Here is a 53,450-nt window from a genome sequence, read left to right as displayed (position 1 = left end):
CGATCTGGCCACCGACCAGTGGCTGGTGGAAAAAGCGCGCGATACGGCCCAGGCACTGCTGCAACATGCCCCCGACATCGTGGATCGCCATCTGGCCCGCTGGCTCGGTGGACGGGAAGATTTCCTGAAAGTATGACCTGCCCACCTGGGCAGCAGCCGCCACCAGCAAAGCTTTCCAGCATCTCTCACGTGGCGGGCCAGTGCAAGGGCTGCAAACCCAAATCGGCAAAATGCCAACCAGATTTCCGCAAAAATCGAGAATTTCTTCGCTTTATGTCGATTGACTGGCAGCAGTACTGAGTCCAATCTACGGCCCACGAAGAACGGGATCACGAAGGGGTGCGCGGCGCACGCCGGTTTGCGGCCGCCTTCCCGTTCTGCAAGGTGACCATCGCTAACTACAGAAGGCTGAACATTTTGGTTTCCAACCACGATCAACAATTGGCCCGCAGATTGCTCTGCCCCATCTGCCAGAGGGCACTGACAGCATGCATCTGCCACTGGACCTCCCCCATCGATCACGCAGTCGATGTGCTGATCCTGCAGCACCCGCTCGAAGTCAACAATGCAAAGAACAGCGTTCGGCTACTGCACCTGAGCCTGCCCTACAGCAAGCTGGCGGTCGGCTCGGCCTTCGATCCCGAAGAATTGCAGGCGATGCTGCACGCGCCGTCCCGCCTGCGCAACGTGCCTCCCGGTGAGACAGTGCACCCGGTGCTGCTGTACACGGATGACGTCTGTACCCCCGAGACGCGCTATTTCGATGCGCGCACCATGTTGGTGGACAAGAAGGAGCTGCTCAAGCGCATCCGCCTGGTGATCATCGATGGCACCTGGCGCAAGAGCCGCAAGATGCTCTTCGAAAATCCGATCCTGCAAACCCTGCCGCGCATGATGCTCATCGACACGCCGACATCGCGCTACACCATCCGCAAGTCGCACAAGCCCGAGCAACTGGCCACCCTGGAGGCGACCGGCTATGCGCTCATGCAACTGGAACGCAACAGCGAGAAATACCATCCCCTGCTGACGGCCTTCGACAACTTCGTGCTGCAACAAGGCTATATGCGCATGCATGGCCAGGCCACGCGGCGCAGCGACAAGTAGCAGGCAGTGCCGCAGCCTGCGCCGGGAACCAAACCCGGCCGCCGCTGACCAAACCCATCCGGCCGCTGCGTGCGGCCGTTCTTGTTCAGGTGGCGCGGCAATGCGCTTATAATTGTGCGATTGAGACGCCGTGATCCTGAACATCTCTGACACACGCTGGCGCCCGCCGGCGTCATCCCATTCCTGCGAACAAATCAACACATGAGTTCCGAATTCCTGCAACTGGCTGAAAAAGTCACTCAGCTCGCCCAGCTGGCACAAGGCCTGCGCGAAGAAAATGCCGAGCTGCGCCGGAAAGTCAAACTGCTCTCCGAAGACAACACCACCCTCGCCTCCCGCGTGGACCAGGCCTACGACCGCGTGGCCGCCGTCCTGGCGCAACTGCCGGTGGCCGAAGTGGAAGAAGCGGCTGCGGCCGATGAGGAGGCCGCATGAGCACCATCCAGATCAACGCCATGATCATGGGCCAGTCCTACACCCTGGCCTGCCAGGAAGGCGAACAGGCCGCACTGCATCACGCGGTCGCCTACCTCGACCAGAGGATGCGCGCCATCCGCGACGCCGGCCGCATCAAGGGCACCGACCGCATTGCCGTGATGGCAGGACTTGGCATCGCCGCCGAGTTGCTGAGCATGCAACGCGCTGAAGGCCCCTTCGCCGGCCTGACCATTGCCCAGTGGCAGCAGCAGATTGCCGCCATCACTGAAGTGGTGGACCAGGCGCTGGCGCCCCAGGAGAAGTTGTTCTGAGTCCGCTGCTGGCATCCCGCTGACAGCGCGAACCTGTGCGCTGACGTCGATGAAATGGCTGCCTTGCGCAGCCATTTTGTTTTGCAGACGCGCAACGGTGCAGGCCAGGAAATCCGGTTACAAAATCGCGGACATATTTTTGAGGAAGGTCTTGGAGGACGATCACGAATGGGTTAGACTTCGTACTCCTGCCGTGTTCGCGATTGCCATATATTCCTTGAACCATTTACGAGCATAGGCTGTGGGATCGTTCGATGGGCGTGAGCGTCGCTAGTCCGATGAACCCGAAATTGAACTACCGCAGCCAACTTGAACCGTCAGGTTCAGGATGCCGGCACAGCGGCACAGGCGGGACTTAGATTCAAGAAAAACGGCTGCTTTCGCAGCCGTTTTTTTATGCCTGATTGTTATACATGCTTGCTGGCGTGATGGAGGACCAGCCGGCCGTGGCCCGCGTCGCCTCACTCAGCTCTCGCGCTTCTTCGCGCCCTTGCGCTCCAGCCCCACTTCATCGATCACATCCTGGAATTCGTTCACATCCTCGAAGCTCTTGTAGACCGAGGCAAAGCGGATATAGGCGATCTTGTCCAGGCGTTTCAGTTCGCGCATCACCAGTTCCCCGACCTGCCCCGAGATCACCTCGCGCTCGCCGCTTTGCAGCAGCTTGTCCTGGATGCTCTGGATGGCCATGTCGACCGCCTCGGCCGATACCGGACGCTTGCGCAAGGCCAGCATCAGGCTGCCGCGCAGCTTGGCCGGATCGAAATCAGTGCGGCTGCCATTCTTCTTGACGATCACCGGCATGGTCAGCTCGATGCGTTCATAGGTCGTGAAGCGCTTGTCGCAATTGCCGCAGCGGCGGCGGCGGCGAATGGAATGGCCGTCTTCGGACAGGCGCGTATCCAGCACCGGGGTGTCTTCGTGATTGCAGAATGGGCACTTCATGGTGGCAGTGATCTGGTTGAACTGAACAATGAGGGCCAGGCCCCCGGGACTTCGGCACCACCTGGCATGAATGCCGTGGCAGGCGTGCCAGTGTTGCATCCGGACAGCGCCGGCACCATCGTATGGTAGTGCAAACACCAGGGTCCAATAAGCGACGGCGCCCGCGGGAACGGGCGCCGTCAGCAACATCTTCTACCGCAGAAAGTTTCCTGATTTTTGCAGGAAACTTCACGCCGGCCCGAAACGGGCCGGCTTCTCCAACATCAATCAGCCGTAGACCGGGAAGGCTTCAGTGAGCTTCTTCACTTCGGCCTTGACGCGCTCGATGGTGGCGGCATCGTGCGGGTTGTCCAGCACGTCGGCGATCAGGTTGCCGACCTTTTCGGCTTCGGCTTCCTTGAAACCACGGGTGGTCATGGCCGGGCTGCCCAGGCGAATGCCGGAGGTCACGAATGGCTTTTCCGGATCGTTGGGGATGCCGTTCTTGTTGCAGGTCATGTGGGCCGAACCCAGGATGGCTTCGGCTTCCTTGCCGGTGAGGCCCTTGGGACGCAGGTCCACCAGCATCACGTGCGACTCGGTGCCGCCGGAGACGATGCGCAGGCCGCGCTTGATCAGGGTCTTGGCCAGCACGTCGGCGTTCTTCACCACTTGCTGCTGATACGCCTTGAATTCCGGCGAAGCCGCTTCCTTGAAGGCCACGGCCTTGGCAGCGATGACGTGCATCAGCGGGCCGCCCTGGATACCGGGGAAGATGGCCGAGTTGATGGCCTTCTCATGCTCGGCCTTCATCAGGATCACGCCACCGCGCGGGCCGCGCAGGGACTTGTGGGTGGTCGAGGTGACGAAGTCGGCGAAGGGCACCGGATTCGGGTACACGCCTGCCGCGATCAGGCCGGCGTAGTGGGCCATGTCCACCATGAAGTAGGCACCGACTTCCTTGGCGATCTTGGCGAAGCGCTCGAAATCGATGCGCAGCGAGTAAGCCGAAGCGCCAGCGATGATCAGCTTGGGCTTCTTCTCACGGGCCAGGCGTTCCATGGCGTCGTAGTCGATTTCTTCCTTTTCGTTCAGGCCGTAGGAGACCACGTTGAACCACTTGCCCGACATGTTCAGTGCCATGCCGTGGGTCAGGTGGCCGCCTTCTGCCAGCGACATGCCCATGATGGTGTCGCCCGGCTTCAACATCGCGAAGAACACGCCCTGGTTGGCCTGGGAACCGGAGTTGGGTTGCACGTTGGCGGCTTCGGCGCCGAACAGGGCCTTCAGGCGGTCGATGGCCAGCTGCTCGGCCACGTCCACGAATTCACAGCCACCGTAGTAGCGCTTGCCAGGATAGCCTTCGGCGTACTTGTTGGTCAGCTGCGAACCTTGCGCTTCCATGACGGCCGGCGAGGTGTAGTTTTCAGAGGCGATCAGCTCGATGTGATCCTGCTGACGGGTGTTTTCCTTCTGGATCGCGGACCACAGGTCGGGATCGACTTTCGCGAGAGTCTGGTTCTTGTCAAACATGGCTTTTCTCCAAATTGATGAGCTGGGGCCGAAGATCGTGTCACCGGCAGCATGCGGACATGCCGGGGGCTCGACTTCCGAAATCGAATGAGGGCCTGGAAAATGGAATGGGATTGCGGGCAGCCTCAGTCGTACTGTCCATTCGGCTGCCCAGGCGCACGGCTGTTGAAATCTCACGCTTCCCGATGGATCCCCATCTTGGCCGGTTTTAATCGGCTTTTCGCCAGTCACGTGAGACGAAATGGTGAACGCATTGTAGTGAAACGGGGCGATTTGGGCAAGAACCATGGTGGCCGCGCAACAGCATCGCACCATTCGAATATGAACGAAAAAGCGAGAAAATCGCGAGCAATAGCGCCGCCATCCTCGTAAAAAGCGGCTTTCGGCTACAATTTCGTTTTATTTCCGGACTGCCGGCATGAAGCTTTATCCAGCCTCTGCGCCGGCGCCGGTCCAACTGCCACACAACAGGAGAATCAAGAGATGGTCGTGTTGATTACAGGAGCAACCGCAGGCTTCGGCGCCGCCATGGCGCGCAAATTTGCCGGCAACGGTCACAAGGTGATCGCAGCCGGTCGCCGCAAGGAGCGCCTGGATGACCTGGTCAAGGAGCTGGGTGCCGACAAGGTCCTGCCCCTGGTGCTGGACGTGACCAGCAAGGAATCGATCAAGGCCGGCCTGGAGAGCCTGACGGGCGAGTGGAAGCAGGTCGACGTGCTGATCAACAACGCCGGCCTGGCGCTGGGCCTGGGTCCGGCCCACGAAGTGGCGCTGTCGGACTGGGAAACCATGATCGACACCAACGTCAAGGGCCTGGTCACCATCACCCACGCCTTGCTGCCGGAGATGGTCAAGCGCGGCAGCGGCACCATCATCAACCTGGGCTCGGTGGCCGGTGCCTACCCCTACCCGGGCGGCAACGTCTACGGCGCCACCAAGGCCTTCGTCGACCAGTTCACCCTGAACCTGCGCGCCGACCTGGTCGGTACCGGCGTGCGCGCCACCAACCTGGCCCCCGGCCTGTGCGGCGGCACCGAGTTCTCCAACGTGCGCTTCAAGGGTGACGATGGCGCGGCGGCGAAGGTGTATGAAGGAACTACCCCGCTGACGGCCGAAGACATCGCCGAAGCCGCCTTCTGGGTCGCCACCATGCCCGCCCATGTGAACATCAACTACATGGAACTGATGCCGACCTGCCAGGGCTTCAGCCCCTTCAACATCAAGCGCAAACAGTAAGGGATGGAGTAGAATGGCGTTTTTGCCGAAGGTGCCCTGGCACCGCAAGAACGCCATCCTCGCCTGATCCTGGCGGATGAACAAGTTCTTCTGGCAGCGGCCGGCCCCCTCCCAGTCCGCTTGCCTGACGGCATCCTAGTGAATCGCCGATGTGTTTTCCTTGATTCGTTTTTCTTGATTCCTTCTTTGCTGCCACAGCAGATTTCCCAATAACAAGAAGCATATGAGTGCCGCCAGTAGTCCATTCGACTGGAAAATCCGGGTCTATTATGAAGATACAGACACCGGAGGCGTGGTCTTCTACGCCAACTACCTGAAGTTCTTCGAGCGCGCCCGCACGGAATGGCTGCGCTCCTTCGGTTTCCAGCAACAGCACCTGGCCGAGACCACCGGCGCCATCTTCGTGGTCAAGAACACCAGCGTCGACTACTTCTCGCCCGCCCGCCTGGACGATGAACTCCGCCTGACCGTCGTGGTCGAAAAATGCCGCAATGCCTCCATGCAATTCATCCAGGAGGCCTGGCGCCTGCCGTCGGGGGACGGCGCCCAGGGCGCAAGTGCCGACGACGTGCAACCGAGGTTGCTGGCACGCGGCAGCATTACCGTAGTCTGCGTGGACCAGGCCACTTTCCGGCCGCGTCCGATTCCTGACGAATTGATGACCTGCATCAAAGCGACCACATGATGTCAACGGAAAAGCTCATCCGGGCCTTTATGGTGCTGAGCGTGTCGCCGCAGGGCGACATGCTCCCGCCGGCTGGGACAATCTGCACCATGGAAAACTTCTCTGCGTATTTGCCGTCTTTTGTTTCGTATCGTTTCATCAACACATGAACGATTGAACACTACAACAGATCCTTAACCTAGCTTCATCATCCAAACGCCGCCTCCAAGCCGCCACACTTTCCCATGAACGTCACACAAGACCTGTCCTTCATTTCACTGATCGCAAACGCGTCCGTCCTGGTGCAACTGGTGATGCTGCTGCTGCTGTCGGCATCGATCATCAGCTGGACCTACATCTTCCGCAAGATGTTCACCATTCGCTCGGCGCGTGTGCAGACCGAGGAATTCGAACGCGTCTTCTGGTCCGGCGGCAATCTCTCGGCCCTGTACCAGGATGCCCTGTCCAACCGCCGCAAGGCCGATGGCGGTGGCGCGCTGGAGCGCATCTTCCAGGCCGGCATGGGGGAATTCACCAAGGCCAAGGCATCGGTGGCCGCGCGCGGCGGTGCAGTCGAACCCTCCCTGCTGCTGGACGGCGCACGCCGCGCCATGCGCGCAGCCTACCAGCGCGAGATGGATGCGCTGGAATCGCACCTGGCCTTCCTGGCCTCGGTCGGTTCGGTCTCCCCTTACGTGGGCCTGTTCGGCACCGTCTGGGGCATCATGAACGCCTTCCGTGGCTTGGCCAACGTGCAGCAGGCCACCCTGGCGGCGGTCGCACCCGGCATTGCCGAAGCCCTGATCGCCACGGCCATCGGCCTGTTCGCGGCCATTCCGGCGGTGGTGGCCTACAACCGCTATTCGCACGACATCGACCGTCTGGCGATCCGCTTCGAGAGCTTCATCGAAGAGTTCTCCAACATCTTGCAACGTCAGGCACGCTAATGGCTGGCTCATCGATGCGCGGGGGCCGTCCCCGCAAGTTCAAGTCCGAGATCAACGTCGTGCCCTACATCGACGTGATGCTGGTGCTGCTCATCATCTTCATGGTGGCCACGCCCATCACCAATCCCAGCGTGATCAACCTGCCCACGGCCGGCAAGTCCACACAGCCGCCGTCGGATTACATCGAGATCGCCCTGAAGCCCAACGCCCAGGCCACCATCCGCATCAACGGCCCCAAGAGCGGCGGCAAGAAGGCCGAGACCGTCACCGGCAAGACCGACCTGTCCGAACGCCTGCGCAAGCTGCATGAGGACAATCCGGAGCTGGCCGTGATGATTTCGGCCGACAAGGAAATCAAGTACGACGACGTGGTGCAAGTCATCTCGGAAGCCAAGAAACAGGGAATCGCGCGGGTCGGCCTGGCCACCAAGTAAGCGCACAGCCGAGTGATATGAGCGATAACGCACACTACACCATCCCCAAGCCCCCCGGCCGCTGGCGCGCCATCACGCTGGCGCTGGTGATGCACGTGGCCTTGTTCCTGTTCTTCTGGGTCGGCATCCGCTGGCAGAGCGAAACACCGCTGACGGTGGAAGCCGAGATCTGGGATCCGCAGTACAAGGAAGCCGCACCCCTGCCCACGCCGCCCCAGCCGCAGCCCGAGCCGGAACCGGTGGTCGAGCCGCCCAAGCCGCAGCCCGTGATCGAGCCCAAGACCGTCGCGCCCAAGGTGATCGACGAGCCCAAGCTCGACAAGCCCGATATCGCCCTGCAAAAAGAGAAGGAAAAGAAGCGCAAGGAAGAGCAGGAGAAACAGGAAAAGGCTGACAAGCTCAAGGCAGAGAAGGAAAAGGCCGAGCGCGAGAAGAAGGAACAGGCCGAGAAGGACAAGGCTGAACGCGAGAAGAAGGAAAAGCTGGAAGCCGACAAGCAGAAGAAGCTGAAGGAAGAAAAGCAGAAGGAAGAAGAGGCCAAGAAGAAGGCCGACGCCGAGAAGCAGGCTGCCGACAAGAAGAAGCAGCAGCAAGCCGCGGCCGACGCCAAGGCGGCTGAAGCGCGTCGCCAGGAAGACTTGAAGCGCATGATGGGCCAGGCCACCAGTGCCACCGGTGGGACCGGCACGGCCGAGAAATCGCAAGGTCCGAAGGGCAGCCCCAACTACGCCAACAAGTTGCGCGCGAAGATCAAGAGCAACACGGTCTTCGACAATAGCGGCGTCAGCGGAAACCCTGCCGGGGAGTACACTGTCGAATTGTTCCCGGACGGGACCGTGCGCAGCGTGCGTGTGAACAAGCCTTCAGGCGTCCCTGGCTTCGACGAAGCCGTGCGCACTGCCATCATGAAGTCCCAGCCCTTCCCGGCCGACACGGATGGCAAGGTACCGTCCAGCTTCACATTCACCCATTATCCGAAAGATCAGTAAACGATGATTAAAGCCCGTTACCTGACCCTGTCCCTGACGCGCATGGCCACTGCCATGGTGGCCGTGGCCGGCCTGTCCTTCGCCCCGGCCTCGCAGGCGCAGATCCGCTTCGAGATCACCGGCGTGGGTGCTTCCCAGATCCCGGTGGCCATCACCGCCTTCCCCGGCGAAGAAGCCGCCCCGCAGCAGATCACCTCGGTGGTCAAGGCCGACCTGGCCCGCAGCGGCGTCTTCAAGCTCATCGACAATGGCGATACGCTCTCCGATTCCTCGGCCATCAACTATGCCGACTGGCAGAAGCGCGGTGCCAACGCACTGGCCGTGGGCAGCGTCACGCGCCTGGCCGATGGCCGTTTCGATGTGCGTTATCGCCTCTTCGACACGGTGCAGTCGAGCCAGCTCTCGGCCCTGTCCATCGGTGCCCAGCCGCAACTGCTGCGCCTGACCGCACACAAGATCGCCGACGACATCTACCAGAAGCTGACCGGCATTCCCGGCATCTTCTCGACCCGCATCTCCTACGTGACCAAGTCCGGCAGCGAATACCGCCTGGAAGTGGCCGATGCCGATGGTGAAGGCACGCAGGTGGCATTGCGCTCCAATGAGCCGATCATTTCGCCCTCCTGGTCGCCGGACGGCACCAAGGTCGCCTACGTCTCCTTCGAGATGAAGAAGCCGGTGGTCTACATCCAGAACCTGGTGACCCGCCAGCGCTCCATCGTGGCCAACTTCAAGGGCAGCAACTCGGCCCCGGCCTGGTCGCCGGACGGCTCGCGCCTGGCCGTGGCCTTGACGCGCGACGGCCTGACCCAGGTGTACGTGATCAATGCCGACGGTTCGGGCCTGCGCCGCCTGACCAACAGTGCCGGCATCGATACCGAACCGCAGTTTTCGCCGGATGGCGGTAGCGTCTACTTCACCAGCGACCGCAGCGGCGGCCCGCAGGTGTACAAGGTGGGCCTGGATGGTGGTTCGCCCCAGCGCGTCACCTTCAATGGCAGCTACAACATCAGCCCGCGCATTTCGCCGGATGGCAAGACGCTGGCCTTCATTTCGCGTCGCGATGGCCTGTTCCAGCTGTATGCACTGGACCTGACCAATGGCCAGGAGATTCGCCTCTCCGACGGCAGCCGTGACCAGTCGCCCAGCTTTGCGCCCAATGGCAAATACATCATGTACGCGACGGAATCTGGTCGTCGCGGATCCCTGGCCGTCGTTTCCGTCGATGGCCGAATCAAACAGCGTCTGACGACGCAGGCCGGTGATATCAGGGAACCGACCTGGGGTCCGTTCATGAAATAAAGAAATCCAATATTGCTTTCATCACGACAAGGAGAAATCCCAAATGCGCACTATCAGTACCTTCGCCCTCATCGTCTCCAGCGCTGTTCTGCTGGCCGCCTGCTCGTCGACCAAGCTGGACGACAAGGCCAACGCTCCCGTGCAGAACGGCGCCAGCAACGGCGCTGACACCCGCGCCGTGGGCACCGTCAACGCCGGTTCGGTTGATCCGCTGAACGACCCGCAAGGCGTGCTGGCCAAGCGTAGCGTGTACTTCGACTACGACAGTTACACTGTCAAGCCGGAATACCGTACCGTCATCGAAAACCACGCCAAGTACCTGGTGGCCCACAAGGACCGCAAGGTAATCATCCAGGGCAACACCGATGATCGCGGTGGCGCCGAGTACAACCTGGCCCTGGGCCAGAAGCGTGCAGAAGCCGTGCGCAAGGCACTGGTGCTGCTGGGCGTGTCGGATGCACAAGTGGAAGCGGTTTCCTTCGGCAAGGAAAAGCCCAAGGCACTGGGCCAGGATGAATCGTCCTACGCCGAGAACCGTCGCGCTGACATCGCTTACCAGTAATTGACATGCATACCGCTTTCAAACTGAAATCGGTAACCGTGGCGGCCTTGCTGGCCGCCACGGCTTTCCTACCGCTTACCGCCCGTGCCGGCCTGTTTGATGATGACGAGGCGCGCAAGGCCATCCTGGACATCCGTTCCAAGATCGAAGCCCTGCAGCGTGACGTTGCCAACAAGGCTGACAAGAACAGTGTCCTGACGCTCTCGGACCGCAACGACAACCTGCAATCCCAGATTGCGGCGCTGCGCGGCCAGATCGAGGTGCTGACCAACGAGATTACCAACGCCCAGCAACGCCAGAAGGATTTCTACGTCGACCTAGATGCACGCCTGCGCAAGCTCGAGCCGCAGCAGGTGCAAGTCGATGGCCAGACGGTGGCTGTGGGCGTGTCCGAACAGCAGGCCTATGATGCGGCCCTGTCGCAATTCAAGGGTGGCGACTACAAGGGAGCGGGCAATGCGTTTGCCGACTTCCTCAAGCGCTATCCGCAATCCGGCTACGCCGCCTCGGCGCAATACTGGCAAGGCAATGCCCTGTACGCCCAGCGCGACTACAAGGGAGCCATCGCTGCGCAGCAGGTGGTGGTGAAGAATTATCCGGACAACCCCAAGGCCGCTGACGCCCTGCTCAACATCGCCAGTTCGCAAGCCGAACTGAAGGACAAGGCAGCGGCCAAGAAGACCCTGGAACAGTTGATCGCCAAGTATCCCAACACCCCTGCCGCGCAGACCGGCAAGGACAGGATGGCATCGCTCAAGTAAGCGGGTTCATCGCGGTGATGGTGTTTGATGAACGATCGATGATCGTTTGTGACGGCGCAGTGTTGACACCGCCGATAGAGTTTGCCTATAATAGCGGTCTTTCGGGTCGTTAGCTCAGCTGGTAGAGCAGCGGACTTTTAATCCGTTGGTCGCAGGTTCGAATCCCGCACGGCCTACCAGAAATTCAGCAGTACAAGAGAAGGGCTCCAGTTCGCTGGAGCCCTTTTTGTTTTTTGCGTACAAAATCCTCTTTGCCTAGATACTTACCGGCAATTCGAGCCTCTGCAACTGATAGATAAATGCTCTGTCGCGTTCTTACTTGATAGGACTAAGACCTGTGCAATACAAAACTCAATCCTTGAGGACCTAATCCGCTATTGACCGTCCAACTGTATAGGTTCAGTTCACTTGGAAGTGGAATTTTATATGCCTAAATTTTGAGGCTGCAGATGGCCTACACATTCTCTCAATCATCTCCGCATAGGCCACGCATTCTCATGCAAATGTCGCCTTCCCCTGAGTCATCACCAAGCTTTCGCTTAACCCGCCCTCAACATGAGCAGGTTGCCCACAAAGAAGATTCAGCCAATAGGCGACGTGGGCGGCAAATTAAGGCGCCATTTGGCGTCTCCGGTTTTTTTCAACAAACCAATAAATTGCCCAAGGCTGTAAGTGCCGATTATTTCGGTGATGTACTCTCTTAACGAGTTAAGGTGTAGTTATACTCCGTAAAATAGTTTTGAACCCTTTTTTTAGAAGCAATATTAAAACCGCGCTCTAACAACATATTGAGAGCAGAAACCGACGACTCTTCATTCTCGGATATCTCGATAAAAATTCTCTTAAGACTCGGTGAGTCCAGCACTTTCGACATGCCGCGAATGACCGAAAGCTCAGCACCATCAACATCGATTTTTATGTCAGTAGGCACCACGCCCTCCATTTCGCATATTTCATCGAGAGACATACAAAGAACCTTCTGTTGATATTCGTATTGGAAGCGATGAGAACCGTCTCGAGTAATCGCAGCCCCCAATATTTTTTCGTGAGCTGCCGCCTCAAATTTCCTTATGAACATGGTGCTTGTTGCAGTCTTATCAGCGACGGCAATGTTGAATGCATTGAAAAACTCTTTAAGTTTTTCATGGTTCAGATAAGCAGATGTATTCAAAATATTGAAATTCGAAACTTCCGGTTCAAAGCAATAGGTCCTGATACCTTTCGCTGCGGCATAAAGTGAAAAAACACCGGTACTAGCTCCGATGTCAAAGAACACCGACTCGGATGTCATGCCATCAATGAAATTGAGAAGCTCCGGCTCGATATATTCTTGACCGAAGGATTGCCATAATGCGCGCAAATTTGGTGTGTAGAATTTAAGTGCAATCCCTCTGACGGTATTGACATTGATGTATGAGCTTTCATCAATATGAAACACCTTTTCATAAATCTCAGTGCCTACCAACGTTTCAAGATCCACTTTTTCTACCAACGGCTCGACCAACTCCCCAGCATTAACGCGGCGCTCGTATTCGGCAATAGCTAAAAGTTCCCTCTCGGAAGGGTTCTTGTCTGACGCTTCTTTTGTCTGAAAACGTCTTCTTCTAAGTTCGCTCCTCAATTTCAAGACCAATTCTTCGATATCGGGAGTCGCAATTTCTTTGTAGTTCATTAGAGGATCCTGTTAGAAGTGCAAAATAATCAAGGAGAGGGACACGTATTGATGATCTTCATGATACTTCACATCTAAGCAAAACAAGACGAGTGGCGAGACGAAAATGCCGCATTCCGCGCCGGCATCCGCAGTGGCCTTCAGCAGGCTACAGATCATTGAGTTTCAGCCAGTAACAAGCAGGAGCATCCTTCATCGAAGCCTCTAAAACCATCTACTTAATTAATGACTTTTCTTTCTTCTCAATGATTTAAGAGCGGGCGGGAGGAACAAATAGTGCGTTGGTCCCAAGTTCGCCCCCCACGGCCTACCAGAAATTCAGCAGTACAAGAGAAGGGCTCCAGTTCGCTGGAGCCCTTTTTGTTTTTGCCCCCTCCTTCACATCCCGACATTTCCCCAACGCGCCTGGCCACCTCCCGTTTCAATCTTCTCTGAAGAAAACTCCCCGTCAGCCCCACGTCAGCCCTTTGTCAGAACGCCATGTGAAGATTCACACATTGAATCGAGACCCTGCCGGATAAGAACTTCATACCGGCCCCAAAGGGTCCACATCATCCACACAACAAAGAACAACATGATGTTGACATCATCATTCAGGGGCGTTGCCAGCATCGTGCTGGCAGCGGCAATGCTGGCCGGCTGCGCCACCGCCTACGGGCCGCGCGGCCTGACCGGGGGCTATACCGATGCCAAGCTGGCCGATGACCTGTACCGCGTCACCTTCTCCGGCAACGGCAAAACCAGCCGCGACATGGTCTGGCATTACTGGATCTATCGCTGCGCCGAACTGACCCAGCAACAGGGCTACTCCCACTTCATCATCCTCAAGCCCAACGATCCTGTTCCCAAACCGGTCGCTGCGCCCATGACCAATACCTCCTGGCAGAGCGAACAGCAAAGCAGCAACGATCCCCTGGCGCTGCTCACGCCCACCGCCACCCACTCTGCCCCCGTCTACATCTACACCCCAGGCACGACCATCATCACCTACTCCGGCAATGCCGTGGTCAAGATGCTGCGCAAGCCCGCCGAGTATCCAGGCCAGGCGGTGCTGAGCGCCGAAGTCATCCTCAAACTCATCGGCCCCTACGTGAAAAGCGCAGGCCAGTCGCCCGCACCACCCGAACAGGACGTCATCAAATCCGCCCTGGTCTTCACGCCCCTGCCGCCAGCGCAACAAGGGCGCCGTGGCCAGGTCACCATCGACGACCTCAAGAACCTCTTGCCTGCCCCCTGAGACCGCCCCTCCATGAGAAGCCGCCTGACCAAGCTCCTTGGCCTGCTCTGCCCCCTGCTCGCCGCAGCGCCGCTGGCCCACGCCCTGGATGCCGAAACCATGTTCCAGCAACTCTCGCCCAGCATCTGGGTAGTGCAGTCCATGGACGCGCAGGGACAAATCTTCAGTACCGGTTCGGCCGTCGTGATCGGGCCCGAACGACTGGTCACCAATTGCCACGTGCTGGCGCGCGCCAGCAGCTTCAAGCTGCGGCGCGGCAATCTCACGCTGGCGGGCAAGCTGGAGTTTCCGGATCCGGAGCGCGATCTCTGCCAGGTCCGTGCCGAAGGCCTCAAGGCGCCCGCCGTCACCATCGCCCCGGCGCGCAGCCTGCGGGTCGGGCAGAAAGTCTTCACGCTGGGAGCACCCCGCGCGCTGGAAGAAACCATCAGCGATGGCCTGCTCTCGGCACTGCGGCTGGACAACGATGGCAAGCTGCGCTTCCTGCAGACCTCGGCGCCGATCTCCTCGGGCTCCAGCGGCGGCGGGCTGTTCAATGACAAAGGCGAACTGATCGGCATCACCACCGCCATGATTGCCGGGGCCACCGTGCAGAATCTCTCCTTCGCGGTGCCGGCAGAATGGATCTGGGATCTGGAGACACGCGGCCGCGCCGCCCTCGCCAGGCGCAACGGCACGGCCAGCTCCCCCGCTGCCGCTGCACCCGCATCACCGACATCACCGACATCACCGGCATTGACGCAGCCTCCGGCCTCGGTACCTGCGCCAGCCGCACCACCCGTGGCGATGGCTCCGCCCGCAGCCCAGCCGGTTCGTCCGCCAGCGCAGTTGCCGCCCGCCGCGGCCAGTCCCAACAGCGTGCGCAGTGGCGAGCGCTGGTACGGCTTGATGACCTGCGAAGCGCGCGCCGACAACGGCGATTTCTCGCAAGCCTACCAGGCCCATTTCGAGGCGGAAGTGGGCAAGGTCGCCATCTCCCTGCATCGCCGCAATGCCATGGTGGCCGAAAACCTGACCGGACAGCTCGCCAGCAACCGGCTCGACGTGATCGGCTTCGGCTACCGGGTCAATGATCCGGACCGGATGTGGCAATTCCGGTTTACCGGCAGCATCACCGCCGGCGCTCCGATCTACGCGCTCAAGGGCGACATGCTGCGCGGGCAGGAATCGATTCGCAAGTGTGAACTGACCATCGCGAGAATGTAATCTCGCCAGCACCGCCCAATCGCCCTTCCCACACCGCGAAAACGTTCTCATTTTCCTGCGTGCAACGGGTGTACGGCCGTCACCGCGGGAATCCTTTTCTATTGCTTCACTTAACTCACGAAAGCCCACTTTTGTTGCAATTCTGTCATTTTCGTGTGATAGATTGGCATTCATCATTGGCAATACCGAGACACCAGCGACTGCCGGGGCAATGCACCTGCGGCGGCGCTGAGCCGGAACGGTGCGCGGGGGCGCACCGGGGACCTGCGGGACCACGCCAGACAACAAGAACGGCCGGCACGCACGCGGCCATATCGATGGGGAGTACAGGCATGCCGCACAAACGCGCAGCCTTCGGGGAAAGTCATCTGATGCCACAATCCGGTCTGCTCACGCGCGCACGCCACTGGCTGGGCAGTCTGCCGGCAGCCTGCGTGGTGACGCTGGTGTCGGTGAGCTATGCGGTCAGCTATGCCGTCATGATTTTCGGGAGCAGTGGCGAGGGCCTGCTGCAGGCGGGCTTGCCGCTCATGTTCATCACCAGCGTGCTGTGCCTGCTGGTGATCTGCTTCACCAGCTCGCTGCCCTTCATGCTGGGCGGGGCGGACTCCAATTCGGTGGGCCTGCTCTCGCTGATGGTCGGCGGCATCAGCGCCACCATGCAGCGCGCGCAACTGTCGCCGGCCGAGATCCTGGCCACGGTCACCACCGCCATCACCCTGAGCAGCCTGCTGGTGGGGCTGGTGCTGATGCTGCTGGGCGTACTGCGCCGGGGCAACCTGGTGCTCTTCGTCCCCTTCCCGGTCATCGGCGGTTTCCTGGCCGGGACCGGCTATCTGCTGTGGACCGGCGCCTTCACGGTGCTGACCGGGCATCCCCTGGGGCCGGATGTCTTGAGCGCCGGTATCGACCTGCACTGGCAGGAACTGCTGCCGGTGGCCATCGTGGTGATTGGCATGCTGGGCCTGCCCGGGCGCAAGTTCGAGCATCCGCTGGCGCTGCCGGTCTCGCTGGCCCTGGCCAGTGCCGCCTTCTACGGCGCCCTGGCTGCCAGCGGCATCTCGCTGGCCCAGGCGCGCGCCCATGGCTGGATGTTCGCGCCACTGAGCGTGGGCCATGTCCAGCTGCCGGTACAAGTTTCCTGGTCGCTGGTGCACTGGGACATCCTGTGGCGCCACTATGGCGAACTGCTGGCCCTCATCGCCGTCACCACGCTGGCCATCCTGCTCAATGCCACCGGGGTGAGCCTGGCCACACGGCGCGAGGTCGATTTCAACCGCGAGCTGCGCAGCGCCGGCCTGGCCAACATGCTCAGCGGGCTCTTCGGCGGCGTGGTGGGCTGTCATTCGCTCTCGCGCACGCTGCTGAACTACCGTTTCGGCTCGCGCGACCGCATCGCCACACTGGTGGCTGCGGTGCTCTGCCTGGTGTTTGCCCTGTTCTTCATACCGCTGCTGGGCTATTTCCCCAAGCCGGTCCTGGCAGGCCTGCTCATCGGCCTGGGGGGCGGATTGCTCAATGAATGGCTGGTACGCAGCCGCCGCCTGGCACGCGGGGACTATTTCCTGATCGTGCTGATCGTGGCGGTGGTGGCCTGCTATGGCTTCGTCACCGGCGTGGCGCTGGGCGTGGTGGTGGCCTGCGTGCTGTTCGTGCTGGACTATGGCCGGGTATCCTGCGTGAAGATGGAATTCACCGGCGCCACGCTGCACTCCAAGCTCGAGCGCAGCGCTGCCGCGCAAGCCGAACTCAAGCAGCTGGGCCAGCGCGTCTTCGGCATGCGCCTGCAGGGTTTCCTGTTCTTTGGCAGCGCCAACCAGATCGTGCATAGGGTGCGCGAGCAACTGCAGTCGCCGCGCCAGTTCATCATCATCGATTTCCGCCACGTGCAGGGCCTGGACGCATCGACCTCGCAGAGCTTCGTCAAGCTGGCGCAGGTGTGCGAGCACTACAAGGTGACCCTGATCCTCACCGGCATCAGCGAAGCGATCCGCCGCCCCATCGCACGCGCCGCCTTCCCCGGCAGTGCCCCGCGCGAGTTCGCCGATCTCGACCTGGCACTGGAATGGGTGGAAGACCAGTTGCTGCAACACGCCGCAGGCGACCCATCGCGTGATGCCCTGCATACCAGCCTGGCCGAGCATTTCGAACCACGCGAACTGGCCGCCCTGCTGGCGCGCATGGAGAAGGTGGAACTGGCCGCCGGCACGATGCTGTTTCGCAAGGGCGATGCGGGCGATTCGATGTATTTCATCGACGAGGGGCTGGTCAGCATCTCGCTCCCCCTGGAAGGGGGCGGCCGCATGCGTTTGCGTTCCTTCGGCAGCGCCACCATCGTGGGCGAGATGGCGCTCTACCGTGGCCAGCGGCGCACCGCCGACGTGGTCACCGATCGTCCCACGCGCGCCTGGCAACTGACGCTGGCCAGCCTGCGCCAGCTGGAACGGGAGGACCCGGCCACGGCCTTGCGGCTGCATGCGTATGTGGTCAAGGTCATTGCCAGCCGGCTGGAATCGACCAACGAGGCGTATCGGCTGGCTTATTGAGGCGCACGCGGTGCCGGCAGGCCGAGCTTGTCGAGGAACTCGCCGACGATGGGCTCCCAGATCTCGGGGCCACGGGCAAAGAGCGTATGCCCGTTCTGGGCGAAGGGCGGCAGGAGCCGATAGTCCGCATTGCCGCCGGCCTTGACGAAGGCCTCGTGCCACGCCTTGCTGTAGGTCGGGGCGAAGTAGAGGTCGTTCTCGGTATAGATCCACAGCATGGGCATCTTCGTGGCCTGGCCAAAGCGGGCATACATCTCTTCCAGCCGCTGGGGTGCGCAGGGATTGCCGGGACGTTTTTCCGGATCGCCGCCGGAGCCGCCGGCAAAATTGATTGCGCCCACGACCCCCTCGGGATTGTGCGCGGAGGTGGCCACCGTGAGGTAGCCGCCCACTGACTGTCCCACCAGCAGCACGCGCTTGGCATCGACATACGGCTGCTGCCTGGCGTAATCCAGCACGGCCAGGATTTCGGTGCTGCCGGCCTCCGCCATGGGGGCGTAATCCTTGCTGGAGCAACTGCCGCTGTCCTCAGGATCGAACTGCGTCATGTAGGCGCCGTAGCCGATGCGGGTCGGCTCGAAGACGGCAAAGCCGCGCGAGACGAAGTAGCGCACCTGCCTGGTGAAGCGAAAACGCGGTGGATCCTGGCGATTGGTGGGACTGCGTCCGTGACTGAGGATGACCATCGGGAACGGACCCGGTCCGGCCGGCTTGAACTGGGTGATGACGACCTTGCCGCTCTCTTGCCGGCCATACAGGTCCTTGACGCTGACCTCGATGCTGCTGACTGCTTCGTTGATGTCCAGCGCCAGCTGCTGGGCGCGTCCAGCAAGGGGAATGAGGAGAAGGCCGCACAGGCCCAGTGTCGGCAGCAGCCTGCCGAAGGCGGAGAAAGAGAATTGGCGCATGGAATTTTTATGATGAGGGCCGGGCAACCCGGAGCGCATAAGCTACCGCCAGTGCCGAGCGCCAGGCAAGCACTTTTGCAAGTCGACGGCTGGCGCCTCCAGTCACGGCGATCCTATATACTGCTGCCTTCCCCGTAGCCACCACGGGCCGCGCGTGGCGCGGTCCTGCATTGACCATGTCCGAGCAAGCCCCCGAACCGATCTTCCCCGATGACGCCGTTGCCGGTGCCGACACCATCCCTGCGCCGCGCGCGTGGATCGTGCTGCAGAACGTGCAGGAGGTGGAGACCTGGATCGACACCTACAACCGCGAGCTGCAGGCCGTGGTGTTCCGTCACAAGATGAACACCGTCAACGCCGGCCAGGGCATCTGCTTCACGCTGGAGCTGGGCGGCGAGATCCATCTGCACACCACGCCCGAAGGCCAGATCCTGCTGGACGTGAGCGAAGAAGCCGCGTGGGCCGCCCCGGTCATCAGCGCGGCCGCCAACGTGGCTGCTCCGGCCGGCAGCGTCTGGGTGCTGCCGCCGGATACGCTGACGCAACTCATCCTGGGATTGTCGGGGCTGATCGCCACGTCGCAGTTCGTGTTGCGGCATGAGTATCGGCTGGGCAAGGGCGTACGTCCCACCTATTGAATCGCAGTTGATCGCTGACCGAGAACAAGACCAATGAAAGAACGCACCCTGATCGCCGCCGGCGCGCTGAACATGTTCGTGGCCGTGGGCTGTGGCGCCTTCGGCGCACATGGTTTGAAGAAAATGATTTCCGAAGAGATGCTGGCCATCTGGCACACCGCCGTGACCTACCAGGTCATGCATGCGCTGGGCATGATCGCCATTGCGCTGCTGATGCCGCGCATGGCCGGGGCCGCCCTGCACTGGGCCGGCCGGCTGATGCTGGCGGGTATCGTCATCTTCAGCGGCAGCCTCTACTTGCTGGCCCTGACCGGCACGCGCATCCTGGGCGCCATCACGCCGTTCGGCGGTGTGGCCTTCCTCGCAGCATGGCTGCTGGTGGCATGGGCGGCGCTGAAGAGCCGATAAGCAGCATTAAGCAAAATTGAATGCTCAAGAAAAGAGCATTAAACGCAGATGAATGGTGTCAGGAAGGCGCATTCAGGCCGCCGCGCCGCTCAGTGCTTCCTTGACCAGTTCATCGATTTCGCCGGTGATGTTGGACAGCACACCGGCCACCACCGAGAATTCCCTGCCCGCCTGTCCTGATCGCGCCGCCACGATACGGGCATTGAAGGCCACCATCTTGGCTTCGCGCGCAATGGTTTCGATATCGGTCATGATGCCGCGCAACTGTTCGCGCATGAGGCGCGCATGCTTCTTCGACTGCGCTTCATAGACCGCCGTGATCTCGTTCAACACGGCCAGGAGCGGCGTGGTTTCCTGCACCAGTTGTTCCAGCAGGGCCGGGCCGGTCTTGAGCTTGTCCTCGATGGCATTGAGCGTACGCTGGGCCAATTCGGCAAAACCGGTGATGCGCGCATCGCCCCGGCCGCGTCCGAAATACACCTCTTCCAGCTCCGGGCAGAATACGCCGGGCAAGTCCCCGGAACGCTTGAGCAAGGCCGCATGGGCGCTGCGGAACAGTCCCAATGCCTCGCGCGCAGTGGCACAAGCCCCTTGCTGGCCCTGTGCTGCGAGCACTGCGTACAACACCAGGCGCTGCGAGGTGAAACGGCGGCGGCCAGAGAGATTGATCAGGGCACCAAACACTTCGCCCGAGAGCGCAACGACGTCGGATGCCTCCGCCCCTTCAACAGGGGCCTCTTCGATGACAGCCTGGCTGCTCATGGACTTCTCCTTCAATTGCATTGGCCGAGTGGCCGGCAGATGCGTATTACGCAAGCTTACGCGGCCTCCCGTGACGGATGCGCCTGCTTGCGGTACAAGAACTCCAGCACCGCCGTGCGATAGGCACCATACTGTGCATCCTGCGCCAGCGTGACACGGTCACGTGGACGCGGCAGTTTCACTTCCACGATCTCGCCGATGGTGGCAGCGGGACCATTGGTCATCATCACGATGCGGTCCGACAGCAGCACTGCCTCGTCCACATCGTGGGTCACCATCACCACCGTCGATTCGGTCTTGGCGACGATCTTCAACAACTCATCCTGCAAGTGCGCACGCGTCAATGCATCGAGCGCACCGAAGGGCTCATCCATCAGCAGGACCTTGGGCTCCATCGCCAGTGCGCGGGCGATGCCCACGCGCTGCTTCATGCCGCCGGAAATTTCATTGGGGCGCTTGGCCTCGGCTGCGGTCAGTCCCACCAGCGCCAGCGCGGCGCGCGTGCGGTCACGCAGCTGGGTGCGATTCTCGGTAGCGCCGAAGACGCGCTCGACACCCAGATAGATGTTTTCGTAGCAGGTCAGCCAGGGCAGCAGCGAGTGGTTCTGGAACACCACCGCACGCTCCGGGGCCGGACCACCGATCTCGCGATTGGCACACAGCAGTACGCCATCGCTGGGCTTGAGCAGGCCCGCAATCAGGTTCAGCAAGGTCGACTTGCCGCAGCCGGAGTGGCCGATCAAGGTGACGAACTCGCCCTTGGCCACCGTCAGGTTGATCTCGCGCAGTGCATGGAAGACGCCCTTCTTGGTGTGGAACACCATCTCCACGCCGTGGATGTCGATGAACTTGCCGTTGATGTTGTCCATGATCCCGCCCTCCTCAGTTGTTGACCTGCTCGTAGGTGAACGCCTTGGCCAGCGCCACCAGCAATTGTTCCAGCACCAGCCCCACCACCCCGATGACGACGATGGCGATGATGATGTGCGGCACGTTCAGGTTGTTCCATTCATCCCAGACCCAGAAGCCGATACCGACGCCACCGGTCAGCATCTCGGCGGCCACGATCACCAGCCACGCCGTACCGATGGAAAGACGCACGCCCGTCAGCATGTAAGGCAACACCGAAGGGAACAGGATCTTGGTCAGCACTTTCCATTCGGAGAGATTGAGTACGCGTGCCACATTCATGTAATCCTGCGGGACACGCTGCACACCGACGGCCGTATTGATGATCATCGGCCAGATCGAGCAGATGAAGATCGACCAGATCGCCGCCGGATTGGCCGACTTGAACACCAACAGGCCGATGGGCAGCCAGGCCAGCGGCGAGACCGGACGCAGCAGGCTGATGATGGGGCCGAACATGCGCGAGAGGAATTCCACGCGCCCGATCGCAAAGCCCAGCGGAATGCCCACCAGCGCGGCCAGCCCGAAGCCCATGCCGACCCGCTGCAGCGAAGCCAGCACGTTCCAGCCTATGCCCTGGTCATTGGGACTGTTGCGGTAGAAGGGATCGGAAAACATCACGCCCGCTTCCTTCAGGGTCACCCACGGTGTAGGGAAGCTGGCGGTCTTCAAGGCGATGATCTGCCACACCAGTACCAGCAACGCCACGCCCAGCAGGGGCGGCACCACGCGCATGAAGAGCCCGCCCGCGATGATCTTCTTGCGCAGGCTGCGCGTCTTCACGCTGGCGGCAGCGCTGGCCGCAGGGGCCACCTGCGCTTCGTTGGCGGCCGCTGCACGCAGCGGCTCGCTGGCCGCGGGCACGCCGGCGGGCTTGGCGTTGTCACCCATGATGCTTTCTGCGACTGCACTCATCATCTTCCCCTTGCTCTATGCACTTCACCTTGATGGACACGGCTGCTGGCCGCACCCGCTTACACCTTGATCTTGAACGACTGCGCGTAGGCCGCCGGATTCTTGCCGTCCCACACCGTGCCATCCATCAGCTTGGAACTGCGCATGACATCCTTGGGCAGCGGCGTCTTGGTCATGGCGGCCGCGTCCTTGTAGAGATCGATCTGGTTGACCGACTTGGCCACGGCCAGGTAGTCCGGATCGCTCTTCAACAGGCCCCAGCGGCGGTGCTGGGTCATGAACCACATGCCGTCGGAGAGGAAGGGGAAGTTGACCTGGCCTTCGTCGTAAAACTTCATGTAGTTGGGGTCGTCCCAGGTCTTGCCCAGGCCGTTCTGGTAGCGCCCGAGGATGCGCTGGTCGATCACGTCCTTGCTGGTGTTCACATAGGACTTGTCGGCGATCACCTCGGCCATCTTGTTCTTGTTGGCCAGCGAGGCATCGATCCACTTGCTGGCCTCCAGGATGGCGGCCATCATCGCGCGACAGGTATTGGGGTACTTCTGGACGAACTCCAGCGAGGTGCCCAGCACCTTCTCGGGATGGTCCTTCCAGATGTCCTGGGTAGTGATGGCGGTGATGCCCACGCCATCGACGATGGCGCGATGACCCCAGGGTTCGCCCACGCAGAAGCCATCCATGTTGCCCACCCGCATGTTGGCCACCATCTGCGGCGGCGGTACCGTGATGACCTTGGCATCCTTCATCGGGTTGATGCCATTGGCGGCCAGCCAGTAGTACAGCCACATGGCGTGCGTGCCGGTCGGAAAGGTCTGGGCGAAGGTGTATTCGCGCTTCTCGGCCTGCATCAGCTTGGCCAGCGATGCGCCATCGACGGCGCCCTTGTCGGCCAGTTTTTTGGACAGGGTGATGGCCTGGCCGTTATGGTTCAGGCCCATCAGCACGGCCATGTCCTTCTTCTGGCCGCCGATGCCCAGCTGCACGCCGTAGATCAGGCCATACAGCACGTGGGCCGCATCGAGTTCGCCGTTGGTGAGCTTGTCGCGCACGCCGGCCCAGGAGGCTTCCTTGCTGGGGACGATCTTGATGCCGTACTTCTTGTCGAAACCCAGCACCGAGGCCATCACCACCGAGGCGCAGTCGGTCAGGGGAATGAAGCCGATCTTGACTTCTTCCTTCTCCGGCTTGTCGGAGCCGGCCGCCCAGGCGCCGCCCGAGGCCAAGCCCAGCACGCCGCTGCCGGCGGCCAGTGCCGCGCCCTGCAGCAGGGTGCGGCGACGGCCGTCGACACCGTCGGCTGTCTTGACTGCGCTGTCCTCTACGACTGGCGTGCCGCTTTCCAGCGCGCCTGCCTTGCCTGCCTGACCTTTGGATTCCATAGCACTGTTCCCCTTGCGTTGCGATTTGAAGAAAGCCCGAACGAAAAAAAGGCGTGTTCCGCCATGGGTGACCCATACCGGAAGACGCCTTTGTCCTGGACGGCGCGACCGCCATTGGCCACACCTTCACATTGCTTGCGCATTGCTGCGCTGATGCCGGGGATTCAGCAAAGAGCGTGCCAGAGCCGCCGCATGGCTTGCAAAGCCGCACGGGGTCTGGACTTGTGGGGAAAAGGACGGCGTATCCTGCTGGCCCTTTACGGTGGCGCGACGCGATCAAAACGGGCGCGGCCCGCACTTCGATTGTGCCTTGCACCAAGTTGGCAGCGATTTGTCAGGCACGCGTGGCCGCCTACTCGCGCTTGCCGGATTTTCCTACAGCACATTGCGAGGGCCGCTGATCGTCTCGCCGACGTGCCAGTTCTAAGATGAGCCCAGCTTCATGAATCAACCGGCGCTTGCACCCTGGCGGGCAAGAACGAACTCAATAACAAAGGAGAAATCCATGACCCTCGGCACCATCCTGCTCATCGTCCTGATCCTGATCCTGCTCGGCGTCATCCCGGCCTGGCCGCACAGCCGCGGCTGGGGTTATGGTCCCAGCGGTATCGCTGGCACCATCGTCATCATCCTGCTGATCCTGCTGCTGCTGGGCAAGATATAAGGCGGGGCGGCCGCCGGCTTCTGAAGTCCGGCGACCAACGCCCCGCCCTTCTGACGCTCCCTTCCCTCCCGCAAGCCTGATACCATCCGGTGGCGGACGGGAAAACGGCGCGGACGGTGCCTGTCACCGTCCGCGCCGTTTGCTCGTGGACGCAGCCTCATCTCCAATGGGGTCAAGCTCACGCACACGGCTCTCCCCGTACCCGTACCGTGATGAGGCTGACATCAGATGAACAATAAATTCCTCGCTTCTCCCCTGCCCGCTCTCCTGGCGGCCCTCGCCATCCTTGCGTCCGGCACCGTGCACGCTGCTGAAGAAGATGTCAGCAAAACCGATCCCCAGCGCTGGTACCAGGAAGACAACAGCGCGAAGGGCCGTCTGGAGAACCTTAACAAGGAGACCGCAGCGGCCTATGCCGAAGCGCTGCAGGCCTGCCGCAGCCTGAGGGGGAAGGACGCCGCTGGATGCCGCCAGCAGGCGGCCCAAGCCAAGACGCAGGATGCAGCACGGGCCAGGCGCATCTTTGATGACTATCAGGGCGGCGCTCCCGCCGCTGCGCCGGCCAAGAAGGGCGCGCGCAAGCAGGCCGGCAAGCAGGTCCACAAGCACGGGGCCATGTCAGCTGCCAAATAAGCTCACCCACATCCGGCCCTGAATGCAACAACGCCGCGACAGGTCACCCGTGTCGCGGCGTTGTTGATGGTGGCTGCTCCTCACGCGAGGTGCAGCGCCGGGCCATGATCAGCCGATCAGCAAATTACTTGCCGACCTGGTTGCCGATCACGCCACCTACGGCGGCACCGCCCACGGTCCCGATGGCGCTGCCGCCGGTCAGGACGGCACCACCGACGGCACCGGCGCCGGCGCCGATGGCGGTGTTCTTGTCTTGCTGGGTCATGCCGCTGCAGCCTGTGAAGGCGGCAAAGGCACAGATGGCTACCGAGGTCACTGCCAGTTTTTGCATGGTCTTCATGATGACTCCTTCCTCTTTGTGGAATAGGGGAATACGGCCGCCGATCAGGTCGACGGACGCATGATCACGCGCGGGGCCTTGGGCGGTTGTGCGTGATCACGATAAACCGGTGCGCTGGGCGCAGCCTTGGCCGGGTCGCGTTGCGCTGCCGCAGCCTTGCCGTCGGCACGTGCGCCAAACAGCAGCACGGCGTTCTGCAGGAACTTGGAGCGCTTGCTCTCGGCCATGTCCATATAGCGGAATTTCTTCTGCCCCAGCTTGTGCAGACGCGCTGCATCCACCGGCATGTGACGGTCCATCGTGGAAGCCGACCAGCGCGCGGCGCTGTCGACGGCTTGAGAAGTTTCTGCGAAAGCGTGAGAGGCGAAAGCCGAAGCGGCTGCCAGCATGCAAATACCGACTGTTTTTTTCATGGTCTGCCCTTTCAGGGGTCCCTTCTGGCGGTGAGCAAAATTTCATGCGGCAAACCGTGAACTCTTTTGCAATTCCCGGCTCTACCAGCACCATGACCACATGGTCGCGGAAATTGCTGCATCACAAAATCAGCCATTTCCGATATTGGTGTAGGCGCTTTCCTACATGCGCCCTGCTGCATGCTTCAGAGAGTCCTCGCGCCCTGCCTGCGGGTGCCGCCGGCGCCTCATCGAGGCACCGGAACACCGGCCTCGGAACTTAGTCCTTGGCCGCTTCCTTGGCATCGCCATAGGTCTTCTGGACATTGCCTTCGACCTGCTTGGCGGCACCCTTGACCTGCTGGCTGGTGTTGCCCGTCAGTTCACCGGTCTTCTCCTGCACCTTGCCTGCGACTTCCTTCAAGCTGCCCTTGACCTGATCCTTGTTCATGATGGCTCCTTTGCATTGTTCGTCTGTGGGTTACCCGGCGCAGAGTTCGGCTCCTTGCCGGTCCCGCCACCCTGGCCTCCCGTTCGGGCGGTGAGTGACGATGAATCCATGGTACCGATGAGCCTGTCTGGCCGACATAAGAGAGTCGCCCTTTCACGCGTAGGAAAAAACGAAAAATCGTGACGGAAAAACGCTCTTGCAAAGACGCTCACCAGAACGCAGAAAGCCGCCCTGGAGGCGGCTTTCGGGGGAGCATGACGCGCACTTGAAGCGGGTGCGCGGCAGCACAATCAGGTGTCGCTGGCGGCCAGCTCCGGGCGTATCGGCAGGCTGATGCTGATGAGGGCGCCCTTGCCCGGGGTGGAACGGATATCGACCTCACCGCCAAAGAAAGTGGCGCGTTCGCGCAGGCCACGCAAGCCGTAGGTCTTGTGGTTGTCGCGCCGCTCTTCGGGAATGCCCACGCCATCATCGCGTACGGTCAAGGCCACGTGGTCTTCGTCGACATCGAGGATGACATCGACCTTGCTGGCCTTGGCGTGCTTGGTCACGTTGTTGAGCATTTCCTGGAGCATGCGGTAGATGGCGATTTCCATCTGGTGACCCACATCCACGTCTTCATCCGGCAGGCTGGCATGGCAGGCAATGCCGGTGCGTTCGTGCAGTTCATCGAGCTGTTCCGAGATCGCCGCCTTCAGGCCGAACAGGTCCAGCGTATTGGGGCGCAGCTCGGTCTGGATGCGGCGCGTGGTAGCCACCAGCGACTTCATGAGGCCCTGCATGCGGACCTTGCGGTCGGCCCATTTTTCATCCTGGGGCAGGATCTGGTAGACCCCTTCCAGATGCATCGACAGGGCCGTCAGCGATGCGCCCATGTTGTCGTGCAGCTCGCGGGCAATGGCGCGCTTCTCTTCCTCGCGCACCGTTTCCAGGTGATTGGTCAGTTCGCGCAGCAGCGCCGTGCGTTCGATGACGGTCTTTTCCAGCCGGCTCTCGCGCTCGCGCAATTCGTCCTCGGCCTGCTTGCGCTCGGTGATGTCGGTGCTGATCCCGATGACGCCCTGCACGCTGCCATCCTTGCCGAACCAGGGCACCTTGGCGGTCTGGAAGGTGACCACGCCTTCGGGCAGGTGCATGGTCTGTTCCAGTTTTTCCGGCTTGCCCGAGGCCATGACGCGGCGATCGTCGCGATCCACCGTATCGGCCTCTTCCTCGACCAGGAACAGCTCGCGGCTGGAACGGTACATGGTCTCCTCCCAGGTCTTGCCCAGCTTGTGCAGCGTGGCCGGGTTGGCGAAGATCATCAGGCCCTGGCGGTTCTTCACGAAGATCGGGTCGCTGGTGCTTTCACTGACGGCATTGAGCAGCGCGCTGGTCTCGGCCAGCTTCTGGGCATTGCGCGTGCGCTCGCCGTATTCGCTGTCGAGCCGGCTGGCCGACCCCCAGAAGATGAAGAGCACGATCACGCCGTTGATCAGCGTCAGCGTCGGCAGCACCAGTTCCGGCAGGATCCAGCCATGCGCCATGCCCCAGTTCAGCAACAGGCTGAAGGCCAGCAGCAGGAACAGGGTCTGCGGCAGCAGATGGCGCAGCATCTGGCCGCCGGGGGCCATGCGCAGGATCACCGCCATGAGCGGATGCGAGGGACGCGCCATCAGCAAGGCCGCGCCCAAGAGCGCAAATACCAGCGACGACAGCAGCGAGATCGGCAGCGGGAAATCGAGATAGATGAACTGGCTGACATCGTACAGGTAGCCCACCAGCGGAATGGCCGACAGGCCCATGAGCGTGAAGGCCAGGTATTCCGAGGGATAGTAGCCGCCCAGCAGACGCCAGTCATGCAGCAGCAAGGCCAGCGCCATCAGCACGAAGCCCACCGACAGCAAGGGTGGAATGGAAAGCGGCGAGATCGGATGGGCGCCATCCAGTGGCAGCCAGCCCAGCGTGACCATCACCCCCTGCACCAGCGAGGCCACACCCAGCACCAGCAGCAGCACCGCCAGGCCGGTGGCCAGCTTGCGCAGCGACGCACGGCGCGTGCCGGAATGCATGCAGCGCAGGTAGAGCGCCGACGCGCCCAGGATGAAACCGCCGGCCGTCACTTCGCGCACGGCCAGCAAGCCCGAGAGCAGGCGGCGATATTCTTCGCCCAAGAGACCGGTCACCAGCACCACCACGCCCAGCAGGATCACCGCCATGGACAGGCCCATGGCCAGCGTCACCATGCTGCTGTAATGCGCGTGGGACGCGGCAAAATACTCCACCGATGCGCTGTTCTGGAGATCGGCGGAGGACGGACGAAGGCCGTCATTGTTCTTCTGCATCGTCGGAAATCCCTTGCTGTAGTGCGACCCGTGCCGCGCCCCGGCCATCGCTGGCGGCACGCTGGCCATGATCGGTTCTCGTTGTCTGCTTCATCCGTGCTGCGCCGAAATGCCTTGGCAGCAGGATGCTTGGCTGCGCGAATTATGCAGCAAAAAGAGGCCTTAAAGTCCCCCCGCCTGGGCCGGGCCCTGTGGCGAATTGTTGCTTGACGAAGTCCGCCCTGACTTGCCTGCCCGTTGCGCGGCCAACTCTTCCAGCAGGTCGCACAGCAGCGGCAGTTCGGAGGACTTGTCGAAGAAGTGCTGTACCCCGCATTGCACGCCTACGCGCCGGTAGGTCGGGCTGACGTGATTGCTGAAGACCACCTTGACCTCGCTCTGGCGCCGCGTATTGGAGCGCGCCAGCGACTGCAGCAGGCTCATGCCGTTGCCCTGCTTGAGCTGGATATCGAGAATGAGCACGTCATAGCTGTTCTGCTGCAGGTCGCGCAAGGCGTCCAGTTCGGTCTCGGCATAGCCCACCAGGCGCACGCCGGCGATCTCCGCCAGGCTCTCCACGATCAGGTCCCGCACGTCCTCCGAATCCTCCACCAGGAAGATCCGCAAGGGCGTCCCGTCGCTGTCGCGCTGGGGCCTGCTGTTGAGATTGTCGTCCATGATGCGCCGTACCACTCTTCCCTGCCTGCCGACCGGCCTGATTGACCCGTCAGTGGCATATCTGCCCGGGGTGCCAGGCCTCAGTCGATCAGGTTGTTCTTGATCGCGTAATAAATGATGTCCGCGTTGTTGGTCATGCTCATCTTCTGCAGCACGCGCGAGCGATAGGTACTGACCGTCTTGACCGACAGGCACAGCTCGTCGGCGATTTGCGTCACGCCCTGGCCCTGGCCGAGCTTGTAGAAGATTTCGTACTCGCGCTGCGAGAGCGTCTCGTGCAGCGGCTTCTCGGAGTCTACCGGCTCGCTGGTGAGCAGCTCGGCCACACCGTAGCTGATGTACTTGTGCCCGCGCAGGATGGTGTTGATCGCATTGACCAGTTCGGTGGCCAGCGCTTCCTTCTGCACGTAGCCGGAGGCGCCGCTGCGCAGCACCTGTACGGCATAGCGGCTCTCCGGGTGCATCGACAGCATCAGCACCGGCAACTCCGGTTTCTCTCGCTTGATCTGCTTCAACACTTCCACGCCACTCTTGTCGGGCATGGCGATATCGAGCAGGACGATATCCCAATCCTGGGTGCGCACTAGGCGAATGGCTTCTTCGGCCGTGCTGGCCTCGCCGCCGATTTCCATCGACGGGATTTCTGAAATGAAGTGGTGCACACCTGCCCGTACGACCGCATGGTCATCGACTACAAGTATTTTTGTCATGGCATTTTTGAGCGGTGAATTGTAACTTCAGCGCCGTGGGCGCTGCTTGGACCTGTTTTATGTTTGTACTCGATTCTGCACCGGATGCTGCACATGATTCCGTACAGCAATCTGTACACGATCCTTGTGCGGCTTACGGCGATCATCGCTGCCTCCCTGTCCTGGCAGGCCGGCGGCCTGCACCTGCCCGGCAGCAACGGGTTCCAACTATACCTGACAGGCCCTGACCTGTCTTCTTGCGAAACGCACCGGATCGTCTCGATGCGCTTTGCAAGCGGCAAGTCCACAAGCAGGCAAAGCGCGGACCGGTCAACAGACCGGACACGCGCTTGCAAGTTCCCCGCCTTACTGCTTCAGGCGCAGGTCATTACGCACCGAGACCACACCCTTGACGCCACGGGCCAGTTCGGTAGCACGAGCAGCCGAGGTCGAGCTGGAGACGAAACCGGAGAGCTGGACCACGCCCTTGTAGGTTTCGACGTTGATTTCCGAGGACTTCAGGTTCGGCTCGTTGAAGATGGCGGCCTTCACCTTGGTGGTGATGACGGCATCATCGACGTATTCGCCGGTGCCTTCCTTGCCCGGGCTCGATGCGCAGCCCACCAGGGAAACCATGAACAGGGCCAGGAAGAAACCGAGGAAACGCTTGGTCAGGGACATTTTGGTCAGCGACATGATGAAACTCCTTTGAGTTGTGTTGCGCAATCGGGTGACTGCGACAGGAACGGGATAACGATTTTTGCGGCCGATCCGCCCGGGCCGCTGGCCCGGCACGAATCAGTTGCAGTTGCGCTCAAGCGCGCTGCACGGCATTACTTGCCGTACTTGGCCTTGGCATTGGCCACACACTTGTCCTTGGCGTCACCGCTCATGGCGTCGCACTTTTCCTTGGCGACGTCATAGTTGGCGTCGTTCTTGTCCTTCATGGCGTCCTTGTCGGCTTCCACGCCCTTGCGCTTGGCCTTGGCGTCAGCGACGGCCGATTCGTGCGCGGCCTTGGCTTCCTTCTCGCAGACGTCCTGGTCGTTGCCCTTCAAAGGACCGCACTTCTTCTTGGCCATCTTGTAGTCGGCATCAGCCTTGGACTTGTCGGCCTTGTACTGGGCCGCCGCCGGATCGGCTGCGAAGACTGCGCCATGCATGCCGATAGCGGCTGCGCCGAAGATCATGGTTGCGATGATTTTTTTCATTGTGTCCTTCCTCATGGTTTGCTTGGGTTGCGGCCTGGGGCCGTATTCTTATGCAGGCCGGCATGGTGACCGGCCTGCGTCCTGCACTTTCACTCACTCACACTCACACTCACACACTCCAACATCTGCTCGTCCCGCCGCAGGGACTGCGCGCCTGCGGCCGGACTGCGCCTTCGCCTCAGCGATGCTTACTGGCGCCAATCCTTGTTGCGGTCTTCCCAGTCGCGGATCTGCTTTTCGGCTTCGTCCTTGCTCACGCCGTAGGCTTCCTGCACGCGGCCGGCCAGCTGGTCGCGCTTGCCGGCGATGACGTCGAGATCATCATCGGTCAACTTGCCCCACTGTTCCTTGGCCTTGCCCTTGAATTGCTTCCAGTTGCCTTCAACGATGTCCCAGTTCATGTCGATCTCCTTGTGACGGTTGGGGAAAGAATTCCCGGAATGGTCTTCTGCTCCAGAGGCTCGCTGCTGCGGCTTACAGGCCCAGCAGATCGCTCATGTCATCGGCGTGCTCTTCTTCCTGCGCCATGATCTGGATCAGCAGGTGCTTGGTGGTCGGATCGTCGTCGCCGATGCGCTCGATCATCTGGCGATAGGCTTCGATGGCCACACGCTCTTCCACCAGGTTGGCGCGGATCATGTCCTTGATGTCTTCAGATTCGTCGTACTGCGCATGGCTGCGCTCGGCGATGGTCTTGGGATTGAAATCCGGCTCGCCATTCAATTGCACGATGCGCTCGGCAATCTGGTCGGCGTGGCTCTGTTCTTCCTGTGCGTGCGCCAGGAATTCGCCCTTGATCGCTTCCACGTTCAGGCCCTTGGCAGTGTAGTAGTGGCGCTTGTAGCGCATCACGCACAGCAGCTCGGTGGCCAGGGCATCATTCAACATCGCCACGACCTCCTCGCGGTTGCCGCGATAGCCTTCGGTGACGGCGCCATCATCGATCTTCTTGGCGGCGGCGCGAATGGCATCCTTGTCGAGGTGGAAGCTTTGCTTGCTCTTGACGTCGGTCTTCGGTGGATTCTTGGTCATGGTCATTCCTTCTCTCCGGTTTCTTGACTAATGCGCTGCGGTCTGGCGGGCAGCCGCGCGCCTGGCTGGATCCGGCCGCACCCGAAGGCGGCACCGGGTTCCGGGAAAATGCTTGTGCTCAGTAGCGGTCTGCGCTGCGGCCCACGGCCAGGCCAACCAGCAGGCCGATACCGGTGCCGATGGCAATGGCGCGCCACGGATTGGACTGCACGTAGTCGTCAGTGCTGGTGACGATCTGGCGACCGGTCTCGACCACCGCAGCCTGAGCGTCCTGGGCGGTGTTGAGGGCCTGCTCCAGCAGTTCCTGGGCGCCGGCGCGCAGGTCATCGGCTTTCTTGCCGGTGGCGCTGGTGGCTTCGGCGAACATGTCCTGCGCTTGCTGCAGCAGGGATTGCACGTCGGTACGGGCGGTCTTGAATTTGTTGGCTTGCATGCTTGGCCTCCTGGTATGCGTTGCGGTTTGATCGGGGCGGCGGGCTTGTTCCGGCCACCCGGGGTGAGGCGTGCTCACGTGTTGCTCACATCAGGTACTGCAGCACGATCAGCATCAGCACCGGCACACCCAGAAGCCATCCGAGTACGAGCTTGTCCATGATCTCCTCCCTTGTTCTTGGTCATGCCGGGCGGTTGCGGACTGTCTCGACGCAAATTCCGGCGCCTTCGTTGGTGCTGTCCTGCTGCGGTGTTGCCTTGTATTACCTGGTCTGTTTCCTGTATTGCACTGTGCTGCTTGCGCGGTATCTGCTGGCTGATGCGCTCGCTCACTTGCCTTGGCGAGTCAGGTGCACGATACCGATGCCTTGTTGCGCTTTGTATCGGAGTCAGCCCGATTGGCGTGTAGGACAAAGGGCCATGGGCCGGCATTGCCCTGCATCACCTGGGGCGACGCTGCGCCACCGCACGGGCGCTGCCGCCCTCGTCTTCCCAGTGCTGCAAGGCCGTATCCTGCTGGCGTTGCTCACGACGCTGTGCCTGACGCGCCAGCATGCGCAGGCTGGCACCGACGGCCACACCGGCCATGCCGGCGGCCCACAACAATGTCTTGGCCAATCTCATCAACTCTCTCCTTGCGTTGGCGGTGAAGGCTGCGCTTTACAGCGAACCGGCACGCTGGCGCAGGGAGCGCTTGATCAGGTCCTGGGCCTCGCCCACGGCGTGCATGATGCGGCCGTCCATCTGGCGGCGCTGTGCTGCGCGCTGCAGCTGCACGTTGCCCAGCACGGATCCGACGCTTTCCTGGAACTTGCTCAAGGCAAAGTTGAACTGGCCGGTGATCGTCTTCTTGTTCATGGTGCGTTTCCTCGTGGTCAAGGGTTCAACATGGTTCCAAAGGGGGCGGTGCAGGTCTTGCGTGGACATGTCCGGCATCTGCAGTGGCAGCGTTTGCTGCCGCTTTCTGAAGCTGAACATCATGGGAAAAATGATAGCGAGAGGCTACTGCTCTGCTCTATAGGACGGCGGCCGATTGTTTTGTAGGACAAACCGGAAAGCCTTGTCGGCATTGGTGTTGCGGCGGGTCAGGCAATCGTTACCGTCGCGCTTGCGGCAGGCAAAAGCGCGGCCGTCTCCTACACGGGCTTGCGCTCCCGTCCGATGGAATCAGGCACGCCGGGGTCCTACGATGGAAATGTGCAACGACGGTCCCGCTTCTGCCGATCGGCTGATCCGCTCGCGACGCGACTGTTGACCATTCACCCTATAGAGACAAGGAGAACATCATGGGCAAGTATTTCCTGGCATGGCTGTGCGGCGTACCGGTCTTTCTGCTGGTGCTGATCTATTTCTTCGTCCATTGAGACATTGACCAACCCGCTGCCGCCACGGGCGGCAAGCCAAAAGAAAGGAAGGCATCATGAACAATGACCACCTGATTTCCACCCTGAACGACCTGATCCAGATTTCCATCGATGGCGAAAAGGGCTTCCGTGCCTGTGCCGATGATGCACAGGAGCGCTACATCCCCTACAAGGAAACCTTCATGCTGCGCGCCACCGAGTGTGCGCAGGCAGCGCTGGACCTGCAGGACCTGGTGCAGCGCCTGGGCGGCGAACCGGCCAGCCACAGCACGCTGGGCGGCACTTTGCATCGCCAGTGGGTCAACCTGAAGAGCGCCATCACCGGGCGGGATGACGAGAGCATCCTGGAAGAATGCGAACGCGGCGAGGACGCGGCCGTCAATGCCTATCGCAAGGCACTGAGCGAAGACCTGCCCACCGATATTCGCCTGGTCATCGAACGCCAGTACCAAGGCGTGCTGGCCAACCATGACAAGGTGCGCAGCCTGCGCAATGAAGTGCGGGCACGCAAGACGGCGTGAGGCAAGGCCTCATTGATGGGGCGTCATCGTGTTCGGATGACGTAAAAAAAGCGCAGCCGAAGCTGCGCTTTTTTACATCGATACTTCACAAATGATTTATATCATTTACGAATTGATGGATAGCCTTATCCCTCACCCAGATAAGCCGCCTTCACCCGCGGATCATCCAGCATCTGCTGCGCCTGCCCTTCCATGGTGATCAGGCCCGACTCCATCACGTAACCACGATGCGCCGCCTGCAGTGCCAGCTTGGCGTTCTGTTCCACCAGCAGGATCGTGATCCCCTGTGCCGACACATTGCGGATCACTTCAAAGATCTTCTCCACCATGATCGGCGACAAGCCCATCGACGGCTCATCCAGCAACAGCAGCTTGGGATGGCTCATCAATGCGCGCGCCATCGCCAGCATCTGCTGTTCACCACCCGACAAGGTACCCGCCATCTGCGCCGCACGTTCCTTCAGGCGCGGGAAGACCTCGAACCAGCGGTCCACGTCAGCCTGGATCTGGCCCTTGTCATTGCTGGTGTAGGCACCCATCAACAGGTTTTCTTGGATGCTCATGCGCGTAAATACGCCACGGCCTTCGGGCACCATCGCCAGCTTGTCCTTGACCAGCTCGAAGGACTTCTTGCCCTTCAACGGATTGCCCATGTAATACACGTGACCATCGACCTTGCTGCTGGGCAGCGTGCCGGTGATGGCTTTGAGGGTGGTGGTCTTGCCGGCGCCATTGGCGCCGATCAGGGTAACCAGTTCACCGTCGTTGACTTCCAGGCTGATGCCCTTGACGGCCTTGATGCCGCCATAGGCCACGCTCAGTTGGTCGACTTTGAGAATGTTCGTTGTCATGTTCTGTGGTCTCGCTTAATGTCCTGCACCGAGGTAGGCCTCGATCACCGCCGGGTTCTTCTGCACGTCAGCCGGCACGCCTTCGGCAATCGGCTTGCCGTAGTCCAGCACCGTGATGCGATTGCACAGGCCCATCATCAGCTTCACGTCGTGTTCGATCAGCAGAATGGTTTTACCCTCGGCCTGGATTTTCACCAGCAGCTCGCGCAAGGCCAGTTTCTCGGTAGCGTTCATGCCGGCCGCCGGTTCATCCAGGGCCAGCAGTTGCGGATCGGTCGCCAGGGCGCGCGCGATTTCCAGACGGCGCTGGTCGCCATACGACAGATGGCGCGCCGTGCGCTTGGCGAACTGGCCGATGCCCACGAAGTCCAGCAGCTGCTGCGACTTGGCGCGGATCGCCGCTTCTTCCTCACGCGCCGCCTTGTGGCGGAACACGGCACCGAAAACATTTTGCTTGGTGCGCACGTGGCAACCGACCATCACGTTTTCCAGCACGGTCATTTCACCGAACAGGCGAATGTTCTGGAAGGTGCGGGCGATGCCAGCCTTGGCCACCTCGTGCGGGGCGCTCGGCGAATAAGGCTTGCCGTCCAGTTCGAAGCTGCCGGTATCGGGTTGGTACAGGCCCGTGATGACATTGAAAAACGTGGTCTTGCCGGCGCCGTTGGGGCCGATCAGGCCATAGATCTGGCCGCGCTCGATGGTGATGCCCACGCCATTCAAGGCTTGCAGGCCGCCGAAACGCTTGCTGACGTCACGGATCTTGAGCAGTGTTTGTGTCATGTTCTGTGCTCCAGATTAAGCTTTGACTTCGCCGGTGGTACCGACTTTGGTGTGGTCCACTTCGGGACGGTCTTCATGGCGCGGCGAGGGCCACAGGCCAGCCGGACGGGTCAGCATGATGATCACCATGGCCAGGCCATAGAGCAGCTGGCGCAGCACTTCCGCATCGATCCAGACCTTGCCGAAGATCGCCATCTGCAGCGGCTCCACCACGTGGCGCAGCACTTCCGGCAGCGCGGCCAGGATCACGCCACCCAGCACCACGCCCGGAATGTGGCCAATGCCGCCCAGCACCACCATGGCCAGCACGGCGATGGATTCGGTCAGGGAGAAGGATTCCGGCGAGACGAAGCCCTGGAAGGCACCGAACATGGCACCGGCCACGCCACCGAAGGACGCGCCCATGGCGAAGGCCAGCAGCTTGACGTTGCGGGTGTTGATGCCCATCGCCTTGGCGGCGATTTCATCTTCACGGATCGCCACCCAGGCACGGCCCAGGCGCGAATCCTGCAGGCGGCTCGAGAAGAAGATCACGAAGATGCACAGCACCAGGAACAGGTAGTAGTACGCGTTCACCGAGGGCAGGTTCATGCCGAAGACCTTCAGCATCGAACCCGAACCCGGTTCACCGGCCAGCGATACACCGAAGACGCGGATCGGGTCGATCAGGTTGATGCCCTGCGGACCGTTGGTGATGTTCACCGGCGCGTTCAGGTTGTTCATGAAGATACGGATGATCTCGCCGAAGCCCAGCGTCACGATGGCCAGGTAGTCACCGCGCAGCTTCAGGGTCGGCGCACCCAGCAGCGCACCGAAGAGCGCCGCCAGCACGCCCGAGATCGGCACGATCAGCCACAGCGACAAGTGGATGCCGTTCTGCACGATCTGCGGACCGCACAGCCAGACCAGGAAATTGCCGATGGCCGGATAGGTGTTGATGAAGGATTCGATCACCTGCGCGAACTGTGGCGAGGCCAGCAAACCAGCGGTGTACGCACCGATGGCATAGAAGGCGATGTAGCCCAGGTCCAGCAGGCCGGCAAAACCCACCACCACGTTCAGGCCCAGGGCCAGCATGATGTAGAGCAGCGCCATATCCATGATGCGCACCCACGAATTGCCGAAATGCTGGGCGATCATGGGGAAGATGATCATCAGCGCCAACAGCGCCAGCAGGCTGAACTGCGCCTGCCGCGGGTTGCGCTTCATGTCGAAGGTCATGAGAGCCATAGTGTTCTCTTCCGATTTTCTAAGTTCTGATTTCTAAATTTCTAAGTTTTTGTTTCTAAGTTTCAACAATGAACTAACTTAAAAACTCAGGCCCGATCCGCCACACGCTCACCCATGATCCCGGACGGGCGCAAGGTCAGCACAATGATCAGCACGATGAAGGCGAAGATGTCCTGGTAGTTGCTGCCCAGGAAGTTGCCGGTCAGGTCGCCGATGTAACCGGCACCCAGACTCTCGATCAGGCCCAGCAGGATGCCGCCCAGCATGGCGCCGTAGATGTTGCCGATACCACCCAGCACCGCGGCCGAGAAGGCCTTCAGGCCCGGCACGAAGCCCATCGCGAATTGCGCGGTGGAATAGTTGGCAGCCCACATCACACCGGCGATTGCCGCCAGTGCAGCACCGATGGCGAAGGTGACGATGATGACGCGATTGGCGTCCACGCCCATCAGACCGGCGATGCGCGGGTTCTCGGCGGTGGCGCGCATGGCGCGGCCCATCTTGGTCTTCTCCACGATCAGCACCAGGCCGATCATCGCGGCCAGGGCCAGGATCAACAGCATGATCTGGGTTGGCGAGATCAGGGCACCGGCGATGTTGACCGGGGTCGAGGGCATGATCTGCGGGAACGGCAGCGGGCTGCGGCCCCAGATCATCATGGCGAAGGTCTGCAGCAGGATCGACACGCCGATGGCGGTGATCAGCGGCGCCAGGCGCGGTGCGTTGCGCAGCGGACGGTAAGCGATGCGCTCGATCAGCAAGCTCACGATCACGCACACCGGAATGGCACCGACGATGGCGATGATCAGCTTGACGATGCCCGGCAGGTCAGGCGCGACCTGCTGCACCAATTTGAGGATCGACAGGCCGACCATGGCGCCCACCATCAGGATGTCGCCGTGGGCAAAGTTGATCAGGTTCAGCACCCCGTACACCATGGTGTAGCCCAGGGCGATCAGTGCGTACATGCTGCCTAGCACCAATCCGTTGATGATCTGCTGGATGAAAATGTCCATGAATAACTCTTCGATCTAAATGGAAACAAGAAAAACACGTGGGTCTGCACCAAAGCGGACACCGCGCGAAAGCATGTCGATTAGCAAAATCCGTTCCCGAAACCCGGGATCGCGTTATCACTCTTCATAAAAAGGGTGCATGCGTTCCTTGCGAGCATCGCTCGCGGGCAGGGGAAATGAACGGAAAATCAGCCGCTGTGGCCGCGCAAGCGGCTTGGGCTATGGGTGGCGTACGCGCTGGGCGTTCGCCTGGGAGGTCTTCGCCGGATGCACCGGAGGGCGCCGGTGGGCAGATGCGCTTGCATATGAATGTCTCCCGTCTCTGGTTGACGCCGCGTTGGCGGCGCCCTGCCCTCTTTGGCGAGGGCTAGCGCTCGGCCGCCTTTTGGGCGGTCCGTCGATAATGGTGCGGAATTATACGCAGAAGATTCCAACAATCGAGCACAAACAATCGCCTGTTACAGAAGAAAGTGCGGTAAGACCAATGAATTGTCGGCGACTTCACAACACCTGTCTCGGAAATGAAGAAGGCCTGCATCAGCAGGCCTCTTTGCGCAAACGCCGGACCAAGATTTCGTCCGAATATTCACCCTTCGTCACAGGGCTGATTCAGCCTCATGCCGATTCGGCCGAGGGCGTGCGGGCACCCAAGCCCTTGGGCAAGGGGAAGGTGACGTTTTCTTCAATACCGTCCAGCACGCGCACACTGCGGGCACCGATTTCCTTGATGCGATCGATCACGGCCTGCACCAGCACTTCCGGCGCCGAGGCACCGGCGGTGACCCCGATGCGCTGGCGGCCTTGCACCCATTGCGGGTCGATCAGGGCAGCGTTGTCGACCATGAAGGCGGGCACGCCCTTCTTCTCGGCCAGTTCGCGCAGGCGATTGGAGTTGGAGCTGTTGGGGCTGCCCACCACGATGACCACCTCCACCTGCGGGGCCATGAACTTGACGGCTTCCTGGCGATTGGTGGTGGCGTAGCAGATGTCGCCCTTCTTGGGTTCGGCAATGGCCGGGAAGCGCGCGCGCAGGGCGGCGATGATGTCGGCCGTGTCATCGACCGACAGCGTGGTCTGGGAAACATAGGCCAGCAGGTCGGGATCGGCCACCTGCAGGCGCTGCACGTCTTCCACCGTCTCCACCAGATGCATGCCGGCCTCGGTCTGGCCCATGGTGCCTTCGACCTCGGGGTGGCCGGCGTGGCCGATCATGATGATCTCGCGGCCTTCGCGGCGCATCTTGGCCACTTCCATATGCACTTTCGTGACCAGCGGGCAAGTGGCATCGAACACCGTCAGGCCACGTTCGGCCGCCTCGGCCTGGATCGCCTTGGACACGCCATGGGCCGAGAAGATGACCGTATTGCCGGCCGGCACGTCGGCCAGCTCCTCGATGAAGACCGCGCCCTTGGCCCGCAGGTCGTTGACCACGTAGGCGTTGTGCACGATTTCATGGCGCACGTAGATGGGCGCGCCAAACTGCGCCAGCGCACGTTCGACAATCTCGATGGCGCGGTCCACACCCGCACAGAAACCACGGGGCTGGGCCAGCAGGATTTCAGATTCGGCTTGTTCCATGGTCATGGTCATTTCCTTGATTCTTCAAAACATAGCGAGGGCCAACTCGCCAAATGACGAGGCTCTTACAGGATTCCGATGATTTTTACTTCGAACTTCAGCGTTTGCCCGGCCAGCGGGTGATTGAAGTCGAAAATTGCGCCATCATCATCGATCGCTCGCAGGATGCCAGCAAAGCGGCCGCCGCCGGGGGCGGCGAAGTCGACCAGGTCGCCGACACGATAATCCTCATCCATGGAGGAATTCTCTTCCAGCGTGGCGCGCGAAATGCGCTGGATCAGCTCTTCGCTGCGCTCGCCGAAAGCCTGGGCCGGGCTCAGTTCAAAGGTCTGGTGCGTGCCTTCGGGCAGGCCTAGCAGGCAGGCTTCGAGGAAAGGCGCCAGCTGGCCCTGGCCGAACTGCAGGGTGGCCGGGTTTTCGTTGAAGGTGCTGACGATGTCTTCGCCCTCCAGCGAGGCCAGGCGGTAATGCAAGGTGAGGTAGGCGTTTTCGGTGACGACGGGGACGGTTGGGCTGGACATGGCTGGAGGCGGGCTGAATACGGGCTGAAATACGGGCAGAGAACCGGCAGCAATACCGGAATCTGCACAACAGCCCGCTATTGTAAGCCACGTTGGCCCGATGCGCCGCCGCCAGCTTCATCACGGCACGCCGCAGGATGCAGCATCCTGCCTTTCCTTGCGCCGGCGCAAGCGGACTGCGGCGGTCCGGACGTTCTTTTCGGCGCGATCCTCGGGCGGGGTCGCCAGCGTTTTCCCCTCTCAAGTCAAAGGAGATTCACATCATGACCATGACCCTCTTGGATTGGCCCAAAGAACAGCGGCCACGCGAACGCTTGCTGGAGCTGGGCCCGGCCGCCCTCTCCGATGCAGAGTTACTGGCCATCTTCCTGCGCGTGGGCACGCCCGGCAAAAGCGTGATGGAGCTGGCCATGGATGTGCTGCAGCGATTCGGCTCGCTCGGGGCCCTGTGCAATGCGGTCCAGCGCGATCCTCGCCTGGGCAATGGCCTGGGCCCGGCCAAATGTGCACAGATATGGGCCTCCCTGGAACTGGCCAAACGTGCCATCAACGGCAACCTGAAGCAGGAGTCCGCGCTCAACTCCACCCGTGCCGTGGGCGAATACCTGAAGCTGATCTTCGCCGGCAAGGAACATGAATGTTTCGTCGCCGTCTTCCTGAACATGCGCAACCAGCTATTGGCTACCGAAGAAATGTTCAGAGGCTCGCTGAACCATACGACGGTCTATCCGCGTGAAGTAGTCAAGGCCGCGCTGCGCCACAATGCGGCCTCGGTCATCGTCGCCCACAATCACCCCTCGGGCGATCCGCGGCCCAGCGAGGCGGACCTGGCCCTGACCCGCACGCTCAAGCAGGCCTTGGACCTCATTGACGTCGAGTTGCTGGACCATGTCGTGGTGGCCGGGACACGCCTATACTCCTTTGCCGACCATGCCAAGGTCTGATGCCCGGCCCCGCGAATCGGCCGCAAACCCTTGCCAGGACTGGGGAGAGTAGTTCCGGGGCCGGGCTGCGGACTGAATGTTTCCGCAATTGTTAAATCACCGAGACCAACGAAGACACAATTGTTTTCTGCAAGTCATTGAAAAACCTGAGTTTTTTCCATATACTCTCGTTTTTCCCAAATTCGGAAATTTTTAAGGAGTCTCACATGGCACGTGTCTGCCAAGTCACCGGGAAGGGGCCGATGGTCGGCAACAACGTTTCCCATGCAAACAACAAGACCAAGCGTCGTTTCCTGCCCAACCTGCAGAACCGCCGCATTTTCGTCGAATCCGAGAACCGCTGGGTTTCGCTGCGTTTGTCCAACGCCGGCCTGCGCGTGATCGACAAGATCGGCATCGATGCCGTTCTGGCCGATCTGCGTGCTCGTGGCGAAAAAGTCTAATTAGCAGAGTAAAGGAAATCTATCATGGCGAAATCCGGCCGCGACAAAATCAAACTGGAGTCGACCGCAGGTACTGGTCACTTCTACACCACCACCAAGAACAAGCGTACTACGCCCGAAAAGATCAGCATCATGAAGTTCGATCCCAAGGCACGCAAGCACGTGGAATACAAGGAAACCAAGATCAAGTAATTGATCCCGGTCTCACTATGAAAAACCCGCAGAACACTCTGCGGGTTTTTTATTGCCTGTGGTTGCTTGCCTGGGCCGGCATGGATTGCCACCGATGCGCGCAGGCCGAGCCGTCCGGGAAGAAAACTTCATGAGCCCCGTTCGGGCGCCCAAAGAAAAATCCCCGCAGATCACTCTGCGGGGATTTTTTATTCATCTCCCGGTTTCAACCGGGTCAGCCAGCGAAGATCAGGCGTAGCTGCGCAGGCGCAGGGCGAAGTCACGCAGGGCCTTCACGCCAGAGGCTTCGGCGCGGGTGCACCAGTCCTGCAGTTGCTGCAGCAGCTGTTCGCGGGTCGAGTGCGAACGCTCCCAGATGGCGCTCAGTTCGATGCGCATCTCATGCATGGTCTGCAGAGCCTTGCTGTGGGCAAACAGTTCCGACAGTTGCTGCTTCTGGCCATCTTCCAGACGGGCCGGCTCACGTTGCAACAGCTTCTTGGAGGACTTCAGGAAGCGCGATTCCAGCTGCGCCTTCTCGATCAGGTGATCCAGCTCATCCTTCCAGGCGCTCTTGAGCGAGCGGGCGTACTTGGCGGTGACGTCGTAGCGGTTGGCGATCACGGATTGCAGGGTATCGAAGTCGATCACCGATTTCTGGCTGTCGAACTTGGGCACCGGCGCCACCTTCTTGACCTTGGCCAGGCCGAAGGTCTCCAGGATGCGAATGTACATCCAGCCGATGTCGAATTCGTACCACTTGGCCGAGAACTTGGCCGAGGTGCCGAAGGTGTGGTGATTGTTGTGCATTTCCTCGCCGCCGATGATGATGCCGATCGGGAACAGGTTGGTCGCTGCATCGTTGCAATCGTAGTTGCGATAGCCCCAGAAGTGGCCCAGACCATTGACCACGCCAGCCGCCCAGAACGGGATCCAGGCCATCTGCACGGCCCACACGGTCAGGCCGATGGCGCCGAAGAGCAGCACGTCGATGATCAGCATGATGCCCACACCCTGCCAGCCGTACTTGCTGTAGATGTTGTGCTCAATCCAGTCATCCGGGGTACCGTGACCGAACTTCTCCATGGTCTCGGCGTTCTTGGATTCAACGCGGTACAGCTCGGCACCCTGCCACATCACCTTGTTGATGCCGCGGGTCTGCGGGCTGTGCGGATCTTCTTCGGTCTCGCACTTGGCGTGGTGCTTGCGGTGGATGGCGGCCCATTCCTTGGTCACCATGCCGGTGGTCATCCACAGCCAGAGACGGAAGAAGTGGCTGGGGATCGCGTGCAATTCGAGCGCGCGATGCGCCTGGCAACGATGCAGGTAGAGAGTCACGCCCACGATGGTGATGTGGGTCATCACCAGTGTGTAAATGACAATCTGCCAACCGGACGCGTGCAGCAAGCCGTTGGCAACAAAGTCGAGGATCGCATCAAGGGTCATCAGTACAACTCCAAATAGAAAACAACTATCGGACTACAAAACAGGATTATTACTTGTTCCGTGAAAATGGTTTTATTTTCTTTTAATTGCCGGGCATTGTACGCGAATTCTGCGACTCTGGGCCATCAGGAATTTCCTGGCGCGTACTTTGGCGGAAGCTGCGCTCATCCATGATCCGGATGTCGCGCTTGGGATGGGCCACCTGGATGCCGTGTTGCTTGAAGGCAGCCCAGATGGCGCGATTGACGTCGGACAACACATTGAGCCGTCCATTTTCGGGGTCGGTGATCCAGAATCCCAGTTCCAGCTCCAGCCCGTCGGCGCCGATCTTGATCAGCAAAGCTTGCGGGGCGGTCTGCTGGGAGACCCGCTGTACCCCAAGTGCGGCCTGTTCCATGATGGACAAGACCGTTTCCACATCGTCCTGGTACAGAATTGTAAGCTGTGTAGCCAAACGTACAATGCGATGGGTCAAGGAATAGTTTTGTACCGGATTGGAGACAAAAAGTTCATTGGGCAACACCGATTCGATCCCGTCCAGCCCTTCGAGGATGGTGTAGCGGGTATTGATCTGGGTGACCTTGCCGAAGTATTTCTCCACAGCCACCATGTCGCCGATCACCATGCTGCGCTCCAGCAGGATCACGAAGCCGGAGACATAGCTGCTGGCAATCTTCTGCAAGCCCAGGCCGATACCCACGCCCAGCGCGCCACCGAAGACTGATAGCACCGTGAGGTCAATGCCGACCAGCGACAGGCTGACCAAAAAAGCGATCAGGATCAGCAAGGCCCGCATCATGCGCGCCACCACGGTGCGCAGCGAGGAATGCATGCCGCTGAACTTCATCAGGCGGTTTTCCACCACCGTTCCTATCCACAGGGCAATGATGAGCGTGACCAGCACCGAGGCGGCACCTTGCAACATCGTCAACAAGGACACCTTGTGGCGCGCCAGCGGGAAGGTCGTGGTATCCAGATAGTCGACGAAATCCGGCCACAAGCCGGTAATCCACAGCACCACGCACAGCCAGACCAGCAGCGCGATGACCTTTTCCGACAGGTGCAGCAGTGCACCGACGGTCGCATCCTTCACGAAGATGCCGCGCAATACGTAGAAAACGAAACGCATCGCCACCTGGGCGATGGTCAGGGGAAACATGATTTCCCAGAGCGTGACGGCATGGTGGCCGCGCTTGAGGATGTAATAGGCACCCGTGAGCAGGCCCAGGGCCAGCAGCGGCGAGAGCACGCGGGCGAAGCTCTTGACGCCGATCTGCATCACCAGCGACTGCTCCTCGCCATCGGCCGGCAGCACGAAGCGCGCGCGCAGCCAGCGCGAGAGGCCGATGCCGCCCAGCAGGCAGAGTGCAATGACCACCAGCTGGCGCAGCAGGTCGACGGTGCTGATATCGGTGAAGAGGGAAAGGAAATGATCGGTCATGGCTGGCCGGGTGAAGAATCAGGGCAAATCAGGGTGCCGCCTGGGCATCCTGGCGGTGGCGCTGCCAGTTGCTGGCGTAGCGTGCAGCCAGTGGCGGGTTCTTGCCGAGGATGAGCACGTTCTCGGCATTCTTGTGCTGGGCCGACCAGGTGAAGTTGTAGCTGCCCGTGATGACGGTGGCCGTCGGCAAGGCTGCATCGATGATGATGACCTTGTTGTGGGCATTGCGGTAATCGGTTTCCAGCCAGACCGGAATGCCGGCCGCGCGCAGCTGGCGCAGGCGGTCTTCGGAATTCTTGTCGAGCTGGCCGGCATCCATCAGCACGCGCACGTCGATGCCGCGCTTGCGGGCGGCCACCAGTGCCTCGGTAATCGGACGGCTGGTGAGCAGATAGGCTTGCATCAGGATCTGGCGCTGGGCGGCGTGAAGCTGGCCGACAATCAACGCCTCAATGTCATCCCAGGGTGCAAAGGCGGTTTGCACCGTGCCCTGCGCTGCCATCACCGGCGGTGGCGGCAGCGCCTCCCCGGCCTGCAGGCCGGGAGCGGCCGCTGCCATCAGGCTGGCGGCCAGGCAAGGCAGCAAGCGCCGGCGCATCATGCAGCGGCGCGGCGCTCCAGGACGGCCGCGAAGAAACCGTCAGTCTGGTGCTGGTGCGGCAGCAGTTTCAGGTAGTCGCCGGTATCCAGCGCAATCTTCTGCTCGGCCAGCACTTCGCTCATGGGACGCAGCGTGAAGTCGGGGTGCGAGGCCAGGAATTCGGCGATGACTTCATCGTTCTCTTCTTCCAGGAAGCTGCAGGTGCCGTACACCAGGCGACCGCCCGGACGCACCAGGCGCGCGGCACTGGCGAGAATCGAGCCTTGCTTGGCGCGCATCTCGGTAAGCGTTTCCACGCTCTGGCGCCACTTCATGTCGGGATTGCGGCGCAGGGTGCCCAGGCCGCTGCACGGTGCATCCACCAGCACGCGATCGAGCTTGCCAGCCAGGCGCTTGACCTTGGCGTCGTTCTCGTGGGCGATCACCACCGGATGCACGTTGGACAGGCCACTGCGCGCCAGGCGGGGTTTCAGCTTGGCCAGGCGCTTTTCGGACACGTCGAAGGCATACAGGCGGCCGGTATTGCGCATCAGCGCGCCCAGTGCCAGGGTCTTGCCACCGGCACCGGCACAGAAGTCGACCACCATCTCGCCGCGCTTGGCACCGACGATCTGGGCCAGCAGCTGGCTGCCTTCATCCTGCACTTCGATGGCACCGTCCTTGAACAGCGGCAGGTTCTGCAGGGCCGGCTTCTTGAACACGCGCAGGCCCAACGGGGAATACGGGGTCGGTTCGCAGGCCACCGGGGCCTTGGCCAGTTCGGCGATGACGGTATCGCGGTCAGCCTTCAAGGCATTGACGCGCAGGTCCAGCGGTGCCGGACGGTTCATGGCATCGGCCAGTTGCAGGGTGGCTTCCTCGCCCATGCGGGCGACCAGCTTTTCCCACAGCCAGGGCGGCAGGTTGCTGCGCATCTGGGGGGCCAGCTGGGTGCGGTCGATCTGGGCCACGCGCTCCAGCCACTCGGCTTCGCCTTCCTGCAGGCCGGCGATGGATTCGGCACCGACCGCATCGGCCAGGCCCAGCAGGGCCAGGCGGCGCATCATCGGGCCACTGCCCGATTCGGCGAAGTTGGTCAGGACCGTCTTGTTGCGCAGCAGGCCGTAGACCGCTTCAGCGATCACGCCGCGCTCACGGCTGCCCAGTCGCGGATTGTCGCGGAAGTAGCGCGACAGGGTGACGTCGGCCGGGCCGGTGAAGCGCAGCACTTCGCGCAGCAGTTCTTCGGTATGGGGAATGATCGCGGGAGGCAATCTCATGCTAGGTCCTTCAGATTCAATTCAATTCAAGATAAGGGTTGCGCGGCGGCCTCTGGCCGTCTGCGCTCAGGCTTCGGCGGCCAGGCGCACGCGGCTACCGTCCAGTGCCAGGCGGCCTTGCACGAACCAGCGCACGGCGCGCGGATAGATCACATGTTCCTGTTCCAGGACACGCTCGGCGAGCGTCTCCTCGCTGTCCTCTTCCAGCACCGGCACGGCGGCCTGGGCCACGATGGGGCCGTGGTCAAGGTCGGGCGTGACGAAATGCACGGTCGCGCCGTGCAGCTTCACGCCGGCCGCCAGTGCCTGGCGGTGCGTCGCCAGCCCCGGGAAACTGGGCAACAGCGACGGGTGGATATTGAGCATGCGGCCCTGGTAATGATTGACGAACGGCGCCGTCAGGATCCGCATGAAGCCGGCCAGCACCACCAGGTCCGGCGCGAACGCGTCGATCTGCTCGCGCAGGGCGGCATCGAACTGGTCGCGCGTGGGATAGTCGCGGTTGGCCACGACGGCCGTGGCGATGCCGTGGCTGGCGGCGAATTCGAGGCCGCTGGCGTCGGCGCGGTTGCTGATGACGGCGGCGATTCGGGCAGGCCACCGCTCGGCCTGTGCAGCACGGACGATGGCTTCCATATTGCTGCCTCGTCCGGAAATCAGGATGACAATGCTTCTCATGGTGTGCGCATTGTACCTGCTGACGGCCCCTCCGCCGCCGGTTTTCACGATGTGAAAGGTCCGGCGTGGCGTAAAAGGTTTATCAAAATGTGAAGAAAATTTACTGGAAGGAATAGAAAACGCGGAACGGCACCTTCTTCTCAGCCCAGTAATCGGCCGCATCGCGGAACACATCGAGCAAGGTCTCACGCGCTTCCTTGTCGAATTTCTGGGTGTTGGGCAGTTGTTCCAGCACCACGACGAAACCGATCTGCTTGCCGGCCTTGTGGGTCAGGTCGGTCAGGCAGTCATGCAGGGCATCGAAGTTCTTGCCGAAGTGCCGGGGAAACTGGAAGGCGGTGGCGATGGTGGTCAGCACCTGCTGCTTGGTCACGGCCTCGGCGCAATAGGCATAGAGAAAATGCTGCTGCAGGTGCGCGGCCTCCTGCTGCAGCTCGGTCACGCGGAAAGCGCGGATCGACTGCACGATATTGGGCGGCACCGTTTTGAACAAACTCATTTTCCCTTCAGTATCCATAGGCGAGGCTGTGTGGCTGTCGTGGTTGTCGTAATTGTCGTGATGGTGATGGCTGGCCTGCTGTTTCGCTCGCTGCAACAGGACTCGCACGCCCTGCCCTGCTCCCGGAAGCGATCAGTCGCGTATCCGGCGGAAGGTCTTGTAATGATCGCTGGTGTAATAGTATTCGCCGGAAGAGGCCGGCTCTCCCCCGCTGACGATACGACGGGCCCCGCGATTGCGGGCGCGCGGCGTCTTGACCGTGTATTCGCGATAATACCCGCGCTTTTGCTTGGGCAAAACCCCTTCATAGTTGCCGAAGACGGCACCATCCTTTTCATATGGAAAAGGTCCGCCCTGACGGATCAGGGCCATGGTCTGCTGGGCTTCGCGCGGCAGCTGGTCAAGATTGACCTCGGGCAAGTTGCCCGGCACCGGCCCCTTGGCCTGCACCGGCGCGGCCAGCATCAGGGCCGTCAGCAGCACCAGCCAGTAACGGGCGAAGAAGGAAGAAATGAAGCGGGCTCGCATCTGCATCGTCTGCATTGATTCTGTTAATTGCAATTTTGTCAATGAATGGCAACAGCACTCGGTAGATTAACGCGTTGCTTTCGGCTAGGCAACCACGGCAGGCCAGGAACTTGACCGGCAGCAAATCAGGCAGAGGCTTGGAGCAGCTGGGCGGTATCCGGTTCAAAAAAGGCCAGCACCTCCTCGCGCTTGGCGTAGGTATCGCTTTCGCCCAGGGCGATCAGCTCGCGTGTGAAGCTTTGTTCAAACAACAGATAGGACGCCAGCGCCGAACCGCGCGCCTCGGTGGCCCCGATTCCGCCCAGCATGGTGCGGATCGGGCGCGGCAGGTTGCCGACGTGGCGGCTGGCGATGCCGTCGATGCGCTTGGAGGGCGAGATCACCAGGGTACGGATGGGTTTCAGGGGCGTATGGCGGCGCTGCTCATCGTTCAGGACCGACAAGGTCTGGTTGACCCGGTTGATGCGTTCGATGTCGGCGGACAGGCCATCCAGGAAGATACCCGACATCGCATGCCCGGCCACTTGCGCCAGGCTGGGGTAATGCGGGGTATTGGTCGGGGCCTGCTCACCCTTCTCGCCCATGCGTCCGGCACCGATGATGAGCACCTTGGTGGCACCGAGGTGGATGGCCGGGGAAATCGGGGCGATCTGGCGCATCGAGCCATCCCCGCAATACTCGCAACGGCCGTCGATGTACACCGGAATGGCCGGAAAGATGAAGGGAATGGCGGACGAGGCCAGCAGATGGTCGATGCCGATCTGGTCGCGCATGGCCAGGCGCTGGGTGCGGCGCCACGGTTCGATCTCTTGCGCACACTGGTAGAAGGTGATGTGCTGGCCGCTGGTGTAGGACGAGGCGGTCACCGCCAGCGCATGCAACTGTCCTTCGGCCAGGGCGGCATCCAGCCGTGGCAGGTCCAGCAGGCGATGCAGCATGCTCACCAGCGGGGTGTTGTCCAGCAGGGAATTGGGCGGATTGGCGCGCCACTTGCGCAGCAGCCAGCCGAAGGAGAACAGCGACAGCCAGCGCGCCCCCGAGCGGATCACGCCCAGCGAATCGGCGCGGTACACCTGCTCCACCTGGAAATTGCTCCACACCGCCATCAGCTCGCGCACGGCTTCGCCGAAGTCGTCTGCCCGGCAGGCCAGGGCGGTGCCGTTGATGGCGCCGGCCGAGGTGCCGCAGATGATGGGGAAGGGATTGCTGTGCACCGGCCAGCCGGCTTCGAGCAGGATCATCGAGAGGGCGTTGAGCACACCCACCTGGTAAGCCGCCCGCGCGCCGCCGCCGGTCAGGATCAAGCCTGTTTTGTGTTCCATGGTCTCCATGAGGGGAGCTTATCAGCAGCACCCTCGCCGTGGACAAGAGAATTGGCAGGCAAATGCCGTCTATTTGGGCTGCATGCGGATGGCACCATCGAGGCGGATGGTCTCGCCGTTCAACATCACGTTCTCGATGATGGTGCGGGCCAGCTGTGCATATTCGGTGGCACGGCCCAGGCGCGGCGGGAAAGGGACGGCCTGCCCCAGCGAATCGCGCACTTCCTGCGGCATGGCCAGCATCATGGGGGTCTCGAAGATACCCGGGGCAATGGTCATGACACGGATGCCGCTGCGCGAGAGGTCCCGCGCCATCGGCAGGGTCATGGCAACGATGGCCCCCTTGGAAGCCGAATAGGCCGTCTGCCCGATCTGGCCATCGTAGGCCGCCACCGAGGCGGTGTGGATGATGATGCCGCGCTCGCCCTCTTCCTGCGCCTCGGTCTTGGCCATGGCATCGGCCGCAAAGCGGGCCATGTTGAAGCTGCCGACCAGGTTGATGTTGAGCGTCTTCATGAACAGCGCCATGCTGTGCGGGCCGTTCTTGCCGACCAGCTTCTCGGCCGGGGCGATGCCGGCGCAATTGACCAGTCCGCGCAGGCTGCCAGCCTCTTGCGCGGCATGCACCACGGCCTGGGCATCGTCTTCCGAACTGACATCGCAGCGCACGAAGACGCCGCCCAGTTCGCGGGCCAGCGCGCTGCCGGCCTCCTCGTTGAGATCGGCCAGCACCGGCTTGCCGCCGGCTGCTGCGATCATGCGGGCAGTGGCCGCACCCAGACCGGATGCTGCGCCGGTGACGATGAATACATTTCCTTCGATACGCATGGAGTCTCCTGTTTTTTCTCTGCGCGCAGCCAGGCGGATGGCCTGGCCGGCGAGCCATTGATGACGGGTTTCATCAGGGGGCATTATTTGACGAATCGGCCAGCCTGGCAATGCAGGCTTTCCCTTCGCGGTGCGGGGATTATGCGCAGGTCGCCGCACGGCAGACTATCCGTGCGGCGACAATCAGGGCTGCCGTCAGATCGGGTCAGGACACCGTCGGCAGCAAGGGCACCAGCAGCAGCGCCACGATGTTGATGATCTTGATGAGCGGATTGACGGCGGGCCCGGCCGTATCCTTGTAGGGATCGCCCACGGTGTCGCCGGTGACGGCGGCCTTGTGGGCGTCCGATCCCTTGCCGCCGTGGTGGCCGTCTTCGATATATTTTTTGGCGTTGTCCCAGGCGCCGCCGCCAGTGGTCATCGAGATGGCCACGAAGAGCCCGGTGACGATGGTCCCCATCAGGAGCCCCCCGAGCGCCGACGGCCCCAGCAGCAGCCCGACCAGGATCGGCACGATCACCGGCAGCAGCGACGGCAGGATCATTTCACGGATGGCAGAAGAGGTCAGCATATCCACCGCGCGGTCATACTCGGGACGCCCACTGCCATCCATGATGCCGGGGATGTCGCGGAACTGGCGACGCACCTCCACCACCACCGCACCGGCCGCGCGTCCCACCGCTTCCATCGCCATGGCACCGAACAGATAGGGAATCAGCCCGCCGATGAAGAGCCCGATGATCACCGCCGGGCTGGACAAGTCGAAGCTGGCGGTCTTGCCCACGGACTCCAGCGCATGCGTGTAATCGGCAAACAGCACCAGTGCGGCCAGGCCTGCCGAGCCGATCGCATAGCCCTTGGTGACGGCCTTGGTGGTATTGCCCACAGCATCGAGCGGATCGGTGATGGCGCGCACCGAATCGGGCAAGCCCGACATCTCTGCGATACCGCCGGCATTGTCGGTGATGGGTCCGTAAGCATCCAAAGCCACCACGATACCGGCCATGGACAGCATGGAGGTCGCCGCAATCGCAATCCCGTACAAGCCTGCCAGCCAGTACGACGCCAGGATCGCCGCGCACACCGCCAGCACGGGATAGGCGGTGGACTTCATCGACACCCCGAGACCGGCGATGATATTGGTGCCATGCCCGGTGGTGGAGGCTTCGGCGATATGGCGCACCGGCTTGAAGTCGGTGCCGGTGTAGTACTCGGTGATGTAGACCATGAGACCGGTGAGCACGATGCCCACCACGGCTGCGCCCATCAGGGGCGCGCGCAATTCAGGCGGCAACAGCAGCCATGTGACCGCCGCAAAGCCGACCAACGACAAGCCGGCCGACCACCACAGCCCGGTATAGAGTGCCGACATGATCTTCTTTCCCGGCTGCGCCTTGACCATCGCGCAACCGACGATGGAGGCCAGGATCGACACCCCGCCCAGCGCCAGCGGATAGAGCACCGCCAGGGTTTCCAGGCCCTTGAGCATGAGGCTGCCCAGGAGCATGGTCGCCACCAGCGTGACGACATAGGTCTCGAACAGGTCGGCGGCCATGCCGGCGCAATCGCCCACGTTGTCCCCGACGTTGTCGGCGATGACCGCAGGATTGCGCGGATCATCCTCAGGAATGCCGGCTTCTACCTTGCCCACCAGGTCGGCTCCCACATCCGCACCCTTGGTGAAAATGCCTCCGCCCAGCCGCGCAAAGATGGAAATGAGGGATGCCCCGAAAGCCAGTCCGATCAAGGGCTGGATGGCATCGTGCAGGCTGGCGGCGCGTCCCTGTCCGTAGACATAGAGGACCCAGAAGAACAGGGATACCCCCAGCAATCCCAGCCCCACCACCAGCATCCCGGTGATCGCCCCGCCCCGGAAAGCCACGCCCAGCGCCTCGTTCATGCCGCGCGTGGCGGCCTGTGCTGTACGCACATTGGCGCGCACGGACACGTTCATCCCGATGAAACCGCAGGCGCCGGACAGCACCGCCCCCAGCAGGAAGCCGATGGCGGTCAGCCAGCCCAACCCGGGAATGAGCGCAATGACGATCAGCAGCACCACCCCCACCATGGCGATGGTACGGTACTGCCGCGCCAGATAGGCCGCCGCGCCCTGCTGGATGGCCAGGGCGATTTCCTGCATGCGGGGGTTGCCGGGGTCCTGTTTGAGAATCCAGCGCCGAGAAACCAGGCCATAGATCACCGCGACCAAGCCGCAGGCAATGGCAAACCACAGGGCAAGTGCCATCTTCGTCTCCTTTGTTATCACGACTCATCAACAATCACGAACATCCGCCACGCCGTCCGGGTGCTGCTGTTCCGGTTCGTCGCGGCCGATACTGCGCCTGCAAATTGCGTCGCCCTTTTTTATTGGAGTTGTTGTGCCTTGCCGGGCCACCGGTGCCACGCCCTCGGGCGGGCGTCACAACCGGTGATCGGTTTACTTAGTTTTTTGCGTACTGCCGTGCCAGCTGCCTCAGCAGCGACAGCATAAAAAAAAAAAGCGGACCGAAGTCCGCTTCACTTTACTCCGCCAAGGCGGCAAATGCACGATCCCTGATTTCTTCCACCGGACCGACGCCGGCGATCTTGCGATACTTCGGCGCACCCGGCTGGCCCGACTTGGCCCAGTCACCGTAGTAACCCACCAGCACTTCGGTCTGCTCGTGATACACGGACAGACGCTTCTTGACGGTTTCTTCCTTGTCGTCGTCACGCTGGATCAGCGCTTCGCCGGTCAGGTCATCCTTGCCCTCGACCTTGGGCGGGTTGAACTTGACGTGATAGGTGCGGCCCGAACCCGGGTGCACGCGGCG

At 61.4% G+C, this 53,450-nt stretch carries 61 protein-coding genes, 1 tRNA gene, 1 other RNA gene and 1 riboswitch (2 of these 64 cut by a window edge); of the genes, 25 read left to right on the top strand and 38 right to left on the bottom strand.

What is annotated here, in order from left to right:
• The 5 genes from recG to ssrS all read left to right on the top strand — a co-directional run.
• Positions 1-136: the end of an ATP-dependent DNA helicase RecG gene (gene recG / locus ACLRDN_RS05785; RefSeq protein WP_413460351.1), read on the top strand. The gene continues 1,973 nt to the left of window position 1, outside the view; only the last 136 of its 2,109 coding nucleotides appear in the window; the start codon falls outside the window, past its left edge; the stop codon is at positions 134-136.
• A 281-nt stretch (positions 137-417) separates the two neighbouring features.
• Complete coding sequence (locus ACLRDN_RS05780; protein ID WP_413459348.1) at positions 418-1,107, top strand: tRNA-uridine aminocarboxypropyltransferase; 690 nt, start codon at positions 418-420, stop codon at positions 1,105-1,107.
• Positions 1,108-1,308: 201 nt separating this feature from the next.
• Positions 1,309-1,542: a DUF904 domain-containing protein gene (locus ACLRDN_RS05775; protein ID WP_413459347.1), complete on the top strand. Its 234-nt coding sequence runs from the start codon at positions 1,309-1,311 to the stop codon at positions 1,540-1,542.
• Positions 1,539-1,856, top strand: a complete 318-nt coding sequence (locus ACLRDN_RS05770) for a cell division protein ZapA (RefSeq protein WP_413459346.1) — start codon at positions 1,539-1,541, stop codon at positions 1,854-1,856. Before ACLRDN_RS05775 ends, ACLRDN_RS05770 begins: the two co-directional genes overlap by 4 nt.
• A 182-nt stretch (positions 1,857-2,038) precedes the next feature.
• Positions 2,039-2,215, top strand: a non-coding RNA gene (gene ssrS, locus ACLRDN_RS05765) — 6S RNA.
• Between the two features lie 106 nt (positions 2,216-2,321).
• Here ssrS and nrdR read toward each other — a convergent pair.
• The gene (gene nrdR, locus ACLRDN_RS05760; RefSeq protein ID WP_413459345.1) at positions 2,322-2,801 is read right to left on the bottom strand and encodes a transcriptional regulator NrdR; all 480 of its coding nucleotides are present in this window, start codon (positions 2,799-2,801) and stop codon (positions 2,322-2,324) included.
• A 267-nt stretch (positions 2,802-3,068) separates the two neighbouring features.
• Complete coding sequence (gene glyA, locus ACLRDN_RS05755) at positions 3,069-4,313, bottom strand: serine hydroxymethyltransferase (RefSeq protein ID WP_008326559.1); 1,245 nt, start codon at positions 4,311-4,313, stop codon at positions 3,069-3,071.
• A gap of 141 nt (positions 4,314-4,454) precedes the next feature.
• Positions 4,455-4,554, bottom strand: a riboswitch (ZMP/ZTP riboswitch).
• A 242-nt stretch (positions 4,555-4,796) separates the two neighbouring features.
• Between glyA and ACLRDN_RS05750 the strand changes: the two genes are divergently transcribed.
• The 9 genes from ACLRDN_RS05750 (at position 4,797) to ACLRDN_RS05710 (ending at position 11,387) form a co-directional block, all read left to right on the top strand.
• On the top strand, positions 4,797-5,549 hold the full coding sequence (locus ACLRDN_RS05750) for an SDR family oxidoreductase (RefSeq protein ID WP_413459344.1): 753 nt from the start codon (positions 4,797-4,799) through the stop codon (positions 5,547-5,549).
• Positions 5,550-5,772: 223 nt separating this feature from the next.
• The gene (gene ybgC / locus ACLRDN_RS05745) at positions 5,773-6,234 is read left to right on the top strand and encodes a tol-pal system-associated acyl-CoA thioesterase (RefSeq protein ID WP_413459343.1); all 462 of its coding nucleotides are present in this window, start codon (positions 5,773-5,775) and stop codon (positions 6,232-6,234) included.
• Positions 6,235-6,458: 224 nt separating this feature from the next.
• On the top strand, positions 6,459-7,160 hold the full coding sequence (tolQ, locus tag ACLRDN_RS05740) for a protein TolQ (protein ID WP_413459342.1): 702 nt from the start codon (positions 6,459-6,461) through the stop codon (positions 7,158-7,160).
• Entirely contained in the window at positions 7,160-7,594 is a 435-nt protein-coding gene (locus ACLRDN_RS05735) for a biopolymer transporter ExbD (protein ID WP_145607719.1), read from the top strand. The genes tolQ and ACLRDN_RS05735 overlap by 1 nt, the downstream gene beginning before the upstream one ends.
• A gap of 17 nt (positions 7,595-7,611) precedes the next feature.
• Entirely contained in the window at positions 7,612-8,583 is a 972-nt protein-coding gene (gene tolA, locus ACLRDN_RS05730) for a cell envelope integrity protein TolA (protein WP_413459341.1), read from the top strand.
• Between the two features lie 3 nt (positions 8,584-8,586).
• A complete protein-coding gene (tolB, locus tag ACLRDN_RS05725; protein ID WP_413459340.1) occupies positions 8,587-9,885 on the top strand; it encodes a Tol-Pal system beta propeller repeat protein TolB in 1,299 nt (432 codons plus the stop codon).
• Positions 9,886-9,928: 43 nt separating this feature from the next.
• Positions 9,929-10,447, top strand: coding sequence for a peptidoglycan-associated lipoprotein Pal (gene pal, locus ACLRDN_RS05720; protein ID WP_406851127.1), 519 nt, complete (start codon positions 9,929-9,931; stop codon positions 10,445-10,447).
• Between the two features lie 5 nt (positions 10,448-10,452).
• On the top strand, positions 10,453-11,208 hold the full coding sequence (ybgF, locus tag ACLRDN_RS05715) for a tol-pal system protein YbgF (protein WP_088757309.1): 756 nt from the start codon (positions 10,453-10,455) through the stop codon (positions 11,206-11,208).
• A 103-nt stretch (positions 11,209-11,311) separates the two neighbouring features.
• Positions 11,312-11,387 (top strand) — tRNA-Lys (locus ACLRDN_RS05710).
• 521 nt (positions 11,388-11,908) lie between these two features.
• On the opposite strand, the gene ACLRDN_RS05705 is transcribed toward ACLRDN_RS05710, so the two are convergent.
• Positions 11,909-12,880 (bottom strand): FkbM family methyltransferase, encoded by a 972-nt coding sequence (locus tag ACLRDN_RS05705; protein WP_413459339.1) that lies wholly within the window; start codon positions 12,878-12,880, stop codon positions 11,909-11,911.
• A 577-nt stretch (positions 12,881-13,457) separates the two neighbouring features.
• Between ACLRDN_RS05705 and ACLRDN_RS05700 the strand changes: the two genes are divergently transcribed.
• The 3 genes from ACLRDN_RS05700 (at position 13,458) to ACLRDN_RS05690 (ending at position 17,869) form a co-directional block, all read left to right on the top strand.
• Positions 13,458-14,117: a CC0125/CC1285 family lipoprotein gene (locus tag ACLRDN_RS05700; protein ID WP_413459338.1), complete on the top strand. Its 660-nt coding sequence runs from the start codon at positions 13,458-13,460 to the stop codon at positions 14,115-14,117.
• A 12-nt stretch (positions 14,118-14,129) separates the two neighbouring features.
• Entirely contained in the window at positions 14,130-15,323 is a 1,194-nt protein-coding gene (locus ACLRDN_RS05695; RefSeq protein ID WP_413459337.1) for a S1C family serine protease, read from the top strand.
• A gap of 371 nt (positions 15,324-15,694) precedes the next feature.
• A complete protein-coding gene (locus ACLRDN_RS05690; RefSeq protein WP_413459336.1) occupies positions 15,695-17,869 on the top strand; it encodes an SLC26A/SulP transporter family protein in 2,175 nt (724 codons plus the stop codon).
• Here the strand turns inward: ACLRDN_RS05690 and ACLRDN_RS05685 are convergent.
• The gene (locus ACLRDN_RS05685) at positions 17,863-18,777 is read right to left on the bottom strand and encodes an alpha/beta hydrolase family protein (RefSeq protein WP_413459335.1); all 915 of its coding nucleotides are present in this window, start codon (positions 18,775-18,777) and stop codon (positions 17,863-17,865) included. The two genes, ACLRDN_RS05690 and ACLRDN_RS05685, sit on opposite strands and share 7 nt — an antisense overlap.
• Before the next feature lie 176 nt (positions 18,778-18,953).
• Between ACLRDN_RS05685 and ACLRDN_RS05680 the strand changes: the two genes are divergently transcribed.
• Positions 18,954-19,415: a hypothetical protein gene (locus ACLRDN_RS05680; protein ID WP_413459334.1), complete on the top strand. Its 462-nt coding sequence runs from the start codon at positions 18,954-18,956 to the stop codon at positions 19,413-19,415.
• 33 nt (positions 19,416-19,448) lie between these two features.
• On the top strand, positions 19,449-19,823 hold the full coding sequence (locus tag ACLRDN_RS05675) for a DUF423 domain-containing protein (protein WP_413459333.1): 375 nt from the start codon (positions 19,449-19,451) through the stop codon (positions 19,821-19,823).
• Positions 19,824-19,895: 72 nt separating this feature from the next.
• Here ACLRDN_RS05675 and ACLRDN_RS05670 read toward each other — a convergent pair whose 3' ends face one another.
• From ACLRDN_RS05670 to ACLRDN_RS05655, 4 genes are read right to left on the bottom strand one after another with little or no spacing between them, the layout of a single operon-like run.
• Positions 19,896-20,585 (bottom strand): type IV pili methyl-accepting chemotaxis transducer N-terminal domain-containing protein, encoded by a 690-nt coding sequence (locus ACLRDN_RS05670; RefSeq protein ID WP_413459332.1) that lies wholly within the window; start codon positions 20,583-20,585, stop codon positions 19,896-19,898.
• Positions 20,586-20,641: 56 nt separating this feature from the next.
• Complete coding sequence (locus ACLRDN_RS05665; protein ID WP_413459331.1) at positions 20,642-21,454, bottom strand: ABC transporter ATP-binding protein; 813 nt, start codon at positions 21,452-21,454, stop codon at positions 20,642-20,644.
• Between the two features lie 13 nt (positions 21,455-21,467).
• Complete coding sequence (ntrB, locus tag ACLRDN_RS05660; protein WP_413459330.1) at positions 21,468-22,409, bottom strand: nitrate ABC transporter permease; 942 nt, start codon at positions 22,407-22,409, stop codon at positions 21,468-21,470.
• Positions 22,410-22,468: 59 nt separating this feature from the next.
• Positions 22,469-23,788: a CmpA/NrtA family ABC transporter substrate-binding protein gene (locus ACLRDN_RS05655; protein ID WP_413459329.1), complete on the bottom strand. Its 1,320-nt coding sequence runs from the start codon at positions 23,786-23,788 to the stop codon at positions 22,469-22,471.
• 505 nt (positions 23,789-24,293) lie between these two features.
• On the opposite strand from ACLRDN_RS05655, the gene ACLRDN_RS05650 reads away from it, so the two are divergent.
• Both ACLRDN_RS05650 and ACLRDN_RS05645 read left to right on the top strand, forming a co-directional pair.
• Entirely contained in the window at positions 24,294-24,452 is a 159-nt protein-coding gene (locus tag ACLRDN_RS05650; protein ID WP_006464722.1) for a DUF3309 family protein, read from the top strand.
• A gap of 228 nt (positions 24,453-24,680) precedes the next feature.
• Entirely contained in the window at positions 24,681-25,085 is a 405-nt protein-coding gene (locus ACLRDN_RS05645; protein WP_413459328.1) for a hypothetical protein, read from the top strand.
• 124 nt (positions 25,086-25,209) lie between these two features.
• Here ACLRDN_RS05645 and ACLRDN_RS05640 read toward each other — a convergent pair whose 3' ends face one another.
• The 13 genes from ACLRDN_RS05640 to ACLRDN_RS05580 form a co-directional block, all read right to left on the bottom strand.
• Positions 25,210-25,425, bottom strand: coding sequence for a glycine zipper 2TM domain-containing protein (locus ACLRDN_RS05640; protein WP_413459327.1), 216 nt, complete (start codon positions 25,423-25,425; stop codon positions 25,210-25,212).
• Positions 25,426-25,469: 44 nt separating this feature from the next.
• Positions 25,470-25,838, bottom strand: coding sequence for a hypothetical protein (locus tag ACLRDN_RS05635; protein ID WP_413459326.1), 369 nt, complete (start codon positions 25,836-25,838; stop codon positions 25,470-25,472).
• 259 nt (positions 25,839-26,097) lie between these two features.
• Positions 26,098-26,268 (bottom strand): CsbD family protein, encoded by a 171-nt coding sequence (locus ACLRDN_RS05630; protein WP_413459325.1) that lies wholly within the window; start codon positions 26,266-26,268, stop codon positions 26,098-26,100.
• A 290-nt stretch (positions 26,269-26,558) separates the two neighbouring features.
• Positions 26,559-28,592 carry a PAS domain-containing protein gene (locus ACLRDN_RS05625; RefSeq protein WP_413460350.1) on the bottom strand — a complete coding sequence of 678 codons (2,034 nt, stop codon included), beginning with the start codon at positions 28,590-28,592 and terminating at the stop codon, positions 26,559-26,561.
• A 162-nt stretch (positions 28,593-28,754) separates the two neighbouring features.
• Positions 28,755-29,249: a response regulator gene (locus ACLRDN_RS05620; RefSeq protein ID WP_413459324.1), complete on the bottom strand. Its 495-nt coding sequence runs from the start codon at positions 29,247-29,249 to the stop codon at positions 28,755-28,757.
• A gap of 80 nt (positions 29,250-29,329) precedes the next feature.
• Positions 29,330-29,959 carry a response regulator transcription factor gene (locus ACLRDN_RS05615; RefSeq protein WP_006464715.1) on the bottom strand — a complete coding sequence of 210 codons (630 nt, stop codon included), beginning with the start codon at positions 29,957-29,959 and terminating at the stop codon, positions 29,330-29,332.
• Positions 29,960-30,304: 345 nt separating this feature from the next.
• Positions 30,305-30,634, bottom strand: coding sequence for a BON domain-containing protein (locus ACLRDN_RS05610; RefSeq protein WP_006464714.1), 330 nt, complete (start codon positions 30,632-30,634; stop codon positions 30,305-30,307).
• 137 nt (positions 30,635-30,771) lie between these two features.
• Entirely contained in the window at positions 30,772-31,149 is a 378-nt protein-coding gene (locus ACLRDN_RS05605; protein ID WP_413459323.1) for a cell envelope biogenesis protein TolA, read from the bottom strand.
• Positions 31,150-31,337: 188 nt separating this feature from the next.
• Positions 31,338-31,550, bottom strand: a complete 213-nt coding sequence (locus ACLRDN_RS05600) for a CsbD family protein (RefSeq protein WP_058894511.1) — start codon at positions 31,548-31,550, stop codon at positions 31,338-31,340.
• 73 nt (positions 31,551-31,623) lie between these two features.
• Complete coding sequence (locus tag ACLRDN_RS05595; protein WP_034338218.1) at positions 31,624-32,187, bottom strand: ferritin-like domain-containing protein; 564 nt, start codon at positions 32,185-32,187, stop codon at positions 31,624-31,626.
• 112 nt (positions 32,188-32,299) lie between these two features.
• Positions 32,300-32,614, bottom strand: coding sequence for a DUF883 family protein (locus ACLRDN_RS05590; protein ID WP_413459322.1), 315 nt, complete (start codon positions 32,612-32,614; stop codon positions 32,300-32,302).
• A gap of 440 nt (positions 32,615-33,054) precedes the next feature.
• Positions 33,055-33,237, bottom strand: a complete 183-nt coding sequence (locus tag ACLRDN_RS05585) for a hypothetical protein (protein ID WP_413459321.1) — start codon at positions 33,235-33,237, stop codon at positions 33,055-33,057.
• A 36-nt stretch (positions 33,238-33,273) separates the two neighbouring features.
• Positions 33,274-33,471 carry a CsbD family protein gene (locus ACLRDN_RS05580; RefSeq protein WP_413459320.1) on the bottom strand — a complete coding sequence of 66 codons (198 nt, stop codon included), beginning with the start codon at positions 33,469-33,471 and terminating at the stop codon, positions 33,274-33,276.
• A 562-nt stretch (positions 33,472-34,033) separates the two neighbouring features.
• On the opposite strand from ACLRDN_RS05580, the gene ACLRDN_RS05575 reads away from it, so the two are divergent.
• Positions 34,034-34,498: a PA2169 family four-helix-bundle protein gene (locus ACLRDN_RS05575; RefSeq protein WP_088757289.1), complete on the top strand. Its 465-nt coding sequence runs from the start codon at positions 34,034-34,036 to the stop codon at positions 34,496-34,498.
• Between the two features lie 125 nt (positions 34,499-34,623).
• Here the strand turns inward: ACLRDN_RS05575 and ACLRDN_RS05570 are convergent, their stop codons facing one another.
• The 6 genes from ACLRDN_RS05570 to ACLRDN_RS05545 form a co-directional block, all read right to left on the bottom strand.
• Positions 34,624-35,349, bottom strand: a complete 726-nt coding sequence (locus ACLRDN_RS05570; protein ID WP_034331852.1) for an ABC transporter ATP-binding protein — start codon at positions 35,347-35,349, stop codon at positions 34,624-34,626.
• Positions 35,350-35,364: 15 nt separating this feature from the next.
• A complete protein-coding gene (locus ACLRDN_RS05565; RefSeq protein WP_413458588.1) occupies positions 35,365-36,132 on the bottom strand; it encodes an ABC transporter ATP-binding protein in 768 nt (255 codons plus the stop codon).
• A 15-nt stretch (positions 36,133-36,147) separates the two neighbouring features.
• On the bottom strand, positions 36,148-37,362 hold the full coding sequence (locus tag ACLRDN_RS05560) for an ABC transporter permease subunit (protein ID WP_413459319.1): 1,215 nt from the start codon (positions 37,360-37,362) through the stop codon (positions 36,148-36,150).
• An 86-nt stretch (positions 37,363-37,448) separates the two neighbouring features.
• Positions 37,449-38,378, bottom strand: a complete 930-nt coding sequence (locus ACLRDN_RS05555; protein ID WP_034338197.1) for a branched-chain amino acid ABC transporter permease — start codon at positions 38,376-38,378, stop codon at positions 37,449-37,451.
• Between the two features lie 615 nt (positions 38,379-38,993).
• On the bottom strand, positions 38,994-39,962 hold the full coding sequence (gene ispH, locus ACLRDN_RS05550; RefSeq protein WP_413459318.1) for a 4-hydroxy-3-methylbut-2-enyl diphosphate reductase: 969 nt from the start codon (positions 39,960-39,962) through the stop codon (positions 38,994-38,996).
• Positions 39,963-40,021: 59 nt separating this feature from the next.
• The gene (locus tag ACLRDN_RS05545; protein ID WP_413459317.1) at positions 40,022-40,477 is read right to left on the bottom strand and encodes an FKBP-type peptidyl-prolyl cis-trans isomerase; all 456 of its coding nucleotides are present in this window, start codon (positions 40,475-40,477) and stop codon (positions 40,022-40,024) included.
• Between the two features lie 269 nt (positions 40,478-40,746).
• Between ACLRDN_RS05545 and radC the strand changes: the two genes are divergently transcribed.
• From radC to rpmG, 3 genes are all read left to right on the top strand, one after another.
• On the top strand, positions 40,747-41,421 hold the full coding sequence (gene radC / locus ACLRDN_RS05540) for a RadC family protein (RefSeq protein WP_413460349.1): 675 nt from the start codon (positions 40,747-40,749) through the stop codon (positions 41,419-41,421).
• Positions 41,422-41,627: 206 nt separating this feature from the next.
• Positions 41,628-41,864 carry a 50S ribosomal protein L28 gene (gene rpmB / locus ACLRDN_RS05535; RefSeq protein ID WP_006463730.1) on the top strand — a complete coding sequence of 79 codons (237 nt, stop codon included), beginning with the start codon at positions 41,628-41,630 and terminating at the stop codon, positions 41,862-41,864.
• 24 nt (positions 41,865-41,888) lie between these two features.
• Positions 41,889-42,056 (top strand): 50S ribosomal protein L33, encoded by a 168-nt coding sequence (gene rpmG / locus ACLRDN_RS05530; RefSeq protein WP_006463731.1) that lies wholly within the window; start codon positions 41,889-41,891, stop codon positions 42,054-42,056.
• Between the two features lie 228 nt (positions 42,057-42,284).
• Here the strand turns inward: rpmG and ACLRDN_RS05525 are convergent, their stop codons facing one another.
• The 11 genes from ACLRDN_RS05525 to adk all read right to left on the bottom strand — a co-directional run.
• On the bottom strand, positions 42,285-43,481 hold the full coding sequence (locus ACLRDN_RS05525) for a fatty acid desaturase (RefSeq protein ID WP_413459316.1): 1,197 nt from the start codon (positions 43,479-43,481) through the stop codon (positions 42,285-42,287).
• 82 nt (positions 43,482-43,563) lie between these two features.
• Positions 43,564-44,922: a mechanosensitive ion channel family protein gene (locus ACLRDN_RS05520; RefSeq protein WP_413459315.1), complete on the bottom strand. Its 1,359-nt coding sequence runs from the start codon at positions 44,920-44,922 to the stop codon at positions 43,564-43,566.
• Between the two features lie 28 nt (positions 44,923-44,950).
• Positions 44,951-45,523 (bottom strand): phospholipase D family protein, encoded by a 573-nt coding sequence (locus ACLRDN_RS05515; protein WP_413459314.1) that lies wholly within the window; start codon positions 45,521-45,523, stop codon positions 44,951-44,953.
• Positions 45,520-46,782 carry an RsmB/NOP family class I SAM-dependent RNA methyltransferase gene (locus tag ACLRDN_RS05510; RefSeq protein ID WP_413459313.1) on the bottom strand — a complete coding sequence of 421 codons (1,263 nt, stop codon included), beginning with the start codon at positions 46,780-46,782 and terminating at the stop codon, positions 45,520-45,522. Before ACLRDN_RS05510 ends, ACLRDN_RS05515 begins: the two co-directional genes overlap by 4 nt.
• 66 nt (positions 46,783-46,848) lie before the next feature.
• Positions 46,849-47,460: a phosphoribosylglycinamide formyltransferase gene (purN, locus tag ACLRDN_RS05505; RefSeq protein WP_413459312.1), complete on the bottom strand. Its 612-nt coding sequence runs from the start codon at positions 47,458-47,460 to the stop codon at positions 46,849-46,851.
• A gap of 100 nt (positions 47,461-47,560) precedes the next feature.
• Positions 47,561-48,067 carry a barstar family protein gene (locus ACLRDN_RS05500; RefSeq protein ID WP_413459311.1) on the bottom strand — a complete coding sequence of 169 codons (507 nt, stop codon included), beginning with the start codon at positions 48,065-48,067 and terminating at the stop codon, positions 47,561-47,563.
• Positions 48,068-48,091: 24 nt separating this feature from the next.
• Complete coding sequence (locus ACLRDN_RS05495) at positions 48,092-48,487, bottom strand: ribonuclease domain-containing protein (RefSeq protein ID WP_413460348.1); 396 nt, start codon at positions 48,485-48,487, stop codon at positions 48,092-48,094.
• 125 nt (positions 48,488-48,612) lie between these two features.
• A complete protein-coding gene (locus ACLRDN_RS05490) occupies positions 48,613-49,818 on the bottom strand; it encodes a patatin-like phospholipase family protein (RefSeq protein WP_209531980.1) in 1,206 nt (401 codons plus the stop codon).
• Between the two features lie 60 nt (positions 49,819-49,878).
• Positions 49,879-50,637 (bottom strand): SDR family NAD(P)-dependent oxidoreductase, encoded by a 759-nt coding sequence (locus ACLRDN_RS05485; protein WP_413459310.1) that lies wholly within the window; start codon positions 50,635-50,637, stop codon positions 49,879-49,881.
• A 205-nt stretch (positions 50,638-50,842) separates the two neighbouring features.
• Positions 50,843-52,882 carry a sodium-translocating pyrophosphatase gene (locus tag ACLRDN_RS05480; protein WP_413459309.1) on the bottom strand — a complete coding sequence of 680 codons (2,040 nt, stop codon included), beginning with the start codon at positions 52,880-52,882 and terminating at the stop codon, positions 50,843-50,845.
• A 277-nt stretch (positions 52,883-53,159) separates the two neighbouring features.
• Positions 53,160-53,450, bottom strand: partial view of an adenylate kinase gene (gene adk, locus ACLRDN_RS05475; protein ID WP_413459308.1) — the end only. 366 nt of this gene lie beyond the right edge of the window; 291 of the gene's 657 nt are visible here — the last part of the coding sequence; its start codon lies beyond the right edge, outside the window; the stop codon is at positions 53,160-53,162.

The sequence above is a fragment of the Herbaspirillum huttiense genome (assembly GCF_047300815.1).
In the GTDB taxonomy this organism is placed as follows: domain Bacteria; phylum Pseudomonadota; class Gammaproteobacteria; order Burkholderiales; family Burkholderiaceae_D; genus Herbaspirillum; species Herbaspirillum huttiense_A.
This window is presented reverse-complemented; position numbering and strand designations above follow the sequence as displayed.

What these genes read in the sequence shown, in the direction of transcription:
- ACLRDN_RS05685 (WP_413459335.1), bottom strand. Translation starts at nt 18,777, where the DNA reads ATGCGCCAATTCTCTTTCTCCGCCTTCGGCAGGCTGCTGCCGACACTG.
- ACLRDN_RS05680 (WP_413459334.1), top strand. Translation starts at nt 18,954, where the DNA reads ATGTCCGAGCAAGCCCCCGAACCGATCTTCCCCGATGACGCCGTTGCC.
- ACLRDN_RS05735 (WP_145607719.1), top strand. Translation starts at nt 7,160, where the DNA reads ATGGCTGGCTCATCGATGCGCGGGGGCCGTCCCCGCAAGTTCAAGTCC.
- ACLRDN_RS05590 (WP_413459322.1), bottom strand. Translation starts at nt 32,614, where the DNA reads ATGCAAGCCAACAAATTCAAGACCGCCCGTACCGACGTGCAATCCCTG.
- ACLRDN_RS05510 (WP_413459313.1), bottom strand. Translation starts at nt 46,782, where the DNA reads ATGAGATTGCCTCCCGCGATCATTCCCCATACCGAAGAACTGCTGCGC.
- ACLRDN_RS05625 (WP_413460350.1), bottom strand. Translation starts at nt 28,592, where the DNA reads ATGCAGAAGAACAATGACGGCCTTCGTCCGTCCTCCGCCGATCTCCAG.
- ACLRDN_RS05560 (WP_413459319.1), bottom strand. Translation starts at nt 37,362, where the DNA reads ATGGCTCTCATGACCTTCGACATGAAGCGCAACCCGCGGCAGGCGCAG.
- ACLRDN_RS05600 (WP_058894511.1), bottom strand. Translation starts at nt 31,550, where the DNA reads ATGAACTGGGACATCGTTGAAGGCAACTGGAAGCAATTCAAGGGCAAG.
- ACLRDN_RS05580 (WP_413459320.1), bottom strand. Translation starts at nt 33,471, where the DNA reads ATGAACAAGAAGACGATCACCGGCCAGTTCAACTTTGCCTTGAGCAAG.
- tolQ (WP_413459342.1), top strand. Translation starts at nt 6,459, where the DNA reads ATGAACGTCACACAAGACCTGTCCTTCATTTCACTGATCGCAAACGCG.
- ACLRDN_RS05645 (WP_413459328.1), top strand. Translation starts at nt 24,681, where the DNA reads ATGAACAATAAATTCCTCGCTTCTCCCCTGCCCGCTCTCCTGGCGGCC.
- ACLRDN_RS05695 (WP_413459337.1), top strand. Translation starts at nt 14,130, where the DNA reads ATGAGAAGCCGCCTGACCAAGCTCCTTGGCCTGCTCTGCCCCCTGCTC.
- ACLRDN_RS05515 (WP_413459314.1), bottom strand. Translation starts at nt 45,523, where the DNA reads ATGATGCGCCGGCGCTTGCTGCCTTGCCTGGCCGCCAGCCTGATGGCA.
- glyA (WP_008326559.1), bottom strand. Translation starts at nt 4,313, where the DNA reads ATGTTTGACAAGAACCAGACTCTCGCGAAAGTCGATCCCGACCTGTGG.
- ACLRDN_RS05635 (WP_413459326.1), bottom strand. Translation starts at nt 25,838, where the DNA reads ATGAAAAAAACAGTCGGTATTTGCATGCTGGCAGCCGCTTCGGCTTTC.
- ACLRDN_RS05615 (WP_006464715.1), bottom strand. Translation starts at nt 29,959, where the DNA reads ATGACAAAAATACTTGTAGTCGATGACCATGCGGTCGTACGGGCAGGT.
- nrdR (WP_413459345.1), bottom strand. Translation starts at nt 2,801, where the DNA reads ATGAAGTGCCCATTCTGCAATCACGAAGACACCCCGGTGCTGGATACG.
- ybgC (WP_413459343.1), top strand. Translation starts at nt 5,773, where the DNA reads ATGAGTGCCGCCAGTAGTCCATTCGACTGGAAAATCCGGGTCTATTAT.
- ACLRDN_RS05555 (WP_034338197.1), bottom strand. Translation starts at nt 38,378, where the DNA reads ATGGACATTTTCATCCAGCAGATCATCAACGGATTGGTGCTAGGCAGC.
- ACLRDN_RS05520 (WP_413459315.1), bottom strand. Translation starts at nt 44,922, where the DNA reads ATGACCGATCATTTCCTTTCCCTCTTCACCGATATCAGCACCGTCGAC.
- rpmG (WP_006463731.1), top strand. Translation starts at nt 41,889, where the DNA reads ATGGCGAAATCCGGCCGCGACAAAATCAAACTGGAGTCGACCGCAGGT.
- ACLRDN_RS05595 (WP_034338218.1), bottom strand. Translation starts at nt 32,187, where the DNA reads ATGACCATGACCAAGAATCCACCGAAGACCGACGTCAAGAGCAAGCAA.
- ACLRDN_RS05585 (WP_413459321.1), bottom strand. Translation starts at nt 33,237, where the DNA reads ATGAGATTGGCCAAGACATTGTTGTGGGCCGCCGGCATGGCCGGTGTG.
- ACLRDN_RS05485 (WP_413459310.1), bottom strand. Translation starts at nt 50,637, where the DNA reads ATGCGTATCGAAGGAAATGTATTCATCGTCACCGGCGCAGCATCCGGT.
- ACLRDN_RS05655 (WP_413459329.1), bottom strand. Translation starts at nt 23,788, where the DNA reads ATGGAATCCAAAGGTCAGGCAGGCAAGGCAGGCGCGCTGGAAAGCGGC.
- ACLRDN_RS05775 (WP_413459347.1), top strand. Translation starts at nt 1,309, where the DNA reads ATGAGTTCCGAATTCCTGCAACTGGCTGAAAAAGTCACTCAGCTCGCC.
- ACLRDN_RS05670 (WP_413459332.1), bottom strand. Translation starts at nt 20,585, where the DNA reads ATGAGCAGCCAGGCTGTCATCGAAGAGGCCCCTGTTGAAGGGGCGGAG.
- ACLRDN_RS05675 (WP_413459333.1), top strand. Translation starts at nt 19,449, where the DNA reads ATGAAAGAACGCACCCTGATCGCCGCCGGCGCGCTGAACATGTTCGTG.
- ACLRDN_RS05565 (WP_413458588.1), bottom strand. Translation starts at nt 36,132, where the DNA reads ATGACACAAACACTGCTCAAGATCCGTGACGTCAGCAAGCGTTTCGGC.
- pal (WP_406851127.1), top strand. Translation starts at nt 9,929, where the DNA reads ATGCGCACTATCAGTACCTTCGCCCTCATCGTCTCCAGCGCTGTTCTG.
- tolB (WP_413459340.1), top strand. Translation starts at nt 8,587, where the DNA reads ATGATTAAAGCCCGTTACCTGACCCTGTCCCTGACGCGCATGGCCACT.
- ACLRDN_RS05640 (WP_413459327.1), bottom strand. Translation starts at nt 25,425, where the DNA reads ATGAAGACCATGCAAAAACTGGCAGTGACCTCGGTAGCCATCTGTGCC.
- ACLRDN_RS05665 (WP_413459331.1), bottom strand. Translation starts at nt 21,454, where the DNA reads ATGGACAACATCAACGGCAAGTTCATCGACATCCACGGCGTGGAGATG.
- ACLRDN_RS05620 (WP_413459324.1), bottom strand. Translation starts at nt 29,249, where the DNA reads ATGGACGACAATCTCAACAGCAGGCCCCAGCGCGACAGCGACGGGACG.
- ACLRDN_RS05700 (WP_413459338.1), top strand. Translation starts at nt 13,458, where the DNA reads ATGTTGACATCATCATTCAGGGGCGTTGCCAGCATCGTGCTGGCAGCG.
- ACLRDN_RS05525 (WP_413459316.1), bottom strand. Translation starts at nt 43,481, where the DNA reads ATGACCCTTGATGCGATCCTCGACTTTGTTGCCAACGGCTTGCTGCAC.
- ACLRDN_RS05750 (WP_413459344.1), top strand. Translation starts at nt 4,797, where the DNA reads ATGGTCGTGTTGATTACAGGAGCAACCGCAGGCTTCGGCGCCGCCATG.
- tolA (WP_413459341.1), top strand. Translation starts at nt 7,612, where the DNA reads ATGAGCGATAACGCACACTACACCATCCCCAAGCCCCCCGGCCGCTGG.
- ACLRDN_RS05705 (WP_413459339.1), bottom strand. Translation starts at nt 12,880, where the DNA reads ATGAACTACAAAGAAATTGCGACTCCCGATATCGAAGAATTGGTCTTG.
- ntrB (WP_413459330.1), bottom strand. Translation starts at nt 22,409, where the DNA reads ATGAGTGCAGTCGCAGAAAGCATCATGGGTGACAACGCCAAGCCCGCC.
- rpmB (WP_006463730.1), top strand. Translation starts at nt 41,628, where the DNA reads ATGGCACGTGTCTGCCAAGTCACCGGGAAGGGGCCGATGGTCGGCAAC.
- ACLRDN_RS05650 (WP_006464722.1), top strand. Translation starts at nt 24,294, where the DNA reads ATGACCCTCGGCACCATCCTGCTCATCGTCCTGATCCTGATCCTGCTC.
- ACLRDN_RS05575 (WP_088757289.1), top strand. Translation starts at nt 34,034, where the DNA reads ATGAACAATGACCACCTGATTTCCACCCTGAACGACCTGATCCAGATT.
- ACLRDN_RS05545 (WP_413459317.1), bottom strand. Translation starts at nt 40,477, where the DNA reads ATGTCCAGCCCAACCGTCCCCGTCGTCACCGAAAACGCCTACCTCACC.
- ACLRDN_RS05490 (WP_209531980.1), bottom strand. Translation starts at nt 49,818, where the DNA reads ATGGAGACCATGGAACACAAAACAGGCTTGATCCTGACCGGCGGCGGC.
- ACLRDN_RS05690 (WP_413459336.1), top strand. Translation starts at nt 15,695, where the DNA reads ATGCCACAATCCGGTCTGCTCACGCGCGCACGCCACTGGCTGGGCAGT.
- ispH (WP_413459318.1), bottom strand. Translation starts at nt 39,962, where the DNA reads ATGACCATGGAACAAGCCGAATCTGAAATCCTGCTGGCCCAGCCCCGT.
- ybgF (WP_088757309.1), top strand. Translation starts at nt 10,453, where the DNA reads ATGCATACCGCTTTCAAACTGAAATCGGTAACCGTGGCGGCCTTGCTG.
- purN (WP_413459312.1), bottom strand. Translation starts at nt 47,460, where the DNA reads ATGAGAAGCATTGTCATCCTGATTTCCGGACGAGGCAGCAATATGGAA.
- ACLRDN_RS05630 (WP_413459325.1), bottom strand. Translation starts at nt 26,268, where the DNA reads ATGAACAAGGATCAGGTCAAGGGCAGCTTGAAGGAAGTCGCAGGCAAG.
- ACLRDN_RS05495 (WP_413460348.1), bottom strand. Translation starts at nt 48,487, where the DNA reads ATGCGAGCCCGCTTCATTTCTTCCTTCTTCGCCCGTTACTGGCTGGTG.
- ACLRDN_RS05480 (WP_413459309.1), bottom strand. Translation starts at nt 52,882, where the DNA reads ATGGCACTTGCCCTGTGGTTTGCCATTGCCTGCGGCTTGGTCGCGGTG.
- ACLRDN_RS05770 (WP_413459346.1), top strand. Translation starts at nt 1,539, where the DNA reads ATGAGCACCATCCAGATCAACGCCATGATCATGGGCCAGTCCTACACC.
- ACLRDN_RS05610 (WP_006464714.1), bottom strand. Translation starts at nt 30,634, where the DNA reads ATGTCGCTGACCAAAATGTCCCTGACCAAGCGTTTCCTCGGTTTCTTC.
- ACLRDN_RS05605 (WP_413459323.1), bottom strand. Translation starts at nt 31,149, where the DNA reads ATGAAAAAAATCATCGCAACCATGATCTTCGGCGCAGCCGCTATCGGC.
- ACLRDN_RS05570 (WP_034331852.1), bottom strand. Translation starts at nt 35,349, where the DNA reads ATGACAACGAACATTCTCAAAGTCGACCAACTGAGCGTGGCCTATGGC.
- radC (WP_413460349.1), top strand. Translation starts at nt 40,747, where the DNA reads ATGACCCTCTTGGATTGGCCCAAAGAACAGCGGCCACGCGAACGCTTG.